General features: G+C 72.0%; 49 protein-coding genes (1 of these 49 cut by a window edge). 26 read left to right on the top strand and 23 right to left on the bottom strand.

Going from position 1 to position 56074, the window contains the following annotated elements; translation table 11 throughout:
- Positions 1–295, bottom strand: partial view of a sugar kinase gene (locus tag ACFXOA_RS06465; RefSeq protein ID WP_385023245.1) — the 5' end (the start) only. It extends 752 nt beyond the left edge of the window; 295 of the gene's 1047 nt are visible here — the first part of the coding sequence; it begins with the start codon at positions 293–295; its stop codon lies beyond the left edge, outside the window.
- Between the two features lie 85 nt (positions 296–380).
- Here ACFXOA_RS06465 and ACFXOA_RS06460 point away from each other — a divergent pair, with 85 nt between their 5' ends.
- Both ACFXOA_RS06460 and ACFXOA_RS06455 read left to right on the top strand, forming a co-directional pair.
- Positions 381–1736: an alanine racemase gene (locus tag ACFXOA_RS06460; RefSeq protein ID WP_385023243.1), complete on the top strand. Its 1356-nt coding sequence runs from the start codon at positions 381–383 to the stop codon at positions 1734–1736.
- A gap of 43 nt (positions 1737–1779) precedes the next feature.
- Positions 1780–3402 carry an amidohydrolase family protein gene (locus tag ACFXOA_RS06455; protein WP_385023241.1) on the top strand — a complete coding sequence of 541 codons (1623 nt, stop codon included), beginning with the start codon at positions 1780–1782 and terminating at the stop codon, positions 3400–3402.
- Between the two features lie 113 nt (positions 3403–3515).
- Here ACFXOA_RS06455 and ACFXOA_RS06450 read toward each other — a convergent pair whose 3' ends face one another.
- The 6 genes from ACFXOA_RS06450 to ACFXOA_RS06425 all read right to left on the bottom strand — a co-directional run bounded on the left by ACFXOA_RS06450 (position 3516) and on the right by ACFXOA_RS06425 (position 10761).
- Positions 3516–4397, bottom strand: a complete 882-nt coding sequence (locus tag ACFXOA_RS06450; RefSeq protein WP_385023239.1) for a serine protease — start codon at positions 4395–4397, stop codon at positions 3516–3518.
- Positions 4398–4519: 122 nt separating this feature from the next.
- Complete coding sequence (locus ACFXOA_RS06445) at positions 4520–4849, bottom strand: hypothetical protein (protein WP_385023237.1); 330 nt, start codon at positions 4847–4849, stop codon at positions 4520–4522.
- A 221-nt stretch (positions 4850–5070) separates the two neighbouring features.
- On the bottom strand, positions 5071–5652 hold the full coding sequence (locus tag ACFXOA_RS06440; protein WP_385023235.1) for a Uma2 family endonuclease: 582 nt from the start codon (positions 5650–5652) through the stop codon (positions 5071–5073).
- Between the two features lie 38 nt (positions 5653–5690).
- Positions 5691–7271, bottom strand: a complete 1581-nt coding sequence (locus ACFXOA_RS06435) for a condensation domain-containing protein (RefSeq protein ID WP_385023233.1) — start codon at positions 7269–7271, stop codon at positions 5691–5693.
- Positions 7268–7474 carry an MbtH family protein gene (locus ACFXOA_RS06430; protein ID WP_385023231.1) on the bottom strand — a complete coding sequence of 69 codons (207 nt, stop codon included), beginning with the start codon at positions 7472–7474 and terminating at the stop codon, positions 7268–7270. The genes ACFXOA_RS06435 and ACFXOA_RS06430 overlap by 4 nt, the downstream gene beginning before the upstream one ends.
- Entirely contained in the window at positions 7471–10761 is a 3291-nt protein-coding gene (locus ACFXOA_RS06425; RefSeq protein ID WP_385023229.1) for an amino acid adenylation domain-containing protein, read from the bottom strand. The genes ACFXOA_RS06430 and ACFXOA_RS06425 overlap by 4 nt, the downstream gene beginning before the upstream one ends.
- A 345-nt stretch (positions 10762–11106) precedes the next feature.
- On the opposite strand from ACFXOA_RS06425, the gene ACFXOA_RS06420 reads away from it, so the two are divergent.
- The 7 genes from ACFXOA_RS06420 (at position 11107) to ACFXOA_RS06390 (ending at position 18673) form a co-directional block, all read left to right on the top strand.
- Complete coding sequence (locus tag ACFXOA_RS06420; protein WP_385023227.1) at positions 11107–11925, top strand: arylamine N-acetyltransferase; 819 nt, start codon at positions 11107–11109, stop codon at positions 11923–11925.
- Positions 11926–12231: 306 nt separating this feature from the next.
- The gene (locus ACFXOA_RS06415; RefSeq protein ID WP_385023225.1) at positions 12232–13443 is read left to right on the top strand and encodes a pyridoxal phosphate-dependent aminotransferase; all 1212 of its coding nucleotides are present in this window, start codon (positions 12232–12234) and stop codon (positions 13441–13443) included.
- A gap of 107 nt (positions 13444–13550) precedes the next feature.
- On the top strand, positions 13551–13946 hold the full coding sequence (locus ACFXOA_RS06410) for a hypothetical protein (protein ID WP_385023223.1): 396 nt from the start codon (positions 13551–13553) through the stop codon (positions 13944–13946).
- Positions 13947–14075: 129 nt separating this feature from the next.
- Positions 14076–15197 (top strand): hypothetical protein, encoded by a 1122-nt coding sequence (locus ACFXOA_RS06405; RefSeq protein WP_385023221.1) that lies wholly within the window; start codon positions 14076–14078, stop codon positions 15195–15197.
- 29 nt (positions 15198–15226) lie between these two features.
- On the top strand, positions 15227–16447 hold the full coding sequence (locus tag ACFXOA_RS06400) for a toxic anion resistance protein (protein WP_385023219.1): 1221 nt from the start codon (positions 15227–15229) through the stop codon (positions 16445–16447).
- The gene (locus ACFXOA_RS06395; protein WP_385023217.1) at positions 16444–18069 is read left to right on the top strand and encodes a substrate-binding domain-containing protein; all 1626 of its coding nucleotides are present in this window, start codon (positions 16444–16446) and stop codon (positions 18067–18069) included. The genes ACFXOA_RS06400 and ACFXOA_RS06395 overlap by 4 nt, the downstream gene beginning before the upstream one ends.
- The gene (locus ACFXOA_RS06390; protein WP_385023215.1) at positions 18056–18673 is read left to right on the top strand and encodes a hypothetical protein; all 618 of its coding nucleotides are present in this window, start codon (positions 18056–18058) and stop codon (positions 18671–18673) included. Before ACFXOA_RS06395 ends, ACFXOA_RS06390 begins: the two co-directional genes overlap by 14 nt.
- Before the next feature lie 238 nt (positions 18674–18911).
- On the opposite strand, the gene ACFXOA_RS06385 is transcribed toward ACFXOA_RS06390, so the two are convergent.
- The gene (locus tag ACFXOA_RS06385) at positions 18912–20738 is read right to left on the bottom strand and encodes a phosphoenolpyruvate carboxykinase (GTP) (RefSeq protein ID WP_385023213.1); all 1827 of its coding nucleotides are present in this window, start codon (positions 20736–20738) and stop codon (positions 18912–18914) included.
- A gap of 207 nt (positions 20739–20945) precedes the next feature.
- Here ACFXOA_RS06385 and ACFXOA_RS06380 point away from each other — a divergent pair, with 207 nt between their 5' ends.
- Positions 20946–21629 carry a hemolysin III family protein gene (locus ACFXOA_RS06380; RefSeq protein WP_362673416.1) on the top strand — a complete coding sequence of 228 codons (684 nt, stop codon included), beginning with the start codon at positions 20946–20948 and terminating at the stop codon, positions 21627–21629.
- Between the two features lie 53 nt (positions 21630–21682).
- On the opposite strand, the gene ACFXOA_RS06375 is transcribed toward ACFXOA_RS06380, so the two are convergent.
- Positions 21683–23701 carry a thioredoxin domain-containing protein gene (locus ACFXOA_RS06375; RefSeq protein ID WP_385023211.1) on the bottom strand — a complete coding sequence of 673 codons (2019 nt, stop codon included), beginning with the start codon at positions 23699–23701 and terminating at the stop codon, positions 21683–21685.
- Between the two features lie 172 nt (positions 23702–23873).
- On the opposite strand from ACFXOA_RS06375, the gene ACFXOA_RS06370 reads away from it, so the two are divergent.
- Positions 23874–24440 (top strand): Uma2 family endonuclease, encoded by a 567-nt coding sequence (locus ACFXOA_RS06370; protein ID WP_385023209.1) that lies wholly within the window; start codon positions 23874–23876, stop codon positions 24438–24440.
- Positions 24441–24929: 489 nt separating this feature from the next.
- A complete protein-coding gene (locus ACFXOA_RS06365) occupies positions 24930–26846 on the top strand; it encodes a rhamnogalacturonan lyase (protein ID WP_385023207.1) in 1917 nt (638 codons plus the stop codon).
- A gap of 34 nt (positions 26847–26880) precedes the next feature.
- Here ACFXOA_RS06365 and ACFXOA_RS06360 read toward each other — a convergent pair whose 3' ends face one another.
- On the bottom strand, positions 26881–28530 hold the full coding sequence (locus tag ACFXOA_RS06360) for an FAD-dependent oxidoreductase (protein WP_385023205.1): 1650 nt from the start codon (positions 28528–28530) through the stop codon (positions 26881–26883).
- A 200-nt stretch (positions 28531–28730) separates the two neighbouring features.
- Between ACFXOA_RS06360 and ACFXOA_RS06355 the strand changes: the two genes are divergently transcribed.
- A complete protein-coding gene (locus ACFXOA_RS06355; RefSeq protein WP_385023203.1) occupies positions 28731–30146 on the top strand; it encodes an MFS transporter in 1416 nt (471 codons plus the stop codon).
- A 115-nt stretch (positions 30147–30261) separates the two neighbouring features.
- Here the strand turns inward: ACFXOA_RS06355 and ACFXOA_RS06350 are convergent, their stop codons facing one another.
- Together ACFXOA_RS06350 and ACFXOA_RS06345 are read right to left on the bottom strand one after the other, a co-directional pair.
- The gene (locus tag ACFXOA_RS06350; protein ID WP_385023201.1) at positions 30262–31191 is read right to left on the bottom strand and encodes an EamA family transporter; all 930 of its coding nucleotides are present in this window, start codon (positions 31189–31191) and stop codon (positions 30262–30264) included.
- Entirely contained in the window at positions 31188–32006 is an 819-nt protein-coding gene (locus ACFXOA_RS06345) for an SDR family NAD(P)-dependent oxidoreductase (protein WP_385023199.1), read from the bottom strand. The genes ACFXOA_RS06350 and ACFXOA_RS06345 overlap by 4 nt, the downstream gene beginning before the upstream one ends.
- A gap of 139 nt (positions 32007–32145) precedes the next feature.
- Here ACFXOA_RS06345 and ACFXOA_RS06340 point away from each other — a divergent pair, with 139 nt between their 5' ends.
- The 3 genes from ACFXOA_RS06340 to ACFXOA_RS06330 all read left to right on the top strand — a co-directional run bounded on the left by ACFXOA_RS06340 (position 32146) and on the right by ACFXOA_RS06330 (position 35299).
- Positions 32146–32721, top strand: coding sequence for a TetR/AcrR family transcriptional regulator (locus ACFXOA_RS06340; RefSeq protein ID WP_385023197.1), 576 nt, complete (start codon positions 32146–32148; stop codon positions 32719–32721).
- A gap of 321 nt (positions 32722–33042) precedes the next feature.
- A complete protein-coding gene (locus ACFXOA_RS06335) occupies positions 33043–34758 on the top strand; it encodes a SulP family inorganic anion transporter (protein WP_385023195.1) in 1716 nt (571 codons plus the stop codon).
- Complete coding sequence (locus ACFXOA_RS06330) at positions 34751–35299, top strand: LURP-one-related/scramblase family protein (RefSeq protein WP_385023193.1); 549 nt, start codon at positions 34751–34753, stop codon at positions 35297–35299. The genes ACFXOA_RS06335 and ACFXOA_RS06330 overlap by 8 nt, the downstream gene beginning before the upstream one ends.
- A 122-nt stretch (positions 35300–35421) precedes the next feature.
- On the opposite strand, the gene trxA is transcribed toward ACFXOA_RS06330, so the two are convergent.
- Positions 35422–35736 carry a thioredoxin TrxA gene (gene trxA, locus ACFXOA_RS06325; protein WP_385023191.1) on the bottom strand — a complete coding sequence of 105 codons (315 nt, stop codon included), beginning with the start codon at positions 35734–35736 and terminating at the stop codon, positions 35422–35424.
- Positions 35737–36051: 315 nt separating this feature from the next.
- On the opposite strand from trxA, the gene ACFXOA_RS06320 reads away from it, so the two are divergent.
- Positions 36052–39285: a tetratricopeptide repeat protein gene (locus tag ACFXOA_RS06320; RefSeq protein WP_385023189.1), complete on the top strand. Its 3234-nt coding sequence runs from the start codon at positions 36052–36054 to the stop codon at positions 39283–39285.
- A 42-nt stretch (positions 39286–39327) separates the two neighbouring features.
- Here the strand turns inward: ACFXOA_RS06320 and ACFXOA_RS06315 are convergent, their stop codons facing one another.
- Both ACFXOA_RS06315 and mca read right to left on the bottom strand, forming a co-directional pair.
- Positions 39328–39594, bottom strand: coding sequence for a hypothetical protein (locus ACFXOA_RS06315; protein ID WP_385023187.1), 267 nt, complete (start codon positions 39592–39594; stop codon positions 39328–39330).
- A gap of 1 nt (position 39595) precedes the next feature.
- A complete protein-coding gene (mca, locus tag ACFXOA_RS06310) occupies positions 39596–40477 on the bottom strand; it encodes a mycothiol conjugate amidase Mca (protein WP_385023185.1) in 882 nt (293 codons plus the stop codon).
- Positions 40478–40574: 97 nt separating this feature from the next.
- On the opposite strand from mca, the gene ACFXOA_RS06305 reads away from it, so the two are divergent.
- Complete coding sequence (locus ACFXOA_RS06305) at positions 40575–40979, top strand: DUF4307 domain-containing protein (RefSeq protein WP_385023183.1); 405 nt, start codon at positions 40575–40577, stop codon at positions 40977–40979.
- A gap of 188 nt (positions 40980–41167) precedes the next feature.
- The gene (gene greA, locus ACFXOA_RS06300) at positions 41168–41665 is read left to right on the top strand and encodes a transcription elongation factor GreA (protein ID WP_362538897.1); all 498 of its coding nucleotides are present in this window, start codon (positions 41168–41170) and stop codon (positions 41663–41665) included.
- Between the two features lie 61 nt (positions 41666–41726).
- On the opposite strand, the gene ACFXOA_RS06295 is transcribed toward greA, so the two are convergent.
- The 3 genes from ACFXOA_RS06295 to ilvA form a co-directional block, all read right to left on the bottom strand.
- Complete coding sequence (locus ACFXOA_RS06295; RefSeq protein WP_385023181.1) at positions 41727–42584, bottom strand: ABC transporter permease; 858 nt, start codon at positions 42582–42584, stop codon at positions 41727–41729.
- Positions 42581–43594 carry an ATP-binding cassette domain-containing protein gene (locus tag ACFXOA_RS06290; RefSeq protein ID WP_385023179.1) on the bottom strand — a complete coding sequence of 338 codons (1014 nt, stop codon included), beginning with the start codon at positions 43592–43594 and terminating at the stop codon, positions 42581–42583. The genes ACFXOA_RS06295 and ACFXOA_RS06290 overlap by 4 nt, the downstream gene beginning before the upstream one ends.
- 156 nt (positions 43595–43750) lie before the next feature.
- A complete protein-coding gene (ilvA, locus tag ACFXOA_RS06285; RefSeq protein WP_385023177.1) occupies positions 43751–44980 on the bottom strand; it encodes a threonine ammonia-lyase in 1230 nt (409 codons plus the stop codon).
- 157 nt (positions 44981–45137) lie between these two features.
- On the opposite strand from ilvA, the gene ACFXOA_RS06280 reads away from it, so the two are divergent.
- Together ACFXOA_RS06280 and ACFXOA_RS06275 are read left to right on the top strand one after the other, a co-directional pair.
- Positions 45138–45668, top strand: coding sequence for a MarR family winged helix-turn-helix transcriptional regulator (locus ACFXOA_RS06280; RefSeq protein WP_385023175.1), 531 nt, complete (start codon positions 45138–45140; stop codon positions 45666–45668).
- A gap of 85 nt (positions 45669–45753) precedes the next feature.
- Complete coding sequence (locus ACFXOA_RS06275; protein WP_362538888.1) at positions 45754–45945, top strand: DUF1059 domain-containing protein; 192 nt, start codon at positions 45754–45756, stop codon at positions 45943–45945.
- A gap of 74 nt (positions 45946–46019) precedes the next feature.
- Here the strand turns inward: ACFXOA_RS06275 and ACFXOA_RS06270 are convergent, their stop codons facing one another.
- The gene (locus ACFXOA_RS06270) at positions 46020–47165 is read right to left on the bottom strand and encodes a cystathionine gamma-synthase (protein ID WP_385023172.1); all 1146 of its coding nucleotides are present in this window, start codon (positions 47163–47165) and stop codon (positions 46020–46022) included.
- A gap of 199 nt (positions 47166–47364) precedes the next feature.
- Here ACFXOA_RS06270 and ACFXOA_RS06265 point away from each other — a divergent pair, with 199 nt between their 5' ends.
- The 3 genes from ACFXOA_RS06265 (at position 47365) to msrA (ending at position 49438) form a co-directional block, all read left to right on the top strand.
- Positions 47365–48468: a hypothetical protein gene (locus tag ACFXOA_RS06265; RefSeq protein WP_385023170.1), complete on the top strand. Its 1104-nt coding sequence runs from the start codon at positions 47365–47367 to the stop codon at positions 48466–48468.
- A gap of 38 nt (positions 48469–48506) precedes the next feature.
- Positions 48507–48665 carry a hypothetical protein gene (locus ACFXOA_RS06260; RefSeq protein WP_385023168.1) on the top strand — a complete coding sequence of 53 codons (159 nt, stop codon included), beginning with the start codon at positions 48507–48509 and terminating at the stop codon, positions 48663–48665.
- A gap of 68 nt (positions 48666–48733) precedes the next feature.
- Positions 48734–49438, top strand: a complete 705-nt coding sequence (msrA, locus tag ACFXOA_RS06255; protein ID WP_385023166.1) for a peptide-methionine (S)-S-oxide reductase MsrA — start codon at positions 48734–48736, stop codon at positions 49436–49438.
- A gap of 76 nt (positions 49439–49514) precedes the next feature.
- On the opposite strand, the gene ACFXOA_RS06250 is transcribed toward msrA, so the two are convergent.
- On the bottom strand, positions 49515–50231 hold the full coding sequence (locus ACFXOA_RS06250; protein WP_385023165.1) for an esterase/lipase family protein: 717 nt from the start codon (positions 50229–50231) through the stop codon (positions 49515–49517).
- 247 nt (positions 50232–50478) lie between these two features.
- Here ACFXOA_RS06250 and ACFXOA_RS06245 point away from each other — a divergent pair, with 247 nt between their 5' ends.
- Together ACFXOA_RS06245 and adhP are read left to right on the top strand one after the other, a co-directional pair.
- On the top strand, positions 50479–51264 hold the full coding sequence (locus ACFXOA_RS06245; RefSeq protein WP_385023163.1) for a hypothetical protein: 786 nt from the start codon (positions 50479–50481) through the stop codon (positions 51262–51264).
- Positions 51265–51384: 120 nt separating this feature from the next.
- Positions 51385–52407 carry an alcohol dehydrogenase AdhP gene (gene adhP, locus ACFXOA_RS06240; protein WP_385023507.1) on the top strand — a complete coding sequence of 341 codons (1023 nt, stop codon included), beginning with the start codon at positions 51385–51387 and terminating at the stop codon, positions 52405–52407.
- A 9-nt stretch (positions 52408–52416) separates the two neighbouring features.
- Here adhP and ACFXOA_RS06235 read toward each other — a convergent pair whose 3' ends face one another.
- The 3 genes from ACFXOA_RS06235 to ACFXOA_RS06225 all read right to left on the bottom strand — a co-directional run bounded on the left by ACFXOA_RS06235 (position 52417) and on the right by ACFXOA_RS06225 (position 55819).
- The gene (locus ACFXOA_RS06235; RefSeq protein ID WP_385023161.1) at positions 52417–52779 is read right to left on the bottom strand and encodes a helix-turn-helix domain-containing protein; all 363 of its coding nucleotides are present in this window, start codon (positions 52777–52779) and stop codon (positions 52417–52419) included.
- A gap of 93 nt (positions 52780–52872) precedes the next feature.
- Positions 52873–54336: an RICIN domain-containing protein gene (locus ACFXOA_RS06230; RefSeq protein WP_385023159.1), complete on the bottom strand. Its 1464-nt coding sequence runs from the start codon at positions 54334–54336 to the stop codon at positions 52873–52875.
- A 46-nt stretch (positions 54337–54382) separates the two neighbouring features.
- Positions 54383–55819: a pectinesterase family protein gene (locus ACFXOA_RS06225; RefSeq protein ID WP_385023157.1), complete on the bottom strand. Its 1437-nt coding sequence runs from the start codon at positions 55817–55819 to the stop codon at positions 54383–54385.
- Between the last annotated feature and the right edge of the window lie 255 nt (positions 55820–56074).

The raw sequence follows: 56074 nt of genomic DNA, 5'->3' as shown, positions 1-56074 counted from the left end.
AGACGCCGGTGGGGCGGTCGGGGTCGCGGCGTACGGCGGAGGTGTCGACGCCGTATCCGGCGATGGTGTCGACGAGGTGGTCGCCGAAGCCGTCGGCGCCGACCCGGCCGATCCACCTGGCCCGGTGGCCGGCGGCGGCGAGCGCGCAGGCGACGTTGGACTCGGCTCCTCCGATGCCCCGGCCGAAGGAGGGGACGTCGGCGAGGCGGCCCGGCTGCGAGGGCAGGAACGTCACCATGGACTCACCGAGGCAGACGACGTCCGCGGTGGTCGTCCCGGTTGCGGATCCGGACACTCTGGGCTCCTCATGGTCGGCCGTGGGGCGCCGGTGGTCACCATTGACCCGGCATCGGCCAGGATGTTAGACAGCGTTAAGCGATATGCGCAATGGCCGTTGCAGAATATGCAACGATCACCGTCCCGAGGAGGATCCCTTGGCCGCCCAGCAGTCCCCCGCCCAGTCCCTGCAGGCGCTCGCCGCCGAGCGGGTCGACCACCGCTTCAAGGCGCTGCCGCCCGACGCGGAGGGGCTGACCGTCGGCGCGCTGGCCGCCGAGCGGCGCGACCTCTTCACCGGCGGCTTCACCACCCCCGTGCTGGCGCTGTCCGCCGAGTCGGTCGAGGCCAACCTCACACTCATGGAGACGTACGCCGAGCGCCACGGCCTCGCCTTCGCCCCCCACGGCAAGACGTCGATGTCCCCTCAGCTCTTCGCCCGCCAGCTGGAGCACGGCGCCTGGGGCATCACCGCGGCCGTCCCCCACCAGGCGCGTGTCTACCGCGCCCACGGCATCGCCCGGATCTTCCTCGCCAACGAGCTCGTCGACGCGGCGGCGCTGCGCTGGCTGGCCGGGGAGCTGGACTCCGACCCCGGCTTCACCTTCGCCTGCTACGTCGACTCCGTGCGCGGCGTCGAGCTGATGGACGAGGCGCTGCGCGCGGCGGGCGCCGTGCGTCCCGTCGACGTCGTGGTGGAGCTGGGCGCGGGCCGGGGCGCGCGCACCGGCGCCCGTACGGAGGCCGACTGCGCGGCGGTCGCCGACGCCGTGGCCGCCGCCTCCACCCTGCGCCTGGTGGGCGTGGCGGGTTACGAGGGCGAGGTGCCCGACGCGTCCCCCGAGCGGGTACGCGAGTGGCTGCGCCGACTGGTCGCGCTGGCCGCCGCCTTCGACGCGGCCGGCCGCTTCAAGGGCCTGGCCGAGGGCGAGGAGATCCTGGTCAGCGCGGGCGGCAGCGCCTGGTTCGACGCGGTCGCCGACGTCTTCGCGGAGATCCCGGAGCTCAGCCGCCCCGTGCTGCAGCTGCTGCGCTCGGGTGCCTACGTCAGTCACGACGACGGCCACTACCGCCACCTCACCCCCTTCAACCGGGTCCCGGAGGAGGGCGCCCTGCAGCCCGCCTTCCGCCTCTGGGCGCAGGTCGTCTCCCGCCCCACCCCGGAGCAGGCCTTCGTCAACGCGGGCAAGCGCGACGCCGCCTACGACCTCGACCTCCCCGAGGCGCAGGTCGTGCGCTCCGGGCGCGACGGCTCCGTCCGGCCCGCCACCGGTGTCACCGTCACCGGCCTCTCCGACCAGCACGGCTGGGTCCGTACGGACGCGGACGCCGACCTGGAGGTGGGCGACTGGATCGGCATGGGGCTCTCCCACCCCTGCACGTCCTTCGACAAGTGGCAGCTGATCCCGCTCGTCGAGGCGGACGGCACCGTCACCGATTACATCCGCACCTTCTTCTGATCCCGGCGGAGCCGGTCTCCCCCTCCCCGAAAGGCGACCTCACATGGACCTGGTCATCCGCGACGCCACCGTCGTCGACGGCACCGGTACCCCCTCCTACCGTGCCGACGTAGGCATCACCGACGGCCGGATCACCGAGATCCGCGGGGAGGGCGACGGCCCCCGGCCCGCCGCCGCGCGCACCGTGGACGCCGACGGCCTCGCGCTGTCGCCGGGGTTCATAGACATGCACGCGCACAGCGATCTCGCGTTGCTGCGCGACCCGGACCACAGCGCGAAGGCCGCGCAGGGCGTCACCCTCGAGGTGCTCGGCCAGGACGGCCTCTCCTACGCCCCCGCCGACGACCGCACGCTGGCCCAGGTCCGCAGCTCCATCGCGGGCTGGAACGGCGACGGCAGCGACATCGACTTCGACTGGCGCACCGTCGGCGGCTACCTGGACCGCCTCGACCGGAACTTCGGCGGCCAGGGCATCGCCGTCAACGCGGCCTATCTGATCCCGCAGGGCACCGTCCGGATGCTCGCCGTCGGCTGGGACGACCGGCCGGCGACCGGCGCCGAACTGGACCGCATGAAGGAACTCGTCGCCCAGGGCATGGCCGAGGGCGCCGTCGGCATGTCCTCCGGCCTCACGTACACCCCGGGGATGTACGCGCCGGACGCCGAACTCACCGAGCTGTGCAAGGTGGTGGCCGCGCACGGCGGCTACTACTGCCCGCACCACCGCTCGTACGGGGCGGGCGCGCTCCAGGCGTACGAGGAGATGGTGCTGCTCACCCGGGAGGCCGGCTGCCCGCTCCATCTCGCGCACGCCACCATGAACTTCGGCGTGAACAAGGGCAAGGCCCCCGAGCTCCTCTCCCTCCTGGACAGGGCGCTCGACGCGGGCGCGGACATCTCGCTGGACACCTACCCCTACACCCCGGGCTGCACGACGCTCGTCGCGATGCTGCCGAGCTGGGCCAACGAGGGCGGCCCCGAGTCGGTCATGGCCAGGCTCGCGGACGAGGAGGTGTCCGCGCGGATGCGCCACGTGGTGGAGGTGGCCGGCTCCGACGGCTGCCACGGTGTGCCGATCGAGTGGGACAGGATCGAGATCTCGGGCGTCACCAACCCGGATCTGTCCGAGTACGTCGGCCGTACGGTCGCCGAGTCGGCCGCCCTGCGGGGCGAGGAACCGTGGGTGACGGCCCGTCGGGTGCTGATCGAGGACCGGCTCGGCACGACGATCCTCCAGCACGTCGGCCACGAGGAGAACGTCCGCCAGATCATGCGCCACCGGGTGCACACCGGCGGCAGTGACGGCATCCTCCAGGGCTCCAAGCCGCACCCGCGCGCCTACGGCACCTTCCCCCAGTACCTCGGCCGGTACGTGCGCGAGCTGGGCATCCTCTCGCTGGAGGAGTGCGTCGCCCACCTCACCTCCCGCCCCGCCGCCCGCCTGCGCCTGCCGGACCGGGGCCTCGTCCGCGAGGGCTACCGCGCGGACCTGGTCCTCTTCGACCCCGAGACCGTGGCGGCCGGATCCACCTTCGAGGAGCCGCGCACCCTGCCGGTGGGCATCCCGCACGTCCTGATCGACGGTCAGTTCGTCATCGAGGACGGCAAGCGGACCTCGACGCTCGCGGGACGTGCGGTGCGGGGGACGGGCTCCACCGCCGCCTGACCACCAGCCGGGTTCCGGCCGCACCCGTCCAGGGCGGCCGGAACCAGCGGGCGCCGGCCGCGCCCGCCCGGTCAGGACCTCGGCGTCACGGCTTCGGCGTCACGGCTTCGGCGTCACGGCTTCGGCAGCGCGCAGCCCGAGCGGTTCAGGTCGATCCGGCTGCCGCTGCCGATGCACGGCACGATGCCGTAGGTCTGCTGGGCGTAGTTGATGCCCTGGCGCACGGTCACCGTGCCGTTCTCGCCCACCTCGCACGGGTTGTTGTCCGTGCACCGCTGGCCGTCCTCGTTCCCGGTGTTGTTGACGGCGACCACCTTGCCCGTCGCGTCGTCGATCACCGGGGATCCGGAGGTCCCGCCGATGGTCTGGCAGGCGGAGGTGTATCGGACCGAGTCCTTCCAGGTCCAGGAACCCTCCTTCAGGCGGTACGCGAACCCGTCGATCGAGCAGCTGTAGGTGCGCTTCCAGTAGCCGGAGGCGACGGTGATCGCTGTGCCCGCGACAGGGTGAGAGGCGGCGAGTTCCAGCGCCTTGATGCCGTAGGAGCTCTCGATCTGCGCGTAGGTCCGGGTGAGCTGGTACAGCGAGACGTCGGTGTCCGTCATCGTCCCGTACGCGATCTTGGACGCCCTCAGGGTGCCGACGCCGCTTCCGGCCGCGTTCAGCAGCGTGAAGGTGCGGGTCGACGACTTGTTCAGCACCACCTCGCCCGGGTCCGGGAAGCCGGTCTCCAGGCAGTGGCCGTTGGACAGGACGAGTGCGGGGTCGCCCGGCAGCGACGAGGGCGTCCGGACGACCGAACCGGAGCAGTTGCTGAGTGCGACCGTACCGGCGAAGGTGACCGCCTTCGCGCGGGCGTCGGCGGCGGCCGGGCTCGTGGTCGTGGCCGGTTCCGTCGCGGCGGCCGGACCGCCGACCGTGGTCGCCGCCGCGGGTGCGATGCCCACCCCGAGGAACAGGACGGTAAGAAGTGCGCCGACGAGAGGCTTGTTCATGTGGGGGTCCCCTCCAGGTGTGCCTGCGACCGGACTTCCTCCGGTTTTGACATGCGCATGCTTCCCTGGTGGGGGGATTTCCGGCAAGGGGCGGAATCAAGCCGTCGGCGCACCGCACGGACTCACCCCCGTGCCGACACGGCCGCCTCCCGGGCGTACGCCGCCGCCTGGCGGAGGGACAGCCCCGGCTCGGCCTGGCGCAGCGCCTTGATCGCGGCGACGGAGTCGACCTGGCCCTTGTGGCCGACCGCCGCGAGCCGCTGCCGCACCCAGCGGCCGCGGATCTCCGCGTCGGACACCGAAGCGGCCTCGACAGCGATCGCCAGGGCCCTCTCCAGCCCCGGGCGCTCGGCGGCGGGCGCGGTGTCGAGCGCGCGGCCGAGCAGCCCGACGATCTCCGGAGTGTCCCGCAGCACGAGCACGGCCATGTCCTGCTTCCCGATTCCGATCATGCGGGCAGCCTGCCCGCAACTTGGCCCGTGAGCACCGGATTTGAGCATTCTCAGCGGTTCGGAGGACCGCTTGAGCATCGGCGCTGCGCACGGCGGGCGGGGCCCGATCCGTCAGGGCGGGCTTTCGGTGGGCCGTGTCCCCGACGGACCACCCGAGCCGGACGCATCACGGGGATGAGCCGGACTCTGCCGGGCCCGGCGAGTTCTCCTCCGCGGGCTCCTCAGTCGCTGCGGGGCGGCGTCAGCGTGTCGAGGTCGAGGTCGATCTCGAAGGGGACCCCGCGCTTGAGGGTGCCCCGGAAGATTCCTGCGGGCGCGTAGGCGCCGGTGGGGTCGTCGAGCTCGTAGACGTGGACGACGGGCGCGCCGTCCTCGTCCTCGACGCACCAGTAGTGCCGGATGCCTGCCTCCGCGTACTTGCGCAGCTTCACCGTGCGGTCGCGATGGGCGGACTCGGGCGAGACCGCCTCCACGACGAGTTCCACGTCCTCCGGGGCGTACCAGGTGCGGTCGGGGTCGTAGGGCAGGTTCGTCAGCAGGAGGTCCGGTTCGGGGCGGTTGCGGGCGTCGAGGCGGATGGTCATCTCACGCTCGACCTCGAAGCCGACCGGGGCCTGTGCCATGAGCGTGGTGGTCAAGGAGGTGACGAGACGGCCGTGCCAGGACCGCTGCGGCGACATCATGAAGACGAGGGCTCCGTCGATCAGCTCGGTGTGGCGGGGCGCCTCGGGGAGGCGGTCCAGATCCTCCGCGAACCAGCCTTCCTCGCGCGGCGGGCGCATCCAGTCGGGCAGTGCGGTCATGGCGCAAGCCTAAGGGCTCTCCCGCCCTCCGTGGTGGGTCAGCGCTCGGCGTCGGGCGCGGTGCGTCGCGAGGCGGCCGCCCGTCCCAGCAGGGCCGGCAGCTCGGCGACCGGCGGCGGGGCGCCGCACGCGGACTCGACAAGCACTTCCTCCAGGGTCTCCAGGTGGGCCCGGATCGCGTCCGGGGGCAGGTACGCCGTGTCGGCGGTCAGCATGACGGCGAGGGTGCCCCGCTCCTCGGTGACGTGGACGCAGTAGCGGCAGCCCAGTTGCTCCTCGGTGGCGGGGAAGCCGAACTCGGAGCGCTCACGCGCCTTCCGGAGTTCAGAAGGCCCCGGCGGCGGCCCCGGCGGCCGTTCGTGGAACCGCTGGTCGTTGAAGCAGCAGTACGGGTGGACGGGCGTGCCCCGTTCCCTGCCCACCCGCTCGCGCAGGGCCTCCCAGGCGACCGGGTCGTAGGACGCCGCGCGGTAGCCGGCCATCGCCGCGTCCCAGCCCCGGGGCAGCAGGTCGGTGAAGAGCTCGGCCCCGGAGAGGTCGAGGAGGAACGGGGCGTCCTGCGAGAGCATCGCCACCATGCCCTGCCGGTCGGGGGCGGTCCGGTTGCCGACGATGGGCATCATCGCCGCCGTCCGGTGCCCGCCCTCGGCGGCGGCGAGGGCGGCCATGCCCGTCATCAGGATCGTCGAGCCGCTGACCCGGTGTTCCGCGGCGAGCACGTCGGTCGCCGCGGCCAGCGCCCCGGACACCAGACGGCCGCTCCAGAACCGGGGGGCGCGGGGTTCGGCGACCTGTCGGGCGAACATCGTCGGGGGCATGGTCCGGTAGAAGTGTTCCCAGTGGGCCAGCGCGCGTTCGCTGCGGCGCACCCCGGCCGGGGCGTGCTGCTGGACGGCGAGGTCCAGCGGGTTGGTCCGCGGTGCGGCGCCCGCCGAGCCCCGCCTGACCAGCAGCCGGAGGTCGCGTACGACGTGCTCGGCGCCCTGGCCGTCCGTCGCCAGGTGGCACAGGACCAGCACGGCGTGGGTGACCCGGCCCTGGTGGCTGACCGCGGCGACGCGCAGCGGCCACTCCCCCTCGTAGTCGAACCGGGTGGTCCTCAGCTCCTCCATGAGCCGTGCGGCGGTGTCCGCGGTCCGCTCCGGCCGGGGCTCGTCGACGACGGTGAGCCGGAGCCGTCCGGTGTCCGCCAGCGACTGACGGGGCCCGTCCGGCCCGCCGGACACCCGGGTGCGCAGGGATTCGTGCCGTGCCATCAGGGCGGCCACCGCCGCGGTGAGCGCCGGGAGTTCGGTGATCCTGCCGCGCTCGCCGAGCGGGAGGACCCGGCCGATGTTGAAGTAGACGTCGTTCGGCGCGGTCCTGGCGATGGCGTTCCAGATGGCGCGCTGCCCCCAGGTGAGGGGGGCGGTCCCCGCACGGCCGCCGGTGAAGAGGACCTCGGTCGTCCGGGTCGCCCCCGTCGCCCCGGGCACCCCCGTCGCCTCCGTGGTCCCGGTCTCCGCCGTCACCCCGGTCACTCCCGTCACCCCGGTCGCTCCCGTCACCTCGGTCGCCACCGCCGCCCCGGCCGTCGCCGTCCCCTCGGCGGAAAGGGGGAGGGAAGGCGCGGCACTCATCGCCGCCCCCGCTCGGCCGGTGCCGCGCGCAGGCTCAGCGGCCTGATGTCCGGCCAGACCTCGTCGATGTGCGCCGTGCACTCGTCCTCGGTCCCGCTGAACCCCGTGGACCGCCATCCGGCGGGTACCGGGGATCCCGACGGCCACAGCGCGTGCTGCTCCTCGTCGTTGACCACCACCTGGCAGGGGGCCGCGGCGTTCACCGGTTCTCCTCTCCGAGGCCCGCGGCCAGCAGTCCGGCGGCCTCCTCCTCCGACAGCGCGTCGATCTCCGCCACCAGGGCCTCCTCCACGGCCTCGGCGAAGGTCTCGACGGTGCGGTTGGTGAACAGGGTGCGCAGCGGCACGGTGAGTTCGGCGGCCGCACGGATCCGGGCGATGACCCGGGTGGCGAGCAGCGAGTGGCCTCCGAGCTCGAAGAAGTCGTCGTGTGCTCCTACCCGGTCGATGCCCAGTACTTCCCGCCAGATGTCGGCGACGAGCTCCTCGGCCTCCGTCCTCGGGGCGAGGTAGGCCTCGCGCAGGACCGGACGGTGCTCGGGCGCGGGGAGTGCCCGCCGGTCGAGCTTGCCGTTGGCGGTCAGCGGCAGCCGTTCGAGGACCAGCAGCGCGTTGGGTACGAGGTGTCCGGGCAGCAGGGCGGCGAGCGCGGACCGGAGACCGGCCGGGGTCGGCTCGGGGTCCGGCGCGGTGGGCGAGAGGACGACGTAGCCGACCAGGGTGTCCCCCCGGGCGACGACGGCCGCCTCGGCGACGCCCGGCTGCTTCAGCAGGGCGTTCTCGATCTCCCCGGGCTCGATGCGGTAGCCGCGCACCTTGACCTGGCCGTCCAGGCGGCCGAGGAACTCCAGGGCGCCGTCGTGGCGGCGGCGGACGAGGTCACCGGTGCGGTAGCGGCGTGATCCCGGGGGGCCGTAGGGGTCGGGGACGAAGGAGCGTGCGGTGGCTCCCGGCCTGCCGGAGTACCCGTGGGCGACTCCGGGGCCGCCGATGACCAGCTCGCCTGGGGTCCCGGGCGGGACCGGTTCGCCGTACGGGTCGCAGACCGTCGCCGTGACACCGCCGATGGGGGTGCCGATGGGGGGCCTGCCCCGGGTGTCGGCCTCGCCGAGGTCGGCGGTCGTCGCGATGACCGTGGTCTCGGTGGGGCCGTAGGAGTTGACGACCCTGACCCGGTCGCCGAACGTCTCGCGCCAGGTGGCCACCGCCGCCGCCTGGACCTGGTCGGCGCCCAGGATCAGCAGCCGCAGTGTCTCCGGCCAGGGCACGGCCGCCAGGTCACCCACCAGCTGGTGCCAGTAGGGGGTGGGCAGGTCGATGACGGTGATCCCGCGTGCGTGTTCCCGGGCCAGCTGGTCGGGGAGGTCCCCGTCGGCATCGGCGACCACCAGGGTGGCTCCGGCGGCGAGCGCCGGGAAGAGTTCCTCGGCGCAGGTGTCGAAGCTGAGCGAGGCGCAGTGCAGGACGGTGTCGGTCCGGGTGATCCCGTACCCCTCGCGCATCCAGCGGACGCGTTCGGCGAGGGCCCGGTGGGGGACGACGACTCCCTTGGGTGTGCCGGTGGAGCCCGAGGTGTAGACGACGTACGCGGCGTCCTCGGGTCCCGGCCCGACGGGGTCCGGGAGGCCGGAGCCCGACACGTCGGGGTCCGGGACGGCGGGATCCGTGGCGTCGGGACCCGCGACGCCGGGGAGCCCGACGGGGTCCGGGACGCCGGCGTCGTCCGGCGACCCGGTCTCCGCCAGGTCCAGGACTCTCGCGCCGTCGAGGCCGGGGAGGCCGTCCGGGTTGGCGTCCCGCGAGGTCAGGACGGTCCGGGCGCCGCTGTCGGCGACCATGAAGGCGAGCCGGGTCGCGGGGTAGCCGGGGTCGAGCGGCAGATAGGCGGCGCCGGCCCGCCAGGCGGCGAGCATGGACACGACGGCCTGCGGGCCGCGCGGCAGCAGGATCCCGACGGTGTCACCCGGCCGCACCCCCTCGGCGGTCAGGCGCTGTGCGAGCCGGCCCGAACCGGCCCAGAGGGCGGCGTAGTCGAGGGAGCCGGCGCTCCCCCGGAGCGCGGTCGCGGCGGGGTCGCGGTCCACCGCCTCGCGGACCGCGGTGAGCACGGTGGCCGGCCCCTGCGGGGTCTCCGGGCCGCGTCCCGCCGCCTCCAGCGCGGCGAGTTCCGACGGGTCCAGCATCGGCAGCCGGTGCACGGGGGTGTCGGGGTCGGCCGCGGCGGCGCGCAGCAGGGTCTCGAACCAGCGGCCGAGCCGTGCGGTCCAGGCGGCGTCAAGCAGGTCGGTGCGGTACCCGAAGACGGCGACGATGTCGTCGCCGTCGCGGCGCACGTCCAGGGTGAGGTCGAACTTGCATACCTCCATCCCCGGGTCCAGCTCGCCGCACCGCAGGTCGGCGAAGGCCGCGTCGTGCAGCAGGCCGGCGTCCTGGGTGTGGACGGTCAGCATCGTCTGGAAGAGCGGGGTGCGCTCCGGGTCACGGTCCAGGCGCAGCGATTCGGTCAGCTTCTCGAACGGGATCCGTTCGTGGGTGAAGGCGCCGAGGGCGGTGGAACGGACGCGGCGCAGCAGGCCCGCGAAGGTCGGTGCTCCGGAGAGGTCGGACCGGAGCACCAGGGTGCGCGAGAAGTAGCCGATGATCTGTTCCGTGCCCGGGTCGCCCCGCCCGGCCGTGGGGACCCCGACGCAGAAGTCGTCCTGTCCGGTGCACCGGTGGAGCACCGCCTGGTAGGCGGCGAGCAGCACCATGAAGGGCGTGCACCGGCGGGCGCGTGCCAGTGCGTCCACGACGGGGCCCGCGCCGGTCAGTACCTGGGTGTGGAAGGCGCCGCGGGTGGACGGCCGCGCGGGCCGGGGGTGTTCCAGGGGGAGATCGAGCGCGGGCGCGTCGGCGAGGCGGTCCAGCCAGTAGGCGAGGGACTCCCGCTCCTCGGGGCCGTCCTCCTCCTGGTCCCTGGCCGCCGCGTACGCCAGGTAGGACGGCGGGAGCGGCGAGGCGGTCGCCTCGCCCGTCCGGTGCGCGGTGTAGTGGGCGGCCAGTTCGTCCCGGAGGATGTTCAGCGACCAGCCGTCGGCGACGATGTGGTGCAGGACCACGCACAGGACGTGTTCGGTCTCGGCCGTGCGGATCAGCGTGACGCGCAGCAGGGGTCCCTGCCCGAGGTCGAAGCCGCGGTTGGTGCGTGCGGCGAGCTCGGTGGTCAGAAGGTGCCCGGAACCCCGGAGGTCGAGGTGTTCGACGGGTACGGGGGCGGGGTCGGCGACGACGGCGAGCGGCCGGCCGTCCTCGTCGGGGAATCGGGTCCGCAGCATCTCGTGCCGGGCGGCCACGGCGTCGAGCGCGGACTGCAGGGCCGCCGGTATCAGCGGGCCGGTGAGCCGCAGCACGAGCGGGATGTTGTAGGAGGGGTCCCCTGGCTCCATCTGGTCGAGGAACCAGAGCCGTCTCTGGCCGTGTGTCAGGGCGGATTCGACAGCCGGCGTACTCATCGGGCTCCCTCCGCGTCCGCCCGGGGCCAGGAGGTCCGGGAAGCCGCGTGACGATTCGTGCGGTCACGCCGAGCGGGCGGAAGGTCGCGGGACGCGTCCGCGCCGCACGTTGCACCGGGTTGCCCGGACGACGAGTTCCGGCCATTTCACGGTCTCGGACGTGTGGATGTTATGAACACCACACAGGCAAGTCAATGCAACGTACGCACATGTCAACGGAGTTGAACACTCCGCACCGGGTGGAGCACTCGGCTCCGCCACACCTGGCGCGCACACGGGAGCATCCTCGTCCCGGCGCCGCCACAGGGGCGGCGATCCGGCGGACCGCCTGCGTAGGGTCGGGGTATGACACTCGACCTCGACGCGTACTTCGCCCGCATCGGCCGGCCGGTGGAGGCGGACCCGCGCCCCACCGTGGAGGTGCTGCGGTCCGTGCACCGCGCCCACATGCTGGGCATCCCGTTCGAGAACCTGGAACCGGTCCTGGAGGGCGCTCCGTCCCTCGAGCTCGGGGACCTGGAGAAGAAGATGGTCCGCGGCGGGCGGGGCGGTTACTGCTACGAGCACAACACCCTGCTGGCCGCCGCCCTGACGCAGCTCGGTTTCCGGGTCACCCTGCTCGCCGGCCGGGTCGTGGTGGGCGCCGCACCCGGTGACATCAGGCCACGCACGCACATGCTGCTGCGGGTGGACGTCGAGGGCGAGGCCACCCCGTGGATCGCGGACGTGGGCTTCGGTTCGCACGGTGCGCTGCTGGAGCCGATCCCCCTGGTGGTGGACGCCGAGCTGCTGGACACCCCGCGCCGCCACCGGCTGGTGCACGCCCCGCACGACGGGCCGCTGGAGCTGTGGGAGCTCCAGGCCGACAAGAGCGGTTACTGGGAGCCGCAGTACGAGTTCACGCTGGAGCCCTTCGAGGCCCCGGACTACGACGTCATCAACTGGCACATCGCGACGAATCCGCGCTCGCCCTTCCGGCAGGCGGTGTACGTCCAGCGCACCCTGCCGGGCCGGCACCTGGCCCTGTCGGGGCGGACGCTGACCGAGACCGCGGACGACGGCACGGTCCGGGAGCGGGAGCTGGCCGGTTCCGAGGAGGTGCTGCGGGTGCTGGCCGAGGACTTCGGCGTCCGCCTTCCCGAGGGCACGGTCCTGCCGGACTGACGGGGCCCCGACGGCCGGTCCGGGTGACCGCGCGGGACGCTCGGAGCGGCGGTGCCGATCGCGTTCGAGAGGTCCCGCGCGGGGCGCGCGTGCCGGGTGTACGCCCCCCGCGTGGCGCATCTCACCCGGTCCGGGCGGGACGCCCGCATTCCAAGCCCCGGCGCCGCCCGGACCGGCCGTTCCCACGGTCCGCGGCCGGGGCGGCATGGCGATGGAAGACCCGCCGGGCCTCCGCGCGCCCCCGGAGGGAGCAACGGGCGGCCGACCCGGGGGCACCGCGCGAAACACGGCCGTAAGCTCGCGGACATGCAGGTCATCCAGTCCACAAAGCTCGCCGGCGTCTGTTACGAAATCCGCGGCCCCGTCCTCGAGGAAGCGATGCGGCTGGAAGCCGCAGGTCATCGCATCCTCAAGCTGAACACGGGAAACCCGGCGGCCTTCGGTTTCGAATGCCCGCCGGAGATCCTCGAGGACATCCTGCGCAACCTCTCCGGCGCACACGGGTACGGCGACGCCAAGGGGCTGCTCTCCGCGCGCCGCGCGGTGATGCAGCACTACCAGACCAAGGGGATCGACCTCGACGTCGAGGACGTCTACCTCGGCAACGGCGTCTCCGAGCTGATCCAGATGTCGATGCAGGCGCTGCTCGACGACGGCGACGAGGTCCTCGTGCCCGCCCCCGACTACCCGCTGTGGACGGCGTCGGTCTCGCTGGCCGGCGGTACGGCCGTGCACTACCGGTGCGACGAGCAGGCCGACTGGATGCCGGACCTCGCGGACATCGAGCGGAAGATCACCGACCGCACCAAGGCGATCGTGATCATCAACCCGAACAACCCGACCGGCGCGGTCTACGACGACGAGATGCTGCGGGGGCTGACGGAGATCGCCCGCCGCCACAACCTGGTCGTCTGCTCCGACGAGATCTACGACCGGATCCTCTACGACGGCGCGACGCACACCCCGACCGCCGCCATCGCCCCGGACCTGATGGTGCTCACCTTCAACGGTCTCTCCAAGAACTACCGGATCGCCGGTTACCGGTCCGGCTGGATGGCGGTCTGCGGCCCGAAGGCGCACGCCTCGTCGTACATCGAGGGCCTGACGGTGCTGGCGAACATGCGGCTGTGCGCCAACATGCCCGCGCAGCACGCGGTGGCCACGGCGCTCGGCGGACGGCAGTCGATCAACGAGCTGGTGCTGCCGGGCGGGCGGATCCTGGAGCAGCGCGACGTGGCGTACGACCTGCTGACGCAGATCCCCGGCGTGACGTGCGTGAAGCCGAAGGGGGCGCTGTACCTCTTCCCCCGGCTCGACCCGAAGGTCTTCAAGATCAAGGACGACCGGCAGATGGTCCTCGACCTGCTCCGGGCCGAGAAGATCATGGTGGTGCAGGGGACGGGCTTCAACTGGCCCGACCCCGATCACTTCCGGGTGGTCACCCTGCCTCCGGTCCAGGACCTGACCGACGCGGTGACCCGTATCGGGAACTTCCTCGACGGCTACAGCCAGCCCTGACCGGCGACGGTCGCAGCCGGCCCCGATCGGCACAGGATCCGGATTCGACGCAACTTTAGACACAATCCAAGATAGGATGGGCTTACTGCATCATCAGGAGGCCCCCCATGTACGAGCCGATCCGCACCAAGTCGGTCCACACATCGGCCGACGACGCCGACTTCCCGCACCGCAGCCGTGAGGACGAGCTGGACATCCAGCTCGCCGGCCACCTCTCGGCCCTGCTCGCCGTCACGGACGAACTGGGCCTCACCGCCCAGGGCGACCGCATCGCCGAGCAGGTGGCCAGACTGCGTTCCGCCCCGCCCGCCCGGCACGCCGGACGCAGCGATGCGCCCGCCGCCGCCCTGCACCGCCGTGCCCACACGCTCGCCGGCCGGGCCCTCGTGGTGGCCGCGTCCCGCGCCGACACCGCCGTGGCGATCCTGGCGGCGGAGGCCATGGACACCCACACCGCCGCACTGGCCGCCGCCGCTCCGGCCGCTCTGGTCGGCGCCCCCTGACGGCCCCGGCCGGAGGGCCGCCGGGGCCCTCCGACCGGGCGCCCACGGCCCTCCCGGCGGGGAACGTCCCGCTCCGTTGCGTACTGGGATCGGCACTTCACCTCCCGTACACCCGGCACAGCCCGGAATGTGGGTTTCCGCGAGCACGCTGCCCGCGTGAAACGCATCGTGGGAATCGTCCTGGCGGTCCTGTTGATCGGCGGAGTGGCAGCGGCCGTCGTGGCGGGCCGTGACAGCGAGGACACCGGCACGGCTACGAGGACCGTGCGTGGAGTGATCGGTTCGGAGAAGGCGGAGTTCTTCGCCGACCCCGACGTGGTGAAGGCGCTCGCCGCACAGGGCCTCACCGTGAAGACGGAGACGTCCGGCTCCTGGGCCATGGACCAACTCCCCCTGAAGGGATACGACTTCGCCTTCCCCAGCTCCAAGGCCCCGGCCGACGAGCTGAGAGCGGTCACGAAGTCGACCGGCACCCCGCTGCGCCCCTTCTACTCGCCCCTGGTGGTCGTCGCCCACCGCGCCGCCGCGCAGGTCCTCGCCGGCAACGGGCTCGCCGCCCTGGAACCGGCGAGCGGGGGCAGGCCCGCCGGGCGCGGACGGCTGCTCATGGGCCCCTACCTGAAGGCGGCCGGGGAAGACCGCACCTGGCAGCAGCTGCACGGCGCCGACCGCCACCCCGAGCTCGCCGGCACGGTCTTCGTGACCAGCACCGACCCCGTCTCCTCCAACTCGGGCGCCCTGTTCCTCGCCGCCGCGAGCTACGCGGCCGACGGCGGCCGGGTGGCCTCCGACGAGGCGGCCGTCACCCGGACCGCGCCCCTCATGCGCAAGCTCGTACAGGTCCAGGGCGCCCAGCAGACCAGCAGCGACGCACCGTTCCGCGACTTCATCAGCGGGGTGGGCAACCCGCTCGTCCTGGTCTACGAGTCGCAGGTGGCGTCCCTGCTGCTGCAGAAGCAGGACAGCGGTGACCTCGTCGTGCTCTACCCGGACACCACCGTCTCCAGCGACCACACCGTCGTCCCGCTCACCGCTCAGGGCAGGGAGCTGGGCGAGCTGCTCTCCACCGACCCGCGTCTGCGCGAGCTGGCCGTACGCCACGGCTTCCGCCCCCAGGGCGCCGCCGCCGAATTCGTCACGGCCACCGCACCCCACACCGCCTTCATCGACCAGCGGCTCACCGGAGTACGCCAGGCACCCGTGCCCACCGCCGAGGTGCTGCGCTCGATGGCCCGCCGGGCCCACGGCTGACCCGCCACCACACCCCAGGAGACCTCAGCATGAGCAGTACGGGCACACCCCCGCTCACCCCACCGGAACCGGAGCCCCCGCACCTCGTCCTCACCCCGCCCGAGCCCGTCGCGCCCGTACGCACGGAACAGGCCGCGGGCCTCGTCCCCGTGGACGGGGCGGTGCGCACGGAGATGACCCGCAGAGCCACCGAGTACGTCGCCGGACTCGCCGGACTCGACACCCGGTCACCGGAGTTCAGCACCCGTATCGGCGAGATCGCCTCCCTCGGGCAGGGCGACATCAGGGCGGCCGCCCAGCAGTCGAACCGCATGCTCGACCGGACCGTACGGTCGCTCACCGCCGGGGCCTCGGGGCAGGGTGATGCCCAGCAGCGGGTCGGCTCCTCCCTCCTCGAACTGCGGCGCACGGTCGAGGACCTCGATCCCCGTGACACACCGGCCAAGGGCGCCCGCAAGCTGCTCTCCCGGCTGCCCGGCGGCAACAGACTGCGCGACCACGTGGCCGCCTACGCCTCCTCCCGGTCGACGCTCGACCGGATCGTGGGCGCCCTGCGCTCCGGCCAGGACGAGCTGCGCCGCGACAACGCCGGGCTGCACACCGAACGCACCAGGCTCTGGGAGACCATGGGCAAGCTCCAGGAGTACGTGGTGCTGACCGAGGCCCTCGACGAGGCGGTCGCCCGTCGCGTCGCCGAGACCGAGGCCACCGCCCCCGACCGCGCGGACGCCCTGCGGGCCGACGTCCTCTTCCCCGTACGGCAGAAGCACCAGGACCTGCTCACCCAACTCGCCGTGTGCGCCCAGGGATACCTCGCCATGGACGTGGTGCGGCGCAACAACGAGGAGCTGATCAAGGGCGTCGACCGCGCCGCCACCACCACCGTCTCGGCCCTGCGGATCGCCGTGATGCTGGCCTCGGCGCTGGAGAGCCAGCGCAAGGTGACCGAGCAGGTCCAGGTCCTGCGCTCCACCACGGAGGACCTGATCCGGGGCAACGCCGAGATGCTGGCCGGACAGAGCGGTGAGATCCAGCGGATCGCGGCGGACCCGGCGGTGAGCGCCGAGACCCTGCGTACGGCCTTCCAGCAGATCTACCGGACACTCGACGCCATCGACACCTACAAGGCGCAGGCGACGGAGTCCATGGCGGCGACCGTGGAGTCACTGACCTCGGAACTCCGGCAGGCCGGCGGCTACCTGGAGCGCTCCAGGTCCGCCGGACTGCTCGAGAGCGGCGGCACCGGATGAGCCCCGCACCCCGGACCCGGCTCCGCCGCCTGCGCCGCCGGCTGGCCCGGACCGTGGCGTCGCTGCTCGCGGCGGCCGTGCTCGTCCCCGCCGCGGCCTGCTCGAACCCCTCCACGGACGGCCCCGACGGGGCGGACGACGACCGCCCCCGCCCCGGCACCATCCGGGTGCTGGCCTCCAGCGAACTCTCCGACCTGCGTCCGCTGCTGGAGGAGACGAGGAAGGCCACCGGGATCACCGTGCGGCCCACCTGGACGGGAACCCTCGACGCGGTGGAGCTGATCGCCTCGGGCCGGGCCGAAGGGCGGTTCGACGCCGTGTGGCTGTCCTCCGGCGACTACCTGCGTCTGCATCCGGACGCCGCGCGGCGGGTCACCTCGCAGACGCCCCTCATGGTGTCCCCGGTCGCCGTCGGCATCCGCCCCGAGGCGATGCGCCGGCTCGGCTGGAAGCCCGGCACGGTGACCTGGGCGGGGATGCACCGCGCGGTCACCGAGGGGAAACTGACGTACGGAATGACCGACCCCTCGCGCTCCAACTCCGGTTTCTCCGCGCTGATCTCGGTGGCCTCCGCGCTGTCCGGCGCGCAGGCGGCGCTCACCGACGCCGATGTCCGCGCCGCGTCACCGAAGCTGAAGGAGTTCTTCGCCGGCCAGCGGCTGACCTCGGGCTCCTCCGGCTGGCTGGCCACCGCGTACGCCCGGCGGGGTGACGTCGACGCCCTGATCAACTACGAGTCCGTACTGCACTCCCTCAACCGCGACAGCGGCACCGGGCTCACCGTGGTCCGCCCGCGCGACGGCGTGGTCACCGCCGACTACCCGCTCGGGCTCCTCTCCGGCGCCTCACCGGACGCCCGGGACTCGGTGCGCGCCCTCACCGCGCACTTCCGCACGCCGGCCGTCCAGCGGCGGCTGACCGAGGACACCTACCGCAGACCGGTGGTCGCCTCCGTGCGCCCCGCCCCGCCGCTGGACACAGAACCCCGGCGCGAACTCCCCTTCCCCGGGACCAGATCCGTGGCCGACGGCCTGCTCGCCGGATACGAGAACGAACTGCGCCGCCCCTCCCGCACGGTGTACGTCCTGGACACCTCCGGGTCCATGAAGGGCGAACGGCTGCGGCGGCTCAAGACCGCCCTCGACGGGCTGACCGGGGACTTCAGGGAACGGGAGGAGGTCACCCTGCTGCCCTTCGGCACCTCCGTGAAGCGGGCGACCACACACACGGTCGACCCCGCCCACCCCGAAGCCGGGCTGGAGGCCATCAGGGCCGACACCGCCTCGCTGACGGCGAGCGGGAAGACGGCGGTCTACTCGAGCCTGAAGGACGCCTACGGCCGGATCGGCACGGACACCGAGTCCGTGTTCACCTCGATCGTGCTGATGACGGACGGCCAGAACACGACGGGCGACAGCGCGGCCGAGTTCGCCGCGTTCTACCGGGCACTGCCCGCCGCCCGGCGTACCACCCCGGTCTTCCCCATCGTGTTCGGCGACTCCGACCGCTCGGAGCTCGACCGCGTCGCGGATCTGACCGGTGGGCGGCTCTTCGACGCGACGAAGGACGAGGGGCCCGGTTCGCTGGACGCGGCGTTCGAGGAGATCCGTGGCTACCAGTAGTCCCGCCGGCCGGATCCTGGCCTACCTGGAGTCCGCCAAGAACCTCACCGGAAGCGCGTGCGGCCTGGCCGGCCTGGCGCTCACCTTCACCGGGCTCGCGGGGGCGTACTGGCCCGTGGTGGTCGCCGGCCTGTACGGGGCGGGCGCGCTGATCGCCCCGCCGTCCCGGCCCTCCGTACCCGGCTTCCCGGACGCCTCGTCCCGCCTGGAGGCGCTGCGGGCCGACTTCACGCTGCTGCGGGAGTACCTGGACGAGGTGGACCTGCCTCCGGCGGCTGCCGGACGGCTGGTCGAACTGACCGGGCTGCTGGAGGGTCTGCTGGCGCCCGGCTGGGTGTCCGAGGCGCTCGCCGCGGACCCGGAGGGCGTCCACGCCCTGTCACGCGCGGTCCACCAGGACATCCCCGAGTCCGTCGACACGTTCGTACGCACCCGCTGGTGGACGCGGATGACCCCGGGCAGCGAGCCGCCGGAACGGCACCTGGAGCGCCAGCTGGAACTCCTGCACCGGGAGGCGGAGCAACTGGCCACCGGCCTGCGGGAGGCGGAGGCGAGACGCCAGCAGACACACACCCGCTACCTGGAGGACCGGGGAGGTCACTGAACCCCGGGCGCGGAGAGGAAGGCGCGGCCCCGGTTGTGAAGATCGAGTGCCCAAGTCGTCCGCGCCTCATGGACATTCGCGACGACGCGGGGTGCGGACTGTTCGGAGCGGCTCTCCTGGAGTGGTGCGGCACCCGGAACCATGAGGGGGCTCCGGGTGCCGTGCCGCGGGCGGCCGCCGACCCCACAGGTCAGGGCGGATGTCATGGCGGCCCGGCGCCCGCGGGGATCTGGAGGGGTCAGCCCAGGCGCTGGACCAGCGCGCGGTACTCGTCCCACAGTTCCTTCGGTGTGTGGTCGCCGAAGGTGTTCAGGTGCTCGGGGATCAGCGCGGCCTCCTCGCGCCAGACCTCCTTGTCCACGGTGAGCAGGAAGTCCAGGTCGGACTCCGAGAGGTCCAGGCCGGCGGTGTCGATGGACCCCTTGGCCGGCAGGACGCCGATCGGCGTCTCGACGCCCTCGGCCTTGCCCTCCAGCCGCTCGACGATCCACTTGAGGACGCGGCTGTTCTCACCGAAGCCGGGCCAGACGAACTTGCCCGCGTCGTTCTTGCGGAACCAGTTCACGTAGTAGATCTTCGGGAGCTTCGACTGGTCCGCCTTGTCGGCGCCGACCTCGACCCAGTGCTTCATGTAGTCGCCCATGTTGTAGCCGCAGAACGGCAGCATGGCGAACGGGTCGCGGCGCAGCTCGCCGACCTTGCCCTCGGCGGCGGCGGTCTTCTCGGAGGCGACGTTCGCTCCAAGGAAGACGCCGTGCTGCCAGTTGAAGGACTCGGTGACCAGCGGGACGGCCGAGGCGCGGCGGCCGCCGAAGAGGATGGCCGAGATCGGCACGCCCTTGGGGTCCTCCCACTCGGGCGCGATGGTCGGGCACTGGCCGGCGGGGACGGTGAAGCGGGCGTTTGGGTGGGCGGCCGGCGTCCCGGATTCCGGGGTCCAGTCGTTGCCCTTCCAGTCCGTGAGGTGTGCGGGTGTCTCCTCGGTCATGCCCTCCCACCAGACGTCGCCGTCGTTGGTGAGTGCCACGTTGGTGAAGACGGAGTTGCCCCACAGGGTCTTCATGGCGTTGGCGTTGGTGTGCTCGCCGGTGCCGGGGGCGACTCCGAAGAACCCGGCCTCCGGGTTGATGGCGTACAGCCGGCCGTCCTCGCCGAACCGCATCCAGGCGATGTCGTCACCGATGGTCTCGACCGTCCAGCCGGAGATCGTGGGCTCCAGCATGGCCAGGTTGGTCTTGCCGCAGGCACTCGGGAACGCGGCGGCGACGTACTTCGACTCCCCGCGCGGCGGCGTCAGTTTCAGGACGAGCATGTGCTCGGCGAGCCAGCCCTCGTCGCGCGCCATGACCGAGGCGATGCGCAGCGCGTAGCACTTCTTGCCGAGCAGGGCGTTGCCGCCGTAGCCGGAGCCGAAGGACCAGATCTCGCGGTCCTCGGGGAAGTGCGAGATGTACTTGGTGGAGTTGCAGGGCCACGGCACGTCGGCCTCGCCTTCGGCGAGGGGGGCGCCCAGCGTGTGGACGGCCTTGACGAAGAACCCGTCGGTGCCGAGCTCGTCCAGGACCGCCTGGCCCATGCGCGTCATGGTCCGCATGGAGACGGCGACGTACGCGGAGTCGGTGATCTCCACGCCGATCGCGGAGAGCGGCGAGCCGACGGGGCCCATGCAGAACGGGACGACGTACATGGTGCGGCCGCGCATGGAGCCGTGGAAGACGCCGTTCTCGCCGGCGAAGACCTCCCGCATCTCGGCGGGCGCCTTCCAGTGGTTCGTCGGGCCGGCGTCCTCCTCCTTCTCGGAGCAGATGAAGGTGCGGTCCTCGACGCGGGCGACGTCGCTCGGGTCGGAGGCGGCGTAGTAGGAGTTGGGGCGCTTGACAGGGTCGAGCTTCGTGAAGGTGCCCTTGGCGACGAGCTCCTCGCACAGGCGCTCGTACTCGGCCTCCGAGCCGTCGCACCAGACCACGCGGTCAGGCTGCGTGAGGGCGGCGATCTCGTCCACCCAGGAGACGAGCTCCTGGTGCCGAGTGGGGACAGTGAGGGGAGCCGCGATGTCTCGCGCCACGATCGCTCCTTGTGAAGAGGGTGTGTTGTCCGGCCCCGTGGGGGCTGCGACCCGGATGCTGACCCCTTCGTTCCCTCCAGGCGCTCATCCGGTGCCGACCGCACTCATTTGATCCTCCGACCATCTTGCCCATATGTCCAGGGGGCCGCACACGTGAGCATCGCCACTCGGATCGGTTACCTACGGAAGCGTAGGTAGCATGCGGATATGACTTCTGAGACAGCCGCGTCCGGACCTGTCGAGCTCACCGACCCCGTGCCGGTCAAGCCACGGATGCGCGGCTGGCTGCACGCCGGCATGTTCCCCGCGGTGGTCATCGCCGGGATCACGCTGATCGCCCTGACGGACAGCACCCGGGCACGGATCGCCTGCGCCGTCTACATACTCAGCGCCTGCCTGCTCTTCGGGGTGAGCGCGGTCTACCACCGGGGCACCTGGGGGCCGCGCGGCGAGGCGGTGCTGCGCCGGCTCGACCACGCGAACATCTTCCTGATCATCGCGGGCACCTACACCCCGCTGACCCTCCTGCTGCTGCCGGAGTCCACGAGCCAGCCGCTCATGTGGGCGGTCTGGGGTGCCGCGGCGGCGGGCATCGCCTTCCGGGTGTTCTGGGTCGGCGCCCCGCGCTGGCTCTACACCCCGTGCTACATCGCCATGGGCTGGGCGGCGGTGTTCTTCCTGCCGGACTTCATGCGCGCCGGGGGCATCGCGGTGCTGGTCCTGGTCGTCGTCGGCGGCCTGCTCTACAGCGCCGGGGGTGTCATCTACGGCCTGAAGCGCCCGAACCCCTCACCGCGCCTCTTCGGCTTCCACGAGGTGTTCCACTCGCTGACCCTCGCGGCGTTCATCGTGCACTACGTGGGCATCTCGCTGGTCGCCTACCAGCACTGAAGCCCCGGAACGCGTGCGGGCCGCCCCTTCGGAGGGGCGGCCCGCAGCCGTTCTCAGCCGCCGAGCTTCGCGGCCAGCTCCACCGGGTCCACCGTGGGCGCGTCGCACACGAAGTGCCGGCAGACGTACGCCGTGGGCTCGCCGCCGGCCGGCGGCCGGTCCACCAGCAGCGGGAACTCCGTACCGGCGTCGGCCGTCTCCCCGGCCGCGACGACCGCGCCCGGGGCGCGCCCCAGCAACGCCGTCCGGTGCAGTTCCCCGCCCACCGGCCCGACCACGGCGACCTCGCGGGGCCCGTCCAGCAGCGCCTCGGCGACCGCCAGCCCCCAGCCGATGAACCGCGGTGCCTTCGGCCCGAGCGCGCCAACGATCCCGAGGGCGCCCTCCGCCGCCGTACGGTGGGCCTCCGAGCCGGTGTGCGCGGCGTAGGAGAGCAGCGCCCCGGCGGCGGCCGTCCAGCCGGCCGGGGTCGCGCTGTCGGTGGGGTCCTGCGGCCGCCGGATCAGCTGCTCGGCGTCGTCGGCGGTGTCGTACAGCTGTCCGCCCTCGCCGGTGAAGCGCTCCAGCACGATGTCCAGCAGGAAGCCCGCGAACTCCAGCCAGGCGCCCTCGCCGGTGACCGAGGCCAGTGCGAGGAACCCCTCGGCGACGTCGCCGTAGTCCTCCAGGACCCCGTGGTTGTCGCCCGCGACGCCGTCCTTCGAGGTGCGGCAGAGCCGGGCGGTGTCGCCCATGTGCACCCGCACCACCAGGTCGGCGGCCTCGGTGGCCCGCTCGACGAGGTCCGGCCGGTCGAAGTACGCCCCGGTCTCGGCGAGCGCGGCGATCGCGAGCCCGTTCCACGCGGCGACGATCTTGTCGTCGCGCTCGGGGCGCACCCGCTCCTCACGCGCGGCCAGCAGCCTCGCCCGTACGTCGGCGACCCGCGCCGGGTCCTCATCCGCCGTTCCCGTCAGCCGCAGTACGGAGGATCCCTCCTCGAAGGTTCCCTCCTCGGTCACCCCGAAGTAGGCGGCGGCGAACGCGCCGTCCTCCTCGCCCAGCACCTCGCGCAGCTGGGCGGGGGTCCAGACGTAGAACGCGCCCTCGACGTGCTTGCCGGTGGCGTCGGCGCTGTCCGCGTCGAGCGCGGAGGCGTAGCCGCCCTCGGCGGTCCGCAGCTCACGCACCATGAAGTCGGCGGTCTCCAGAGCGACCCTGCGGGCCAGGCCGGAGCCGGTGGCCCGCCAGAGGTGGGCGTAGACCCGGCAGAGCAGGGCGTTATCGTAGAGCATCTTCTCGAAGTGCGGGACCACCCACTCCCGGTCCACCGAGTAGCGGGCGAACCCGCCGCCGAGCTGGTCGTAGATCCCGCCGCGCGCCATGGCGGCGCAGCTGTCGGCGGCCATCTGCAGGGCGCCTTCGGCGCCGGTGCGGGCATGGTGGCGCAGCAGGAACTCGATGACCATGGACGGTGGGAACTTCGGCGCCCCGCCGAAGCCGCCGTGCTTCTCGTCGTAGTCCCGGGTGAGCCCGAGCAGCGCCTGCGCCAGCTCCTGCTCGCCGGGGAGCCCTCCCCCCTCGACGGCCAGCGACCGTCCCGCGAGATCGCGGACGATACGCCCGGCCACCTCGGCGACCTCCTCGCGGCGGTCCCCCCATGCGGCCGTGACCCCTTCGAGGACCTGGTGGAACGAGGGCATGCCGTGGCGGGGCTCGGGCGGGAAGTAGGTGCCGAAGTAGAACGGCTCACGCTCGGGCGTGAGGAAGACGGTCATCGGCCAGCCGCCCTGGCCGGTGGCGGCCTGAACGGCCTCCATGTAGACGGCGTCGACGTCGGGCCGTTCCTCGCGGTCGACCTTCACCGGCACGAAGTGGGCGTTGAGGTAGCCGGCGAGCTCCGGGTCCTCGAAGGACTCGTGCGCCATGACGTGGCACCAGTGGCAGGAGGCGTATCCGACGCTGAGCAGCACCGGAACGTTCCGCCTTCTGGCCTCCTCGAACGCCTCGGGCGACCACGGCCACCAGTCGACGGGGTTGTCGGCGTGCTGGAGCAGGTACGGGGAGGTGGTCTGCGCAAGTCGGTTGGCCATGCGCCCCATCCTCGCGCACCCGTATCCGCGACGCGGCTGCGCCACGGTGCGCGGTGCGAACGGGCAGGTGGCACGGGTGGGCACTGCTGATACCGGGCGGCGCGGCATCGGCGAACAGTAGGCTGGCTCCAGCAGCACCGGGACTGCTGAGGCTCCTCGAAGGAGGTACACCATGACCACCGAGATGGTGGCGCCCGCGTGGATGCATTCGCAGATCAGCGCGGAGCAGTACGACTCCTGGTCCGAGGAGCAGTGCGCCGGCATCGAGATCGTGGACGGGATGGTCGTCGTGAGCCCGAGCGCCTCCAAGCGCCACAACCGGCTGGCCCGCATCCTGGCCAACGCCCTGGACGCAGCCGCGGGCCCGGACTGGAACGCGGACACGGACTTCGACGTCCGCCTGCAGGACGTTCCCCTCACCAACCGGCGTCCGGACGTCATCGTCTACCGGTCGGAAACGATCGACCTCACGCCTACCCGCCCCGAGCACGTACTCCTGGTCGTCGAGGTGGTGTCGCCCGGCTCGGAGACCACGGACCGGATCGTGAAGGTGGACCAGTACGCCAAGGCGGGGATCCCCTTCTACTGGCGGATCGAGCAGGCAGCCACCGGTGTCCCGATCATCTATACGTACGTCCTCGACCCTGCCACCAAGGCCTACCGGGACGGCGAGGTGTTCACCGGAACCGTGAAGGCCGCCGCCCCCTTCTCCATCACGGTGGATCTCGGGGACATGTAGAGAACGGAAAAGTCGCCGCGCACAGCGCTGCCGCGCGAAAGCGAGTCCGGCCCGGCAGAGGGGAAGCCTTGGCGCCACCACTTGCGAGCGTCGGCGGCAGATCCACTGCCCTGTGCCGGCAAGGGTGAACCGGTTCCAGGGCGGAGCCGCCGCCTGTCTGCCCGGCAGTGGGCGTTCGACGGCGACAGGCTGACCTGGCAGCGGTGAATACCGGCCCGCAGCATCAGCAAGCCCAGAGGGAGCGTCTGCTGTCCGGGCTGCACCCCCGCCGGAGACCGACGATCGCCACCCCGATCACCGGCAGCCCGAACGCGGCCCGCCGCACCGGCACCAGTTCAAGCGGCGGCCCCGGAACCACAGCGGCAGGACCGGTCACCGGACCTGCCGCAGCCGTCCGCCCGCCATCTCGATGTCGGCAACCTCGGGGGCGCCCGCGGCGACCCAGAGGACGTCAGATCCTCTCCCCACCCCCCGACAAGAGGTCGCCCGATGTCCCGATTCCCTCGCCGCCCCCACTCCGCCAAGCTCGCCGGTGCGCTTCTCGCCGTGGCGCTCGCCGCGACCGGCGGTGTCATCCAGCAGACCGCGGGCGCCGCCGAGGGCGCGCCTGCCCTGTCCAGCGACAGTGCCGTACGCGCGCTTGCCGCCGCACGTGTCGCGGAGCGACTGGACCGGGGACCGGTCGCCGTGCCCGCGAGCGGCGGAATCCTGGTCACCTGGCGGATGCTCGGTGACGACCCTTCCGACGTCTCCTTCAAGCTGTACCGGGGCTCCACGCTGATCTCCACGACGACGAAGACCAACTTCTTCGACACCGGCGGCAGTTCCTCGGCCACGTACGAGATCCGGGCGATCGTGGACGGAGTCGAGCAGCCGGGTGAGAAGGCGACCGTCTGGTCCGCGGGCCGACGCGACATCCCGCTGCAGAAGCCGGCGGGCGGGACGACCCGTGACGGGGTCGCGTACACCTACGCGGCCAACGACGCCTCGGCGGCCGACCTGGACGGCGACGGCCGGTACGAGCTCGTGCTCAAGTGGGTGCCGTCGAACGCCACCGACGTCGCCAACTCCGGTACCTGCACCGGCCCGACCCTCTTCGACGCCTACGAGCTCGACGGTACCCGGCTCTGGCGGGTGAACCTCGGCACCAACATTCGCAGCGGCTCGCACTACGACTCGTTCCAGGTGTACGACTACGACGGCGACGGCAGGGCCGAGATGGCCGTCCGCACCTCGGACGGCTCGAAGGACTCCGCGGGCGCGGTCATCGGCAGCGCGACCGCCTCGCACCTCGCCGACAACTGCGCGGTGCTCAGCGGCCCCGAGTTCCTGTCGGTGTTCGACGGCAGGACCGGCCGGGTCATGGACTCGGTGCCCTTCGAGCCGGCGCGCGGTTCCGTGGCCGACTGGGGCGACACCTGGGGCAACCGTGAGGGGCGGCTGCTGTCCGCCACCGCCTACGTCAACGGCTCCACACCCAGCATGATCTTCAGCCGCGGGATCTACGAGCGGATCGCGATCGCCGCGTGGGACTGGAACGGGACCGATCTGGTCCGCCGCTGGAAGTTCGACACCAACGCGTCGACGAACTACGGCAAGGGCTACGACCAGCAGGGCAACCACAACCTGGCCGTGGCCGATGTGGACGCGGACGGCCGCGACGAGGTCGTCTACGGCGCGATGGCGGTGGACGACAACGGCAGCGGTCTGTGGACCACGAAGCTCGGACACGGTGACGCCCTGCACGTCGGGGACCTGAACCCGGCACGTCCGGGGCTGGAGTCGTTCAACGTCCACGAACACACCGACTCGGCCTACGGTTTCGAGATGCACGACGCGCGGACCGGCCAGATCCTGTGGGGCGCGAAGACCGGCACCGATGTCGGGCGGGGCATCTGCGCCGACCTGACCAACGCCTACGCGGGCGCCGAGTGCTGGTCGAGCGGCGGCGGGCTGTACGCCGCCGACGGCAGGGCCATCAGCAGCGCCGTCCCGACGTTCGGCGGCGCCGCCTCGTACAACTCGGCGATCTGGTGGGACGGCGACGCCAACCGTGAGCTGCTGGACCACCGCTGGTCGGGTACGGCGGGCTCCGGCTACGGGCAGGTCCTCAAGTACACCGGCTCCACCGAGCTCAGCCGCATCTGGTACGACCAGGCCGCCCGCTCCGACAACTGGACCAAGGGCAACCCGACGCTCTCCGCCGACCTGCTCGGCGACTGGCGCGAGGAGATGATCTGGCGCAACGAGGACTCCACCGCGCTGCGCCTCTACACCACCCCGTACCCGACCGAGTTCCGGTTGCCCACCCTGATGAGTGACCCGGTCTACCGGCTGGGTGTCGCCTCGCAGAACACCGGCTACAACCAGCCGCCGCAGGTCAGCTACTACCTCGGCACGAAGTAGTACGCCGGGAACGGACAAGCACCGCCGCCCCCGGTCACCCCGCGCGTCGCGTCGCGCGCAGGACGACGTCGTGGACGTGGTGGGTGCTGGCCGCGCCGGCGGGCCGTTCCCGGGTGTCGTGGGTCTCCACCTGCCAGGTGCCGGGCTCGGCGGCGAGGGCGGCGGCGATCTCGTCGACGCCGACGAACGCCTCGGGGTCGTACATCCGGGTCTCGGTGGCCACGTCCACCGGATCACGCAGGGGGCTCATGTCGTGGTGCACGACCAGGAGCGTGCCGCCGGGGGCGACGGCGGCGAGGAGGCTGCGCAGGCCGCGCCGGTCGGGGGTGCGCTTGAAGGAGCCGTACTGCAGGGAGACCAGGTCGTAGGTCTCGTCGCCGAAGGGTGCGGGGTCGTTGGCGTCGCTGCGTACGAGGGTGACGGCGAGCCCGCGGTGTTCGGCCTCGGCGCGCACCCGGGCGAGGGCGTTGCCGGAGATGTCGGTGGCGGTGACCTTCCAGCCGTGCTCGGCCAGCCAGAGTGCGTCGGCGCCCTCGCCGGTGCCGACGTCGAGCGCCCGGCCCGGCGCCAGGGCTGCGGCCTCGTGGACGAGCGTGCCGTTGGGGTTGCCGCTCCACGCCCGGTCGGGGCCGCCGTAGCGGTGGTCCCAGTCGGCCTCCTCGCCGGAGCGCCGGACCGCGGCGCGCAGGTCCTCGTCGGCGAGGCTGAAGGCGATCATCGCGCCGGTCTGGCTGCCCTGGGCGGCCGAGGGCAGCACCTGCAGGCTCGGGTCGGTGACGTTTCCGGCCGCGTAGATCCCCGGCACGGAGGTCTCGCCGCGCGGATCGACCGCGAGGACGTCGCCGGCACCGGTCGGGTGCGCGGTGGTGGTGAGCCCGGCCCCCGCCAGCATCTCGGCGCGGGCCCGGAACCGCGAGCCGACCACGACGGCGTCGGCCTCCAGCACCCGTCCGTCGCCGAGTTCGACCCCGGACACCTCGCCGTCGGGACCGGTGAGGACCCGGCGGACCTCGGCGCGCTCGACGGTGACTCCGGAGGCGGCGAGCGCGTCGACGGCCGTCCCGTCGACCCCCGTCGGGTCGTGCAGGACCACGGTCAGCCGGTCGGTCAGGTGCCGGAACAGGGGCGTCGGGTGGAGCCCCAGAGGGTTCGTGACGATCTGGACCAGGCGCTGGTCACGTACCTCGAAGCCGTGGCAGAACGGGCAGTGGACCACACCGCGCCCCCACTGCTCGGCGACGCCCTCGATCGCGGGGAGTTCGTCGGTCAGTCCGGTCGCGGCGAGAACGCGGCGGGCCACCAGGGTGTGCCCGCCGGTGAGGTCGAGCCGGAACCTGCCGTCGTCGCGGCGGTGCACGCCCACGACCCGGCCGGTGAGCACCTCCCCGCCGTGGGCGCGCACCTCGGCGCGGCCGATGCCCATCAGCTCGCCGGGGGCGGCTCCCTCGTGCCCCAGGTAGCCGTGCATGTGCGCGGCGGGCGCGTTGCGCGGTGTGCCGTCGTCGACCACGACGACGCCGCGCCGCTGGCGGGAGAGCTGCAGGGCGGCTGCGAGGCCGGCGGCGGAGCCGCCGATCACGGCGACGTCGCAGTGCCGTTCCATGGTGGGGTGATGGCCGTGGCCGGCCTGCTCGGCAGGCTCGGACGGCGCCGGGTGCGGGGTGTGTGCGGAGTGCTCGCTCATGGGAGAGACGCTACAGAGCCGGGCGATTTCCGCAAGGAAACTTGCGGAACCGGCAAGCAGTCGCACGACGGGGCGGCAGCGGATTCGCAATCCGCGTGAGCTGTCGGGGCCGCACCTCGCGGTGGCGCCGCCGCGACGCCCGGGCCGAAAGCGGAATAAGGGGTTCCCTTACGTGCTCCCTACAGCTAACGTCTGTGCTCATGACAGATCAGGGCGTCACGGGGGCTGCTGCGCCCTCTGACACGAAGAACATGTCCGACCCGGCCGGACGGCTCGACCGGCTGCCCGTCGGCCCGTGGCACCGTCGGCTGACCGCGATCGTCGGTGTAGGCGCCTTCTTCGACCTCTACGAGGTGTTCCTCGGCGGGGTGCTCGCCGCCGTGCTCGCCGAGTCCTGGCATCTGTCCGGCACCGAGAAGTCATGGCTCATCGCCTCCGGGTTCCTCGGGATGTTCGTCGGCGCCAATGTGCTGTCCGTACTGGCCGACCGCTTCGGGCGGCGGAAGATGTTCCTGGTCAACCTGGGGCTCTACTCGCTGTTCTCGCTCGCCTGCGCCTTCGCCCAGGACGCCGGCCAGCTGTCCGTGCTCCGCTTCCTCGCGGGGCTCGGCCTGGGCGCCGAACTGGTCCTGGTCGACACGTATCTGGCGGAGTTCCTGCCGCGGAAGGTGCGCGGGCGCTACATCGCCTGGGCCTACACCCTCGGCTTCGTGGGCGTGCCCGTCGCCGCACTGCTCGGCGCCCGGCTCGTCGCGAAGCACGAGCTGTTCGGGATCGACGGCTGGCGCTGGCTGCTCGTGGCGGGCGCGCTCGGCGCCGCCTTCATCCAGGTGCTGCGGACCGGACTCCCGGAGTCGCCGCGCTGGCTGGCCGCGCGCGGGCGCCACGCCGAGGCCGACGCCGTCGTACGGGACATCGAGGAGCGGGCGGGCGCGCGGCCCGGTGTAGTCCCGGCGCCCCGCCCCGAGCCCGCCGCGCCCACCGCACCCGCCGCGCCCACCGCACCCGCCCGGAAGGTGCCGCTCGGGCGCATGTTCAAGGCCCCCTACGCGCGACGCACCGTCATGTGGTGGATCTTCCAGGTGCTCCAGACCGTCGGTTACTACGGCTTCGGCTCACTCGCCCCCGTGGTGCTGCAGGCCAAGGGGCACACGGTCACCGAGTCCCTCTCGTACGCCGCCCTCAGCTACCTCGGCTACCCGGTGGGCTCGGCGCTGTCCGTGCCGCTGATCGACCGGATCGAGCGGCGCACGCTCATCATCGCGTCGGCGCTCGGGATCGCCGCGTTCGGCCTGGTCTTCGGGTTCGCGAACGCGTCCTGGCTGATCGTCGGTTCGGGCTTCCTGCTCACCGTGTGCAGCAACGTCTTCTCGAACGCCTTCCACGTCTACCAGACGGAGATCTTCCCGACGGACCTGCGCTCCAGCGCCATCGGAATCGCGTACTCCCTGTCCCGGCTGACCTCGGTCGTGCTGCCGTTCGTCGCCATCGACGTGCTCGACGACCTGGGCCCCGACGCCGTGTTCGTCGGGTCGGGCGTGCTGATGCTCGTGCTCTGCCTGAACGTGCGCATCCTGGGTCCGCGAACGACGGGGCGGAGCCTGGAGTCGATCTGAGGCTCCCGGCACGGCGCTCACCGGCCGCGCACTGACCCCTGGGGGCCACCTGCGTACCGGGTCCACCGCCGCGCTGCCCGGCCTCGTCGGCACCGGGGTGGCGCCGGGGCCGGGCCTACGGCACCGCGCTGTCCGCACCGGGCCTGCTTCGCCGGCCAGGTGCGCGCGCCGGGGCGGCGGGGCCGGCGGCGGGCCGCCGCAGACCGGCGGCGACACCGGCGGCGACGAGCAGCGCGCCGGCGACGTCCGCGGGGCCCGCACCGCCGAGCCCGAGCACGAGGGTGGTGAGCAGCGCACCGACGGGCACGAGACCGGCGAAGAGGCCGGCGCGGTCGGCGCCGAGTTGCCGCAGCGCGTCGTACCAGAGGAAGAAGGCCGCCGCGGTGACGATCGCGCCCAGATAGACGAAGGCGGCTCCCTCTCCCGGGGTGGGCAGCCTCAGCGAGGCCGCACCGTCCACGACGAGTCCGGCGGCCAGCAGCATCGGTACGGAGAGGGCCGCGGGATAGGCGGCGACCCTCAGGGGGCCGAGCTTCGGCAGCAGCGGCACCGCGAGCAGCGAGAAGGCCACCTCTCCGGCGAGAGCGCCGAGGGACAGCAGGAGTCCTGCGGTGCTGCCGGAGCCGAGGCCGGCGGCGACGGCCGCGCCGAGTGCCACGACGAGCGCGGCGCCGACGGTGCGCGGGGCGGGACGGCGGCCTTCCGCCAACGGCCCGACGAGGGCGAGCACGAGGGGGACGGCTCCGACGACGGTGGCGATCATCGCGGGGCCCGCGTGCCGGGTCGCCTCGACGAGGAAGACGTTGAAGCCGGCCAGCCCGGTGGCGGCCAGGGCGGTCAGCAGCAGGACGTCACGCGCCGTCAGGCGCGCCCGGGGCGGGCGCCGGTGGGCCACGACGGCGAGCAGGATCGCAGCGGCGAGCGCGTAGCGTAAGGCCTGCCCGGCGAAGACGGGGTAGTCGGCGACGGTGGCGGAGACCGCGGTCGAGGTGCCGACGAGCAGCATCGCCGTGGCGGCGCCGGCGGGGGCGGTGGAAGGTCTCATGCCGCACGCCCCGCCTGCGCGGTCGCGCCCTCGGTGGGACCGAGGACCTTGCGGGTGACACGCTCGGCCACCGCCGCGACCAGGGTGCGGGGGCGGCGGGGAGTGAGGTGGGCGCCCAGCGCGTTGCCGAATCCCGGGGCGACGTACCCGCTGTCACGCTCCAGGCCGCGCAGCGCGGCGCGGACGACGGGTTCGGGGGTGTTCATGGCGCCGGTGACGGCCGCCCGCCGGGTGCCGATGGTGTCGAAGAAGGCGGTCTCGACGGGGCCGGGGCACAGGGTCAGCACCCGGATGCCCCGGCGGCGGTACTCCTGGCGCAGGGCGAGGCCGAAGTTGAGCACGAAGGTCTTCGAGGCCCCGTAGACGGCGAAGTAGGGGCTCGGCTGGAAGGCCGCGTTCGAGGCGACGTTGACGACCGCGCCCCCGCCGCGCCGCAGCATGCCGGGCAGCAGCTCATGGGTGAGCCCGACGAGCGCGACGACGTTGACCATCAGCTGGTCGTGGTCCCGGTCCCCGGAGATCTCCTCGAAACGGCCGCACGTCCCGAAGCCCGCGTTGTTGACGAGCAGATCGACGTCCAGACCCCGGCGGTCCAGCTCGCCGGCGACCCGGCGGGCCGCGTCCGGCTCGGCGAGGTCCTGGACGAGCACGTGGGCGCGTACCGCGTGATCGGTGGTCAGCCGCTCGGCGAGGGCCGTCAGCCGCTCACCGGAGCGCGCCACCAGGACCACATCGTGTCCGAGAGCGGCGAGCTGCCTGGCGAACTCCGCGCCGAGCCCGGACGACGCGCCTGTGACGAGGGCGGTGCCGTGCATGACTTCCTCCTCGGGTCAGCAGTAACTGAGACTCAAGGTACCGATAATCCCCAGAACCGCAACAGCAATGTTGCAGTTATTTCCATGACTGCCTCATCGATGTATTGTTTTCGAGAAGGACGAACCGGTCGGAGGTGTGATGGTCGAGTCGACGGCGCGGACGTTGCGAGCGGATGCGGAGCGCAGCGTGCGCGCGATCCTGAAGGCTGCCGAACAGGTGCTCACCGAGGATCCCGGCGCCTCCATGGAACAGATCGCGGCGGCAGCGGGGGTGGCCCGGACGACGGTCCACCGGCGGTTCGCCAGCCGGCAGGCACTGATCGAGGCGCTGACCACGTCGGCCGCCCGCCAGCTCGCCCAGGCCGTGGAGGACGGCAGGCCGGACACCGCGCCACCCCTGGTGGCGATGCACCGGATCACGGCCGGAGTGCTCCAGGTCAAGAGTGCGTGGGCCTTCGCCCTGGAGCTGCCGACGGCCCCGGACAGCGAGGCCGCACTCCTGCAGCGCGACATCGCCCGCCGCTGCGTCACGGTGCTGGAACGCGCCCGGGCCGACGGGCTCATCGCCGAAGGGGCGGACCTCGAGTGGGTGCGGCGTGTCTACTACGCGCTCCTCGGCGAGACCCTGCACGGCGACCGGGACGGCTCCGACCCCGACACCCTCGCCACCCGGATCATCGAGACCCTGCTGCACGGCGCCGGGCCGCGCCCCTGAGACACACCGGCGGAGAACCGCGCCCCCGTACGGCCGGGACGACGGCGGCCTCACCAGCCGCCGGGCCGGCCGCCCCGCTCACGTCCGGCGACGCCCCGCCCGGCGCGGCGACGGCCCGAGGCCTCCGAACGGGCCGCCCCGGGTAGCAGCCTCCCGCGCACGCACGTTGACTGGATCCGCACGTGGGTGACGACGGATCGGAGACATCGTGGCGCGACCGCGCGTGGCTCCGGACCGGTGCACCTGTCCGTCCGTCAGGTGGGCGGCCGGGCTCACGGCCCGCCGGGCGGCTGCCCGCGCCCCGGCCGTCGGTGTCCACCGATGACCGGGGCGGGCGGGAAGCGGTGGGCCGCGCTGCGCCGCCGCCTCGGCAGGCCCAAGGGGTCCGACGTCACGGCGGGCATGGTCACCGGTCTCTTCAGCATCCCGGAGGGCATGGCCTACGCCTCGATCGGCGGCTTCAACCCGGTCGCCGGACTGTACGCCGGAGTCCTGCCGCCGATCCTCGGCGCGCTCACCGCACGCACCGTACTGATGGTCACCACCCTGACCAGTGCCATCGCGCTGACCGGCCAGTCCGTGCTCAGGGAGGCCGGGCTGGACCCGCGGGACGCGGGCGACATCGCCGCCCTCACCCTGATGACGGGGGCGGTGATGCTGCTGATGGGGCTGCTGCGCCTCGGCGTGGTGCTCAGCTTCGTCTCCAACGCGGTGATGACCGGGTTCTCCACCGGCATCGCCCTGCAGATCATCACCGGGGTCTTCGAGGACGCCACGGGATACCGGCCGGACGGGCACAACCAGTTGCTCAAGCTGTGGAACTGGGTCACGCACCCCCAGCACTGGCAGCTCGCGCCCACCCTGGTGGCCCTGGCGACGATCGTGGTCTGGGCCGCCGCCCACAGGGTGCGCAGGTTACGTGCCACGGCGCTGCTGATCGCCATGGTGGCCGTCGCCCTGGTGGCCGGCCTCCTCGGCACCGAGGTGGAGACGGTCGCCGACATCGCGGCCATCCCCGCCTCGCTGCCCGGCTTCACCGCCCCCCACTGGGGCGCGATGCCCGGTCTGATCGGGGGAGCCTGTGCTGTCGCCCTCGTGGCACTCGCCCAGGCCGCGGGTGTGGCACCCTCCCTGCCCAATCCGGACGGCAGCCGCTCCGATGTGAACGGCGACTTCCTGGCCCAGGGCGTCGCCAACGTCGGCGGGGCCCTGTTCCAGTCACTGCCCGCGGGCGGCTCGCTCTCACGCACCGGCGTCGCCGCGAGCGCCGGCGCTCGCACCCGCTGGGCCGGAGTGATCTCCGGGGTCTTCCTCGCCCTGGTGGTCCTCATCCTCGGCGGTCTGGCCGAACGCATCCCCATGCCGGTCATCGGCGCCCTGATCCTGGTCGTCGGCGGCGAGCTGATCTGGGGCAAGCGTCATGACATCGCCCTGGTGCTGCAGACCTCGAAGCTGTCCGCCGCCGCGATGGCGGCGACCTTCCTCGCCACCACCCAGCTCCCCCTCCAGCAGGCCATCGTCCTCGGCGCCGTACTCTCCCTGCTGCTCTACTGCGCCCAGGCCGCGCGCCAGGTGCGCCTCGTCGGTCTCACCCGTGACGACGCCACCGGCGCCTGGTCCACCGCGGAGGCACCCGGGCACCTGGCACCCGGGCAGGTCACCGTCGTGGCCTACGAGGGCACGAGCTTCTTCGCGGAACTCCCCCACCTGGAGAACGCCCTCCCCGACCCGGCCGGGGCCCGGGACGGCGTCCTGATCGTGGTGCTGCGCACCGCCCCCGGGGTCCCTTCCTCGGCCATGGTCAAACTCCTGCGGCGCTACGCCGCCACGCTCCACGCCGAGGGCGCCCGCCTGGTCCTGGCCGGGCTGCAGCCCGGCATGGTCGACCTGCTCAGGCGCACCGGCCTCACCCGCGAGCTCGGCGCGGACGCGGTTCTGCCCGCACAGCCCAGGATCTTCGCCCCCGTCGACCAGGCCCTCGCCGAGAGCCGTGCCTGGATCACCCGCAGAGAAGGAGAGGACACCCACGATGTTTGAGGACCGACGAGCACGACGGCAGGCCAACCGCGCCTTCGACCACGGCGAGGGCGTCACCCGCTACCGCATGCGGGAGAAGGCCGTCTCCATCGGGAACGACTACTGGGTGGACGACTCCGCCGGCGACCACGTCTACAAGGTCAACGGAAAGGTGCTCCGGCTTCGCCGGACGTACTCCATCGAGGACACCGAGGGGAACCGGGTGGCCCGCGTGCAGAGCCGGCCCGTGCGCGTCAAGGACTCGATGGAGATCGAGGACGCCTCCGGCAACCGGATCGCCCTGGTCAAGAAGGCTCTGGTCGGCCCGGTGCGGGACCGATGGCGGATCAAGCGGAGGAACGGGGACGACCTTCGGGTGCGTGGCAGCGTCCTCGACCACGAGTACACGATCGAACGGGACGGCATCAAGGTCGCCGAGGTCTCCAAGAGGTGGTTCCGGCTCCGCGACACCTACGGCGTCGACGTCGCCGACACGACCGACCACGCGACGATCCTCGCCGCGGCCATCGCGATCGACGCCATGACCCACCCCGGCACCTGACGGGACGGGACCGGGCGGGTGCCCGCCGGTCCACGGCGCGCCGCAGCCCGCCCGGCCTGGCACCCGGCGGGCGGGCTGCGGACCGGCCGGGCGGCGGGGGCGCGCCATGTGCCCCGGCGGCCTCAGAGGCGCTCGTCGAGGAACTCCGTGAGCTGTCCCTTGGACTGGGCGCCGATCTTGGTCCCCACCAGCTCGCCCCGCTCGAAGAGCAGCAGGGTCGGGATCCCCTTGATGTCGTAGCGGGGAGGGGTGTCGGGATTCTGGTCGATGTTGAGCCTCGCCAGGCGGAGCCTCCCGTCGTACTCCACCGCCAGTTCGTCCAGGATGGGCGCGATCATCTTGCACGGCCCCGCCCACTCGGCCCAGAAGTGGATCAGGAGTGGCAGTGCGGAGGACGCAACCTCGGCATCGATGGTGCTCTCCGTCAGATCGGTCATCTCCGAGCTCAATTCGGCAGTCCTCTCGCAGAGCTTGGCGACACGCCGAGGCCGGCGCTCGAGGCGGCCTACCCTCGGCTCCCACCACATATGCGCCCCGCCGGTCGCCCGCCGCGGGTCATGGGCGGCCTGGTGCGCGGCGAGGTGACGGACGCCGGGACAGCCGTCGCGCCACTGGCCGACGGGCTCCCGGTCTTCCCGGAGAGCCCTGTGACGCACCGTCACGGGCTCTCGCGCCGAAGGCCCTCAGGCTGGACACTGGTTGCTCTCGACAGCACAGCCGGCCGGCCGATGCGGCCGGAGACTGGGGGACGCATGCGGGACAGCCATCGCGCCGAGGCCGAACGGCTGTTGGTCCGGGCCGTGGAGGAGGAGGCGCGCAGGACGGGCGGCCGGACGGACTCCGGCGCGCTCCTGGCGCGTGCGCGGGGCGCGCTCGACACCATGGCCGCCGCCGCGGCCGACGAGTACGCCGCCTACACCCGGGCGCTGGACGCCACCGGAGCCGGGCAGCAGCCGCTGTCGGCGAGGTTCAGCAAAGCATCCCTGGCAACACCGCTCATGGTGACGGGGGTTGCCGCGGCGGCGGCCTTCGGCGCGGACCTGGTGCTCGGCACGGCGACCGGTCTCGCGCTGGGCGCCGGGGCGGCCGTCGCCGTCGCGGGGACGACCGCGACGGTGGCCCGGGTGACGGCCTCGCACCGGCCGGCGGCCCGTCGGGGAGCGGGCGAGCAGGGACTCCCCGGAGACCCGGAGCAGCTGCGGCTGGAGTGGCTGACGGCCCTGGAGGTACGGGGCATCCGCCCGTACCTCGACCAGCAGCGGGTGCTGACGGCGAAGGCGCGGCCCCCCAGGAAGAAGGCCGCCGCCTCCGTGGTGGCCCAGTTGCGTGGCGGCGACCGGAGCGCGGCCGCCCGCACCCGTACGCTCCTGGAGCAGTCGTTCTCCCATCTCCCGGTGGCAGAGGGGCCGTTCAGCGGACGGCGCGGCGAACTGGCCCGGATCGCGCAGTGGGTGCACGCGGCCCGCGCCGCGACGGAGACCAGACCGGTGGTGGTCGTGCTCCACGGCGCCCCCGGTTCCGGCCGCAGCGCGCTCGCCGTACGCGCGGCGCACGCCCTGCGGGACCAGTTCCGCGGGGCCTGTGTGGTGGACCTGCGGGGCGGTGTCAGCGGGGAGGCCCCGCTGCCGACCCGGGACGCCCTGCTCCACCTGCTCAACCGGCTGGGCGCGCCCCGCGAGCAGCTGCTCTTCAGGGAGGGGTCGTCCGCCGAGCAGCAGGTGCGGCGTCTGGGCGAGCTGTACAACCAGCACCTGACGGGGACGCCCGTGACGGTCGTCCTGGACGACGCCACGGACGCCGCCCAGATCCGCGCGCTGGTACCCGAGCGCTCCGACAGCCTGGTCCTGGTCACCACCCGCGAGCCCCTGGACCTGCCGGACGGCTTCCCCGCCCGGGTGCACCAGCTGCCCGTCGGAGGGCTGGACGCGGCGGGCGCGGAGGAGCTGCTGCGGGAGTCGGCCCAGGACGAGGAGGCCGGACCGTACGACTACCCGTCGACCGACACCGTCGTCGAGCTGTGCGGCGGGCTGCCGCTCGCCCTGCGGGTCGCGGGCTCCTCGCTCGGCGCCCGTACCCGCGCCGAACTGGCGTCGGCCCTCGGGGAGTACGGGCCGGTGGAGCCCGTGGAGCGCGCCCTGTGGCTGCGCTACACCGACCAGCCGGAGCAGGCGCGCCGGCTGCTGCGCCGCCTCGCGCTCGCCGGGCGCGCCAGCCTGGGGGCGGCCGCCGCGGCTTCGCTGCTCGCCTGTGACGAGCAGGAGGCCGGCCGGCTGCTGGAGTCGCTGGCCCGGGCCGGTCTGCTGATCCATGTGCGGGGCGCGCGCTACCGGCTGCACGGCCTGGTGCGCGACTTCGCCTCGGCGCGGCTGCTGGACGAGGAACCGGCGGCGGACCGCACGGCGGCGCAGGAGCGCCTGATCCAGAACTACGCGGAGCTCGCCGACGCGGTGATCCGCATGGTGGACGGCAAGATGTCCACCCGGGCGGGCCGCTTCGGCTCGCACGGCTTCGGCTCGCTGGACGCGGCACTGCGCTGGCTCGACGACGAGTCGAGCGCCATCACCTCGGCGCTGCGGCACTCGGAGGGCGTCGGCCAGGCCGCGGTGCTCCATCTGCTGGGCGCCCTGTGCGACTACTGCCTGCTGCGCGGCGACCTGTACCGGCTGGGGGAGATCAGCGAGCTGACGCGCGCCGTCGACCAGGGGCTCCTGGACCGGTCCGTCCGGTGGCGTACGGGTATCGCGGCCCGGCAGCTCGGCGAGCTGGACAAGGCCCGGACGACCCTGTCCTCGGTCGTCGGCCTGTACCGCGAGGCGCAGCAGGACGCGGGGGCCGCGCTCGCGCTCTGCTCGCTCGGCATCACCCTGCACCACCAGGGGAATCTGACGGAGGCGGCGGCGAGGCTGCGGGAGGCGCTCGACCTGCAGGCGTCACCGGAGCAGGCGGAGGACCGGGCCTGGTCGCTGCACGCGCTGGCCGCCGTGGAACGCGACCGGGCGAATCTGGCGGAGGCCCTGACCCTGCTGGACACCGCGCTGGCCCTGCACCGCGAGGGCGAGTCCCTGCACGGCGAGGCGTGGTCGCACTTCCAGCTGGGCCAGGTCTGTCTGCGGATGGGCGAGGTGGCCCGCGCCGAGCAGGAGCTGTCGACCGCGCTCGGCCTGTACGGCCGCACCCGCGACGAGCGAGGGGAGGCGTGGGCTTTGACACAGCTGGCCCGTGCCCGGCTGATGGACGAGGACGGTGCGGGTGGCGCGGCCTCGGCCGTGGAGCAGCTGCGCGTCGCGCTCGCCCGGCACCGGGCCAACGAGGACGCGCGGGGCGAGGCCTGGACGCGCTACTACCTGGGCCAGGCCCTGGAGGAGGACGGCGACGGCGACCAGGGCGTGCGGGAGCTGGAGCGGGCCCGCACGATGTTCTCCCGTATGCGGGACGTGTACGGCCTGGCGTGCGCCCGGCACCACTCGGGCCGGGTCACCCGCGACCAGCGGGCCGCCCGCACGGGCAACCTCCGCAACTCCGGCTTCGCCCGGCAGCTCCTGGTGGACGCCCGCGCCGACTTCCGCCGGATCGGGGTGGCCCACGGCGAGGCGTGGACCTGCCTGGAGCTGGCCCTGATCGACGGCGGGAACGACCGCGCGGCACAGGCTCTGGCGCTGTGCGACGAGGCCGCCGCCCTGTTCGGCTCGTACGGTGACGTCCGGGGCGGCGACTGGGCGGCGTTCCTGCGGTGCACCTTCCTGCCGTACGCCTCGCCGGGCGGCAGCGAGGTCGGCGCCGCGGTGGCCCAGCAGGAGCTGGCGGACCTGCTGGAGGCCGCCCACCCGCTGCGTGACCCGAAGCTGGCGGACTGCGCGAGGACCTTCGGGGCCGTGCTCGACCGCGGGGTCGACCTGGACGAGGGCTGGCAGGCCTGGCGCCTCGGCCTGACGCCCACCCGGCACGCCCGGGAGATCATGGGCGTGCCGCTGGGCGTACGGCCCTGAGGCCCGCACGCACGGGCCGGGACGCACCCGGCCCGTCGTGTGTCAGCCCTTGCCGGAGGCCGTGGTCTTCCCCGTGCCGGAACCGGCCTTCTCCGGCTGCTCCGCGTCCGCGGACTTCGCCTCGGGGTCGGGGGCCTCCTCGAAGTCGACCCGCCCCATGTGGCGGTTCATCGACTTCATCAGGAACCACACCCCGACGGCGAGCGCCGCGAAGACGATGAATCCGAGGACGCCGGGGGTGACCTTGTTCTTGTCGAACTCGTCGGCGGCGAGCGGGACGAGCTGCGTCAGTGCCTGGGTCGCGTACATATCAGGCATTGTCGCGGATGCCCGCGAAGAGGTCGCTCTCGGGGAGGGAGGTATCGACCAGGGACTTGGCGAGCTCGTACTCCTCGGTCGGCCACACCTCCCGCTGGACGTCCATCGGGACCCGGAACCAGCCGCCGTCCGGATCGATCTGCGTGGCGTGCGCGATCAGCGCCTTGTCACGGATCTCGAAGAAGTCGTCGCACGGGATGTGCGTGGTCAGGGTGCGCTCCGCCCGCTCGAACTCGGCCCAGCGCTTCAGCCAGTCGCCGTACGGGGACTCCAGCCCCCGGGCGAGGAGCGCCTCGTGCAGGGCGACGGTGCGCGGCTTGTTGAAGCCCTGGTTGTAGTAGAGCTTCTGCGGCTGGAAGACCGGGCCGAACTCCGCCTCCGGGAACCTCTCCGCGTCCCCGGCCCCCTCGAACGCGATCATCGAGATCGTGTGCGTCTTGATGTGGTCGGGGTGCGGGTAGCCGCCGTTCTCGTCGTAGGTGGTGATCACCTGCGGGCGGAACGCGCGGATCTTCGCCACGAGGCGCCCGGCGGCCGTCTCGTCGTCCTCCAGGGCGAAGCAGCCCTCGGGCAGCGGCGGCAGCGGGTCGCCCTCGGGCAGGCCGGAGTCGACGAACCCGAGCCACTCCTGCTCGACACCGAGGATCTCGCGGGCCTCGTCCATCTCCTTCTTGCGTACCTCGTGGATGTTGGCCTCGATGTACGCGTCGCCCTGGAGCTTCGGGTTGAGGATGGATCCCCGTTCGCCGCCTGTGCAGGTGACGACCAGGACGTCCACCCCCTCGGAGACGTACTTGGCCATGGTGGCCGCGCCCTTGCTCGACTCGTCGTCGGGGTGGGCGTGCACGGCCATCAGTCTCAGCTGCTCGGTCAAGACTCGGTCCTCAGTGATTCGTCGCAGTGGTCGGCTTCTATAGTGACTGAACCGGGGGGTGGAAAATTCCTCGAACCCCGGTACGGGAGGAACGATCATGGCAGCGGTTCGCGAGGCCACGCCCGAAGGGCGCTACGGCCGCACGCGGGACGAACGCGCGGACCACAAGCTGAAGATCGTCGGCTCGGTGCTGGGCGTCGCCTTCCTCGCGATGGTCGGCTGGTTCGGCTGGGACTACATCGCCGGCCAGGACATCAGCGCCGAGGTCATCAAGTCCCGGATCGTCTCCGACAGCCGCGCCGAGGCCCACCTCGAGGTCCGCAAGGAACGCGGCACCGACGGTCACTGCACGCTGCGCGCCCTGAGCGAGGAGGGCGGCGAGGTCGGCCGCGCCGACTACCGCTTCGACCAGCGCTCCGAGCGGATCGACGAGATCGTCTCGCTGCGCACCACCTCCCGGGCCACGGCGGTCGAGCTCACCGGCTGCGCCTCCGACAGCTGACCGGCGGCGGCGCGCGCCGCTGCGGGAGCACGCGCCCCCGCCCTGACCTGCGGGGACGCGCGTGTGACCTTTTACCTTCTCCCCCTTTTCGCGCGGAATTGTTAGGCTCGTTGTTTCGCCCACCCGTGGCAGCGCATGCTGGGGGTAGGGCGTTGCTTTGTATTCCCAGCACCGACGAGGAGCACCCTGTGACCCAGACCAGCGACAACGTCACCTGGCTCACGCCGGAGGCGCACAGCCAGCTGAAGGCAGAGCTGGAGTACCTGTCTGGTCCCGCGCGCACGGAGATCGCCGTAAAGATCGCGGCGGCCCGTGAGGAGGGTGACCTCCGTGAGAACGGCGGGTACCACGCGGCCAAGGAGGAGCAGGGCAAGATGGAGCTCCGGGTCCGCCAGCTGACCCAGCTCCTGGAGCACGCGAAGGTCGGCGAGGCCCCTGCCGACGACGGCGTGGTCGAGCCCGGCATGGTCGTGACCATCGCCTTCGACGGCGACCCGGACGACACGGTCACCTTCCTGCTCGCCTCCCGTGAGTACGCGAGCACGGACATCGAGACCTACTCCCCGCAGTCCCCGCTCGGCACGGGCGTGAACGGCAAGCGGGTGGGCGACGACGCGGAGTACGAGCTGCCGAACGGCAAGAAGGCCACCGTGAAGATCATCTCGGCCAAGCCCTACCAGGGCTGACCCGCACCCGCACGAAGAAGAGCCCCGGCCGCGTGCGGCCGGGGCTTCTCGTGGGCGGGCGTCAGGCGGTGGCCGAGCGGTACTTGCGGACCGCCAGGGTGCGGAAGACCGCCACGATCAGCACCGACCAGATCACCGAAGCGAGGATCGGGTGCTGCATGGGCCAGGCGTCCGGGGTGACGAAGCCCGGCGGCAGGTTCCCGAATAGCTCCCGGCAGGCCTGCACGGTGGCGCTGAAGGGGTTCCACTCGGCGATGTGCCGCAGGACGGTCGGCATCTGGTTGGCGTCCACGAAGGCGTTGGAGATGAACGTCAGCGGGAACAGCCAGATCAGACCGCCCGACGTCGCCGCCTCCGGGGTACGGACGACGAGCCCGATGAGGGCCCCGATCCAGGAGAAGGCGTAGCCGAGCAGGAGCAGCAGCAGGAAGCCGAGCAGGACCTTGCCGAGGTTCTCGTGGGTCCGCCAGCCGATGATCAGGGCTACCCCGGCGAGGACGACGAGGGTGAGGGCGGTCTGGACGAGATCGGCGAGGGTGCGTCCGGTGAGGACGGCGCCCCGGGCCATGGGGAGCGACCTGAAGCGGTCGATCAGACCCTTGTGCATGTCGTCGGCGATGCCCGCGCCGGCTCCCGCGGTCGCGAAGGTGACCGTCTGCGCGAAGATCCCGGCCATCAGGAACTCCTTGTAGTCCGTCGAGGAGAGGGACCCGCCGACCTTGATGGAGCCGCCGAAGACGTAGGTGAACAGCACCACGAACATGATCGGCTGGACCAGTCCGAAGATCACCATCTCCGGAATCCTGGCCATGCGAATCAGATTGCGCCGGGCGACGACCAGCGAGTCGGCCACGGACCGGCTGATCGCCCCGCGGGCCTTCATCGGCGGGACGGCCCTCGTGTCGGTGACGGCGCTCATTTCCCGTCCTCCTTCCGGCCCTGTGCGGCCTCGGTCGATGCCCCGGACGGGTCCTGACCGTTCTTCTCCAGTTCGGCGGCGTGCCCGGTGAGCGAGATGAAGACGTCGTCGAGCGTGGGGCGCCGCAGACCGATGTCGTCGATCTCCACCCCCTGGGTGTCGAGGTCGCGGATCACCTCGGCGAGCAGCTTGGCCCCGCCGGTGACCGGGACGGTCAGCTTGCGGGTGTGCTGTTCCACGGAGATGTCGCCCTTGCCGTAGACCGCGAGCACCGAACGCGCCCGCTCGATCTCCTCCGGCCGGTGCACGACGACCTCGACGCGCTCGCCGCCGGTACGGGCCTTCAGCACGTCGGAGGTACCTCGGGCGATGACCTTGCCGTGGTCGATGACGCAGATGTCGTGGGCGAGGTGGTCGGCCTCCTCGAGGTACTGCGTGGTCAGCAGCAGCGTCGTCCCCCCTGCGACGAGCTCCTGGATGACCTCCCAGAGCTGCTGCCGGTTGCGCGGGTCGAGCCCGGTGGTGGGCTCGTCCATGAACATCACCGGCGGGGAGACGACGAGCGCCGCCGCCAGGTCGAGGCGGCGGCGCATGCCCCCGGAGTACGTCTTCGCTGTGCGGTCCGCCGCGTCGGCGAGGTTGAACCGCTCCAGCAGCTCACCGGCCCGCTTCTTCGCGTCGCGCCCGCTCATCTGGTAGAGCTGGCCGACCATCTGGAGGTTCTCCCGGCCGGTGAGGTACTCGTCGACCGCCGCGAACTGGCCGGACAGCCCGATCGATCGGCGTACCTGGTCGGGGTTCTTCAGCACGTCGATGCCCGCCACCACGGCCCGCCCGCTGTCCGGCTGGAGGAGGGTGGTCAGGACACGGACGGCCGTGGTCTTGCCGGCGCCGTTCGGCCCCAGCAGGCCGAGGACGGTGCCTTCGGGCACGTCGAGATCGACTCCGCCCAGTGCTTTTACATCGCCGAAGGTCTTCACCAGGCCTTCGGCGTAGATGGCGCCTGGCATACGGGATTCCCCCAGATTGCTTCGCGTGAGTTCCTGAGCGGATCGTAGGGTTCCCGGCCCTGCGGGGCGGGGAACACCGGGTGTTTCGGCGATGCACCGTAACGCGATACATCGCGACTCACAACGGGTTTTCCGAAGAGGCGTCCTCCGTGACGCTCAGGACCGCACCAGGTAGCCGGCGCCCCGCAGAGCGGCGGCCACCTCCTCGCAGTGCACGGGCCCCTTCGTCTCCAGGTGGAGTTCCACCTCCGCCTCGGTGAGCCCGAGGCGGGGATCGGTGCGCACGTGCTGGATGTCCAGGACGTTGGCGTCCGCGACGGACAGCGTGGCGAGCATCGCGGCCAGCGCCCCGGGGCGGTCGGTGAGCCGCAGCCGCAGGCTCATGTAGCGGCCCGCGGTGACCATGCCGTGCGTGAGGATGCGCTGTATCAGCAGCGGGTCGACGTTGCCGCCCGACAGCACGGCGACGACCGGCCCCCGGAAGGACTCCGGGTCGCTGAGGAGCGCCGCGACGGGGCTCGCCCCCGCGGGCTCCACGACCATCTTCGCCCGCTCCAGGCAGAGCAGCAGCGCACTGGACAGCTCGTCCTCGGTGACCGTGCGGACCTCGTCCACCAGGTCACGGACCAGCGGGAACGTGAGGTCACCGGGCCGCCCCACCTTGATCCCGTCGGCCATGGTCTGCACCGAGTCCAGCACCGTCGGATGCCCGGCGGACAACGACGCGGGGAAGGCCGCCGCCCCCGCGGCCTGCACGCCGACGATCCGGACGTCGGGACGCAGTGCCTTCACCGCGACCGCGATCCCGGCGGCGAGCCCGCCCCCGCCGATGCCGACGACGATGGTGCGGACCTCCGGGCACTGCTCCAGGATCTCCAGGCCGACGGTCCCCTGCCCCGCGATGACGTCGGGGTGGTCGAAGGGGTGGATGAAGACGGCACCGGTCTCCTCGGCGTACTCCTGGGCGGCGGCGAGCGTCTCGTCGACGACCTGGCCGTGCAGCCGCACCTCCGCCCCGTACTCGCGGGTCGCGGCCACCTTCGGCAGCGGTGCTCCCACGGGCATGAAGACCGTGGAGCGTACGCCGAGCAGCGAAGAGGCGAGTGCTACACCCTGCGCATGGTTTCCGGCACTCGCGGCCACCACACCGGCGGCCCGCTCGACGGGGCTGAGGCCCGCGATCCGCACGTACGCGCCCCGCAGCTTGAAGGACCCGGTGCGCTGGAGGTTCTCGCACTTGAGGTGGACGGGTGCGCCGACGAGGGAGCTGAGATGGCGGCTCCCCTCCATCCCCGTGGTCCGGGCCACCCCGGACAGCATCTTCTGCGCCCCTCGTACGTCGTCGAGGATCAGCGGGGGGAAGGGGCCGGGCGCACGGAAGTTCATGACTGCAAGTCTTGCAGCTCAAGGCGGCAGGGGCCGTCGCATCTCATGGCGTCCTGCGGTGGTGTCCACAGGTTTGTGCAGCACTGGTACACGTTGCCCCGTGGCCGCGTACTCTGTCCCCCACCCATCCGACACCGCACGAAGAGAGCCCCCGGCCATGCCCCCTCAGGACATGACGACTGCTGCGTCTCCTTCCGGGGGCGCGACCCCCGGCGACCCGGGAACCGACCACCTGCTCGATGCCCTCCAGCACCAGGTGGCAGTCTTCGCCCGCCGTGCCGAGCAGACCCGCCTCGGCGGTGTCGGCCAGGTCCGCAACTCCATGGACCGGGCGGCCTATCTGCTGCTCAACCGGCTCGACGTGGAAGGCCCCATGGGCGTCAAGGCGCTCGCCGCCGGCATGGGGATCGACTCCTCGACAGTGACCCGGCAGGTCGCGCCGCTCGTCGACACCGGACTGGTCAAGCGCACCTCGCACCCGGAGGACGGGCGGGCCGTCGTGCTCCAGCTCTCGCCGCGCGGACAGGCCCGGCTGGAGGAGGTCCGCGCCTCGCGCCGCGAGCTGATGTACCAGGTGACGGACGGATGGAGCGAGGACGAGCGTGACACCTTCTGCTCGCTGCTGACCCGCTTCAACGCCTCGCTGGCCGCCCGGCAGGCGGCGAACCAGCCGCCCCAGGAGAACTGACCTGCGAGGCGGCCGCCCCGGCTGTCCGCGCGGCGTTCCGGACCTACCCTTGAAGTGCGTGCACTCGTCCGTCGAGGAGGACGCCATGACACGGAAAGTCGCCGACTGCCGCAAGTACCCGAGCGTGTCCAACTGTTCACTCACCATCTCCGGTGAGGAGGACGAAGTGGTGAGGGCCGCCGCGGAGCACGCGGTGTCGGTCCACGAGCACCAGGACAGCCCCGAGATGCGCGAGCAGATCCGGGCATCGCTGGACGATGAGAAGGCCGCGGTCTGAGCAACAGCGTTTCCGGTGCGGTCCGGTGGCGGGGTTAGCACGCCCCGCCACCGGAGCGTCCGGCCGCGTGAGCGTCAGCCGAGGGCCTGCGACAGGTCGGCGAGCAGGTCGTCGGCGTTCTCGATGCCGACGGACAGCCGGACCAGGTCGGCCGGCACCTCCAGCGGCGAACCGGCCGCCGAGGCGTGCGTCATGCGTCCCGGGTGCTCCAGGAGCGACTCGACCCCGCCGAGCGACTCCCCGAGCGTGAAGAGCTTCGCCCGGTCGCAGACCCGGACCGCCGCCTCCTCGCCGCCCTTGACGCGGAAGGACACCATCCCGCCGAAGGCCCGCATCTGCTTGGCGGCGACCTCGTGTCCGGGATGCTCCGGCAGCCCCGGGTAGAGGACCTGGGTCACCTGCGGGTGGCGGGTGAGCAGGTCGGCGACCTTCGTGGCGTTCTCGTCGTGGCGGTCCATGCGGACCGCCAGGGTCTTGATGCCGCGCAGCACCAGCCAGGCGTCGAACGGGCCGGCCACGGCGCCCATCGCGTTCTGGTGGTACGCCAGTTCCTCGGCGAGGCCGGGGTCGCTGACGACGAGCGCGCCGCCGACGACGTCGGAGTGGCCGCCCATGTACTTGGTCGTGGAGTGCACCACGACGTCGGCGCCCAGGGAGAGCGGCTGCTGCAGATAAGGGCTCGCGAAGGTGTTGTCGACGACGAGCCGGACGCCCGCCTCCCGCGCCACCTGGGCCACGGCCGCGATGTCGGTGATGCCGAGCAGCGGGTTGGAGGGCGTCTCCACCCAGATCGCCTTCGTACGGGGGGTGATGGCGGCCCGTACCGCGCTCACGTCCGAGGTGTCCGCGACCGAGAACTCCACGCCCCAGCGCGAGGCGACCTTCGCGAACAGCCGGAACGTGCCGCCGTAGGCGTCGTTCGGGATGACGACGTGGTCACCGGGCGTCAGCAGCGTACGCAGCAGGCAGTCCTCCGCCGCGAGGCCCGACGCGAAGGCCAGCCCGCGGCGGCCCCCCTCCAGCGCCGCGAGGTTCTCCTCCAGCGCGGTGCGGGTCGGGTTGGCGCTCCTGCTGTACTCGTAGCCGCCGCGGAGCCCGCCGACGCCGTCCTGCTTGTACGTGGACACCTGGTAGATCGGCGGGACCACTGCGCCGGTGAGTGGATCGGCCGTGTTGCCGGCGTGGATCGCGAGGGTCTCGAAGCTGTGCTGGTCGCTCATGGGGCCCGAGCGTAGTTCTTCGGTAAGGGAGTCAGGGCATGTATCGGGTTCCGCGTCGTCCGCCCGGAGGACGGGCGCAGCGGCGGCCGGTGCGTGCGATCGGTGTGCGGCGGGCGTGCGGTGCCGGGCGTCGGGGAACCCGATACAGGCCCTTGAGGCCGCTCGCCGCCCCGATACCCGTCCGGGGACAATGGACCGCATGGAGATTCTGTGGGTTCTCATCGCGCTGTGCATGCTCCTCGCCGTCATGGGCCCGGTCATGCTGCGGCGCAGGGGCGGCATCCGCCAGGTCGCGCCCGGTTCGCCGGACGCGGCCGACCCGGACACCTACGGCTTCGCGCGCCAGGAGGAGCTGGACGTCCGGATGCCCGGCCCCGACCAGGACCTCCTCGACGTGCTCGACGTCGTCCAGGGCACCCAGAGCTGGAAGGCGGCCTCGCAGCTGCTCGCGGGCACCCCGAAGGAGGGCGAGGTCCGCTGGCAGCGGGTGCAGGCGTTCGCCGGTGCCGCCTCGCTGGAGCTCGCGCACAGGCCGGGCGAGGGCGGGGCGTGGCTGCGGGCGTGGCGGGCCAAGGCCCCCAAGGACGCGGGCGCCGCCGCGGTGCACGCGGAGTTCCTGGTGCAGCAGGCGTGGCGCACCGGCACGGTGGGCACGGACGACTTCCGGATCATCCTGGAGGAGGCTCGTACGGTCTGCGGCGAGGCCGCCCTGCTGGCCCCGGGCGACCCGGTCCCGTACATCGTGGAGCTGGCCGTCGCCCGTGGACTGGGCTACTCCCACGAGCAGTTCGACCAGCTCTGGGCGAAGATCATCGACCGCGCCCCGTCGCACATGGGCGCGCACATCGCCGCCCTGCACTTCTGGTGCGAGAAGTGGCACGGCTCCCGGGAGGAGGCAGGCCGCTTCGCGGAGGCGGCCGCCGCCCGCGCCCCGCAGGGCTCGCTGCTGGCCGCGCTGCCGCTCTTCGCGGTGTACGAGCACCTGCCCGAGGTCAATCTGGTGCAGGGCTTCTACCAGGGCACCGTCGTGACGAAGGCGGTCGGCGGTGCGATGTTCGCCGTGCACGCGGCCCGGGGCGACGACCCGATGCTCGCGCACGTGAGGCACCTGCTGGTCCTCTTCCTGGTCCGCATGGAACGCTGGGCCGAGGCGATGCACCAGCTCGTGCACATCGACGGCCACGTGGGCGCGCTGCCCTGGACCCAGAGCTCCGACCCGGCCGCCGAGTACACGGTGTACCGGGCGCTGGCCGTCGCCGGGTACGAGGCGAACGGCGGCAGCCCGGCGACGCTGCCCCACTGACCCGGCACACGCTCTCTTCGGATTGGACCGGTACACCCATGGCACGACTGATCCCGCTGATCCTGATAGCCCTCGCGGTCTGGCTCTGGCTGCGGGCCCGCAGGAAGACCGACGCCTACATGTCCTCCTACGAGGCCCCGGCACCCGGGGACGGTGACGGCGACGGACAGGACGGCCCCCGGGCACCGGCGGCCTGACCTCACGGAATCCACGGCGCCCCCGGGGCGTTGTACCCGTCGAACACCGACCCCGGAGGAGCCCCCGCATGTTCCTGACCCGCCGCACCCCCCAGCTCCCCACCCGCGAGGAGGCCCTGCGCGGCCGCCCGGTTCCCGAGTTCTCGGTGCCGGAGCGCCACACGGTCCTCGGCAACCCGCTGACCGGCCCTTATCCGGAGGGCCTGGAAGTCGCCGACTTCGCGCTGGGCTGTTTCTGGGGCGCCGAGCGCAAGTTCTGGCAGACCGAGGGCGTCTGGACGACGCTCGTCGGCTACCAGGGCGGCTACACCGAGAACCCCTCGTACGAGGAGACCTGCTCGGGCCTGACCGGCCACACCGAGGCGGTCCGCGTCGTGTTCGACCCGAAGGTGGTGAGCTACGCGGAGCTGCTGAAGCTGTTCTGGGAGTCCCACAACCCGACCCAGGGCTTCCGCCAGGGCAACGACGTCGGCACCCAGTACCGCTCCGCGCTGTACCCCCACTCCCCCGAGCAGGCGGAGGCCGCAGAGGCTTCCCGCGAGGCGTACCAGCAGGTGCTGACCGGCGCCGGGTACGGCACGATCACCACGGAGATCCTTCCGGCGGAGGGCCGTACCTTCTGGCCTGCCGAGGCGTATCACCAGCAGTACCTCGACAAGAACCCCGACGGCTACTGCGGCATCGGCGGCACGGGGGCGACCCTGGAGTCCCCGTCGGAGACGAACTGGGGCCGTGCCTGCCCGACGGGCATCGCCCCGGCGCCGGAGGCCTGAGCCACCGGCCCGCTCTTCGTACGCCTCGGCCCCGGCATCCTGGACGGATGCCGGGGCCGAGGTGCGTACGGGTGGGTCAGGAAGCGACGAAGCGGGCGATCTGGCCGAGGGTGATGGTGTCGGTCAGGTACCCGATGTGGGTCTGGCAGGCGACGTTGTTGTTGGTCGCGCCGTTCAGCTTGGTGCTGGTGTAGGGGAGGATGATGCCGTCGCAGGCCGAGTACCAGGTGGCGTACTTCGTGTCGCCCGGGGTCTCGTCACCCGAGGTGATCTGGCCGATGAAGGACGAGCCCGGGTACATCTGCTGGCAGGTGGTGTAGATCAGGCAGGCGCTCGCGTAGGTGGTGCCGTGGTTGGCTCCGGCGATCGACGCGAGGTGGCTGACGCTGGTGTTCCCGCCGAGCACCTTCAGGTAGTACTGGCTGACCAGGCCGCCCATCGAGTGGTTGACGATGGCGACCTTGCTCGCGCCGGTCTGCGACTTCACGTTGTTCACGAACGTGGCGAGGCCCTGGGCGTTGCTGATGTTGTTCCCGTACGAGTTGTAGTCGTAGGTGAACAGCTTGGAGCTGGACCAGCCGTTGAGCTGGAAGACGCTCTTGGCGGTGACCCAGTTCGAGGCGTTGCCGGTGTAGCCGTGGACGAAGACGACGGGCGTGCTGGTCGACAGCGTCGAGGCGGGGGCTGCGGCCGCGGTCTCGGCCGCGCCGGCCGTCGGCGCGGCCGAGAACAGCGAGAACGCGACCGCGGCGGAGGCGAGGAGTCCGAGAAGCCTGCGAGGTGAACGACGCATGGAATGCTCCTGACAAGAGTACGGGTCCGACCCGCCAAGAGTCGGGGTGCGCGGCCCGGGCGGCATCGGCGATTTCACCGGTGTCCGTCCGGCCCGGGGTGCGGGCGCACCCCTTGTGACGGCTCGGGGCGGCCTTCCGGCAGGCCGGCCGGTGGCTCACGGGGACGGCGGAGCGCGAGGTGACCCCGGAGATCGCTAATCTGTTCCCCCGCTCGACTGCGGGCGGGGGGAAGAACAGGGGTGGGACATGCGCAGAGGGATCGCCGCACTCGCGGCGGTGGGTGCCGTGGGCACCGCGGTCTTCGCGGCGCCGGCCGCACACGCCGAGGGCCGGGGGGACATCCGGGTCGTCAGAACCGTCGTGAACGGGGGCGCCAGTGTGATCGTCGGCGTCAAGAACGTGAAGCGGTTCCCGATCGTCATGACGATCAAGGACAACTCGGGGGTGAAGGGCGTGACGGACGTGTCGGCCTTCAACTCGGGCAACGGCTACGGGCCGGTGTCATACCTGGGCACGTCGTGCCGGAAGAGCAGCTCGACCACGTCCGTGTGCACCGCGACCATGGAGATCGACCCGTCCTGGATCGACTCCTACGGCAGCGCGAACAGGGGCTGGGACGCCAATGCGGTGGCAGGGACGTGGCAGGTCAACGCCACGGTGAAGGCCAACGACGGAAACTACTGGATCTCCGACCGCATCGCGACCTTCAGGATGAAGCGGGCCGCGACGCTGACGACGGACGCGGCACCCGAGCCGGTCAGGAAGGGCGGCACGCTCACCGTCACCGGCAAGCTGTCCCGGGCCAACTGGACGGATCTCAAGTACCACGGCTACACCAAGCAGGTGGTGAAGCTGCAGTACAAGACGCCAGGTGGCTCGTACCACACGGTCAAAACGGCGACCACGGACAGCGCGGGACACCTCCGGGCGACGGTGAAGGCCTCCGCCTCGGGCAGCTGGCGATGGGCGTTCCTCGGCACGACGACGACCATGAAGGTCGTCTCCACCGGTGACGCGGTCGCGGTGAAGTAGCGGGAGCACCGGTGGGCCGCGCCGCGGCTCACCGGTCGCGCCCGGCAGGGCACGACCGCAGACTGCTGGTGAGGTCCGGGCATCCCTCATCGCACTCTCGGAGGCAACATCATGCAGGTCATGAAGGCGGCGGTCGTCAAGGACTTCACCTCCCCGCTGGTCGTCGAGGACAGAGAACTCCCCGCTCCCGGGCCCGGTCAGGCACTGGTGAAGGTCCTCTTCTCGGGTGTGTGCCACACCGATCTCCACGCGGCCCACGGTGACTGGCCGGTCAAACCGGTCCCGCCCTTCGTCCCCGGCCACGAGGGGGTGGGCGAGGTCGTGGCCGTCGGCGACGGGGTCACCCGCCTCAGGATCGGCGACATGGTCGGCAACGCCTGGTTCTGGTCGGCGTGCGGTTCCTGCGAGTACTGCGGGACCGGCCGGGAGACCCTCTGCCCCGACCAGAAGAACGGCGGCTACTCCGTCGACGGCTCCTTCGGCCGGTACATGCTGGTGGACGCGGCGTACGCCCCCGTCATCCCGGAGGGCGTGGATCTGGCCGCCGTGGCGCCGATCCTCTGTGCCGGGGTGACCGTCTACAAGGGGCTCAAGGAGTCCGAGGTCAGGCCGGGAGAGTGGGTGCTGGTCTCGGGCATCGGCGGACTCGGCCACATCGCCGTGCAGTACGCCCGCGCCATGGGGATGCGGGTCGTCGCCGTCGACGTCTCGGACGAGAAGTGCGAACTGGCCCGTCGGCACGGCGCGGAACTGGCGGTGAACGCCCTGAACGATCCCGATCCGGCGGCCACGATCAAGGAGTTCACGGGTGGCGGGGTGCACGGCGGTCTGGTGACCGCCGTCAACGGGGCGGCCTTCTCCCAGGGGGTGGGGGCCCTGCGCAGGGGCGGGACCCTGGCCCTGGTGGGGCTGCCGCCGGAGCAGTTCCCCCTGGACATCTTCTCGACCGTGCTGTTCGGGCTGACGGTGCGGGGCTCGATCGTGGGCACCCGCGCGGATCTGGCGGAGGCGCTGGACTTCTTCGCCCGGGGGCTGATCGAGCCGACGTACACCGTCCGCCCCCTCGACGACATCAACGCGATCTTCGAGGAGATGTCCGAGGGGCGGATCGAGGGCCGTGTCGTGATGGACATGAGCGCCTGACGGCGTGGCTCAGGCCGCGAGCCGGACCTGCCCCATCGGCCTGTACGCCGGTGCCGTGCGGGAGGGTGCGGCGCGGTGCGCGATCTCCTCGTGCGCCAGGGACAGCACGTCGCCCAGACCGAGGCCGAGGGACCGGGCGGCCGCCGCGAGCACCTCGGAGGACGCTTCCTTCCTGCCGCGCTCGACCTCGGAGAGGTAGGGCACGGAGATCCGCGCTGACCCGGCGACGTCCTTGAGCGTCCGCCGCTGGGCGATCCGCTCGCGGCGCAGGACCTGGCCGACCACGTCCCGCCAGAGCGGTTCACGGGCCGGGGCGGGGGCCACGGGGCGAAGGGGGATGACACGGGCGTGGTCGGGCGCGTGGCTGCTCATGGACCGAGCCTAGGAGCGGTACGCCCGGTGCGGGAGTGCTTCGCCCCCCGCACCGGGCGGATCTGCTGACGGCAGAACCGGGTTACCCGGCCGTCAGCCGCCGATGTTCGCCTGCGGCCCCGCGTACTGTCCGAGGATCGCGGGGACGTCCGCGGCGGGGTCGAGGGTGTAGCTGTAGTGGTCGGACGGCTTGAAGGTCGTCCCGTTGGTCTGCTGCTTGCCGGTGCAGGAGACGCAGATGCTGCCCGTCTGGGTCAGGGAAGCGGCCGAGGTGTCGTTGTAGTAGGGGTTGTTGACCTTGCTGTAGTAGCTGTTCTCGATGACCGTCTTCGAGGCGCCGCGCGAGAGGTTCCCGTAGGACGACACGTTCTGCATGTAGTTGTTGTAGAGGTGCGCGAAGGCGACGTTGTCGATGCTGGGGTTGCGCTGGTTGGTGTCGTGGATCCAGTTGTGGTGGATGGTCATCCGGGCGGTGACGTTCTCGGTCCAGCCGATACCGAAGGCCTTGTTCTGCTCACCGAGGATGTTCCAGGAGACGGTGAGGTAGCTGGTGTCCTTGCGGCTGTCGATGAGCCCGTCGTTCATCCGCTCGATGCGGTTGTGGTCGATCCAGATGTGGTCGGCGGTGTCCATCTGGATGCCGTCGTAGTCGTAGTCCTTGTCGTCGGGGTCGTCCTCGGTCATCCGGGTGTCGCGGATGGTGAGGTTGCGGATGATGACGTTGTGGACGCCGGTGCCGAGGAAGAAGCCGCCTCCGACGATCTGGCCCGAGGTGCCGGTGCCGACGATGGTCTTGTCGGACTTCACCGGTATCTCGTAGCCGTAGGTGGTGGCGGTGAGCGCGGCCGCGACCTTGATGACGTAGGGCTCGGTGGCGGTGGCGTACTTGACCAGGTCCGCGTAGGTCTTCACGGTGACGGTCGTGCCGGCCGCGCCGCCCGTCGTGCCGCCTCCGGTGGAGGCGAAGCCGTCGGCCTTGTCGGACCAGGTGCGGCCGCCGGTGGAGCCCACGGGCTTGAAGGCCCACTGCTTGTTGCTGTTGGCGGTGCAGGTCTCCTGGATGATCGCCGCACCACTCGCGGTCGACGCACCCTTGTCACTCATGCACAGACCGCTGTTCACGTTGACGATCTGATAGGTGTCCGTGCCGCTGGCGGTCAGCGTCCACTGCTGGTTGGCCTGGGACGCGCAGCCCCACTGCTGGAGCTGGACCCCGCTGGTCTTCGAGCCGTCGGGGACGTCGACGCACTTGCCGCTCGACTTGTTGACCAGCCGGTACCTCCCCGAACCGTCGGCGCTCAGCGTGAACTGCTGCCACGCCGCACCCTCCGTACACCCCCACTGCTGCAACAGCGCCCCGTTCGCCGACGACGCCCCCGGCACATCCACACACTTGCCGCTCTTCTTCACCGCCAGCTGATAGATCTGGCCCGCCGCGGGCAGCGTCGCCGCACCCGCCGGTGACACCAGACCGCCCGCCAGCACCGCTCCCACCGCCAGCAGCATCGCTGTCAGCAGGGCTCCGAGCCCCATGGTCCGTTTCCTGTGTCCGCTCATGGTCCTTCTCCTCGTCTCGTGTCCTGGTCTGCGTGGTGGTGTGCGCTCAGCGCACCGGGTTCCAGCCGTCGGTTCCGGCCAGGTACTTCTGCGGCGTGTAGTTCGCCGCCTGGGCGTCGGTCATCTGCGGGCGGTTGCCGTTGACGGTGGCTCCGGGGCCGGTGTTGCGGTATTCGGAGAAGCGGGCGTTCTTCCAGGAGTTGGTCGACATGTCCGTCCACGGCTGTGCGGTGGCCAGAGCCGCGGAGAGGGTGCTCTCCCGGTAGAGCACCTGGGCGTTCGCCCTCCAGGGCCGGCCCAGCTGGGTGGTGTTGTTCACGGCGCCGGTGATCGTGGACCGGTAGAAGAGGAAGCCGTACGCCTTGCCCGCGTCGGTGCTCGCGGCGGTGATGGGGCCGCCGGTGGTACGGCGCTCGTAGATCGCGCAGGCGTGGAAGACGGCGGTGCCACCGCCGTAGATGAAGTCGACGGTGCCTTCGATACGGGAGTCCACGACGTACGCCCTGGCGTTGTTGTTCAGCAGGAAGGTGTCCTGGTCGCCGAGGAGTCGGACGTCGTCGAGGATCGCGCGGTCGGCGTCGAGGTAGAGGGCGAGTGCCTGGTCCCCGGTGTCGGAGCTGTTCTCGTCGAAGTCGTTGGTCATGGTCAGGTTCTCGGCGGTGAAGTCGTGGCCGAGGGCGACGACGGTGGCCGACCCGGAGGTGCCGTAGTCCCCGGCGTTCCGGTTGCCGATGATGACGACGTCGTCGGACGAGTCGCCGGTGCCCTTCAGGGTGATGTAGGGCTTGTCGGCGGGGACGGTGACCTTCTCGCGGTAGGTCCCGGGCTTGATGGTGATGGTGACCCGGCTGGAGTTCCCGGTGCCGACGGCGTCGACGGCCGCCTGCACGGTCCGGTAGGTGCCGGTGCCGTCGGCTGCGACGGTCGTGGGCCCGGTGGAGCCCACGGGCTTGAAGGCCCACTGCTTGTTGCTGTTGGCGGTGCAGGTCTCCTGGATGATCGCCGCACCACTCGCGGTCGACGCACCCTTGTCACTCATGCACAGACCGCTGTTCACGTTCACGATCTGATAGGTGTCCGTACCGCTCGGCGTCAGCGTCCACTGCTGGTTCGTCTGCGCGGCACACCCCCACTGCTGGAGCTGGACCCCGCTCACCTTCGAGCCGTCCGGGACGTCGACGCACTTGCCGCTCGACTTGTTGACCAGCCGGTACCTCCCCGAACCGTCGGCGCTCAGCGTGAACTGCTGCCACGCCGCACCCTCCGTACACCCCCACTGCTGCAACAGCGCGCCATTCGCCGACGAAGCCCCCGGCACATCCACACACTTGCCGCTCTTCTTCACCGCCAGCTGATAGACCTGGCCCGCCGCGGGCAGCGTCGCCGCACCCGCCGGTGACACGACACCACCCGCCAGCACCGCTCCCACGGCCGCGGCGACCGCGAGGGCGCGCCCTCGCTTCCTGTTCGGTCTCTCGGTCATCGTTCGTCCCTCCGGTCGGGTCGACTGGTACGGCGGTGTGCCGCGGTGCCCAGGTAGATGCGCGGGGCGGAGGAGGATGACAGAAATCCCGGAGAAACTTTCCCGGGACTTCCGCGGTGGATCCGAGTGTCCACGGGGTCACCTGTTTCCCAAGTGGCCGCTAGGGCGTGTTTCGAAAGTAGCGCCGTCCGCCCGGAGGGCGGGCTCGGCGGCGTCTGGTGCGTGCGATCGCAAGGCGGAGGGTCGCCCCGATAC

Origin of the sequence: Streptomyces sp. NPDC059166, from assembly GCF_042755185.1 — a bacterium.
In the GTDB taxonomy this organism is placed as follows: Bacteria; Actinomycetota; Actinomycetes; order Streptomycetales; family Streptomycetaceae; genus Streptomyces.
This window is presented reverse-complemented; position numbering and strand designations above follow the sequence as displayed.

Bases quoted from the DNA above. Each gene is read 5' to 3' on its own strand.
- ACFXOA_RS06460 (WP_385023243.1), top strand. From the start codon at position 381: ATGCGCAATGGCCGTTGCAGAATATGCAACGATCACCGTCCCGAGGAG.
- ACFXOA_RS06455 (WP_385023241.1), top strand. From the start codon at position 1,780: ATGGACCTGGTCATCCGCGACGCCACCGTCGTCGACGGCACCGGTACC.
- ACFXOA_RS06450 (WP_385023239.1), bottom strand. From the start codon at position 4,397: ATGAACAAGCCTCTCGTCGGCGCACTTCTTACCGTCCTGTTCCTCGGG.
- ACFXOA_RS06445 (WP_385023237.1), bottom strand. From the start codon at position 4,849: ATGATCGGAATCGGGAAGCAGGACATGGCCGTGCTCGTGCTGCGGGAC.
- ACFXOA_RS06440 (WP_385023235.1), bottom strand. From the start codon at position 5,652: ATGACCGCACTGCCCGACTGGATGCGCCCGCCGCGCGAGGAAGGCTGG.
- ACFXOA_RS06435 (WP_385023233.1), bottom strand. From the start codon at position 7,271: ATGAGTGCCGCGCCTTCCCTCCCCCTTTCCGCCGAGGGGACGGCGACG.
- ACFXOA_RS06425 (WP_385023229.1), bottom strand. From the start codon at position 10,761: ATGAGTACGCCGGCTGTCGAATCCGCCCTGACACACGGCCAGAGACGG.
- ACFXOA_RS06420 (WP_385023227.1), top strand. From the start codon at position 11,107: ATGACACTCGACCTCGACGCGTACTTCGCCCGCATCGGCCGGCCGGTG.
- ACFXOA_RS06415 (WP_385023225.1), top strand. From the start codon at position 12,232: ATGCAGGTCATCCAGTCCACAAAGCTCGCCGGCGTCTGTTACGAAATC.
- ACFXOA_RS06410 (WP_385023223.1), top strand. From the start codon at position 13,551: ATGTACGAGCCGATCCGCACCAAGTCGGTCCACACATCGGCCGACGAC.
- ACFXOA_RS06400 (WP_385023219.1), top strand. From the start codon at position 15,227: ATGAGCAGTACGGGCACACCCCCGCTCACCCCACCGGAACCGGAGCCC.
- ACFXOA_RS06395 (WP_385023217.1), top strand. From the start codon at position 16,444: ATGAGCCCCGCACCCCGGACCCGGCTCCGCCGCCTGCGCCGCCGGCTG.
- ACFXOA_RS06380 (WP_362673416.1), top strand. From the start codon at position 20,946: ATGACTTCTGAGACAGCCGCGTCCGGACCTGTCGAGCTCACCGACCCC.
- ACFXOA_RS06375 (WP_385023211.1), bottom strand. From the start codon at position 23,701: ATGGCCAACCGACTTGCGCAGACCACCTCCCCGTACCTGCTCCAGCAC.
- ACFXOA_RS06370 (WP_385023209.1), top strand. From the start codon at position 23,874: ATGACCACCGAGATGGTGGCGCCCGCGTGGATGCATTCGCAGATCAGC.
- ACFXOA_RS06365 (WP_385023207.1), top strand. From the start codon at position 24,930: ATGTCCCGATTCCCTCGCCGCCCCCACTCCGCCAAGCTCGCCGGTGCG.
- ACFXOA_RS06360 (WP_385023205.1), bottom strand. From the start codon at position 28,530: ATGAGCGAGCACTCCGCACACACCCCGCACCCGGCGCCGTCCGAGCCT.
- ACFXOA_RS06355 (WP_385023203.1), top strand. From the start codon at position 28,731: ATGACAGATCAGGGCGTCACGGGGGCTGCTGCGCCCTCTGACACGAAG.
- ACFXOA_RS06350 (WP_385023201.1), bottom strand. From the start codon at position 31,191: ATGAGACCTTCCACCGCCCCCGCCGGCGCCGCCACGGCGATGCTGCTC.
- ACFXOA_RS06345 (WP_385023199.1), bottom strand. From the start codon at position 32,006: ATGCACGGCACCGCCCTCGTCACAGGCGCGTCGTCCGGGCTCGGCGCG.
- ACFXOA_RS06340 (WP_385023197.1), top strand. From the start codon at position 32,146: ATGGTCGAGTCGACGGCGCGGACGTTGCGAGCGGATGCGGAGCGCAGC.
- ACFXOA_RS06335 (WP_385023195.1), top strand. From the start codon at position 33,043: ATGACCGGGGCGGGCGGGAAGCGGTGGGCCGCGCTGCGCCGCCGCCTC.
- ACFXOA_RS06330 (WP_385023193.1), top strand. From the start codon at position 34,751: ATGTTTGAGGACCGACGAGCACGACGGCAGGCCAACCGCGCCTTCGAC.
- trxA (WP_385023191.1), bottom strand. From the start codon at position 35,736: ATGACCGATCTGACGGAGAGCACCATCGATGCCGAGGTTGCGTCCTCC.
- ACFXOA_RS06320 (WP_385023189.1), top strand. From the start codon at position 36,052: ATGCGGGACAGCCATCGCGCCGAGGCCGAACGGCTGTTGGTCCGGGCC.
- ACFXOA_RS06315 (WP_385023187.1), bottom strand. From the start codon at position 39,594: ATGTACGCGACCCAGGCACTGACGCAGCTCGTCCCGCTCGCCGCCGAC.
- ACFXOA_RS06305 (WP_385023183.1), top strand. From the start codon at position 40,575: ATGGCAGCGGTTCGCGAGGCCACGCCCGAAGGGCGCTACGGCCGCACG.
- ACFXOA_RS06295 (WP_385023181.1), bottom strand. From the start codon at position 42,584: ATGAGCGCCGTCACCGACACGAGGGCCGTCCCGCCGATGAAGGCCCGC.
- ACFXOA_RS06290 (WP_385023179.1), bottom strand. From the start codon at position 43,594: ATGCCAGGCGCCATCTACGCCGAAGGCCTGGTGAAGACCTTCGGCGAT.
- ilvA (WP_385023177.1), bottom strand. From the start codon at position 44,980: ATGAACTTCCGTGCGCCCGGCCCCTTCCCCCCGCTGATCCTCGACGAC.
- ACFXOA_RS06280 (WP_385023175.1), top strand. From the start codon at position 45,138: ATGCCCCCTCAGGACATGACGACTGCTGCGTCTCCTTCCGGGGGCGCG.
- ACFXOA_RS06275 (WP_362538888.1), top strand. From the start codon at position 45,754: ATGACACGGAAAGTCGCCGACTGCCGCAAGTACCCGAGCGTGTCCAAC.
- ACFXOA_RS06270 (WP_385023172.1), bottom strand. From the start codon at position 47,165: ATGAGCGACCAGCACAGCTTCGAGACCCTCGCGATCCACGCCGGCAAC.
- ACFXOA_RS06265 (WP_385023170.1), top strand. From the start codon at position 47,365: ATGGAGATTCTGTGGGTTCTCATCGCGCTGTGCATGCTCCTCGCCGTC.
- ACFXOA_RS06260 (WP_385023168.1), top strand. From the start codon at position 48,507: ATGGCACGACTGATCCCGCTGATCCTGATAGCCCTCGCGGTCTGGCTC.
- msrA (WP_385023166.1), top strand. From the start codon at position 48,734: ATGTTCCTGACCCGCCGCACCCCCCAGCTCCCCACCCGCGAGGAGGCC.
- ACFXOA_RS06250 (WP_385023165.1), bottom strand. From the start codon at position 50,231: ATGCGTCGTTCACCTCGCAGGCTTCTCGGACTCCTCGCCTCCGCCGCG.
- ACFXOA_RS06245 (WP_385023163.1), top strand. From the start codon at position 50,479: ATGCGCAGAGGGATCGCCGCACTCGCGGCGGTGGGTGCCGTGGGCACC.
- adhP (WP_385023507.1), top strand. From the start codon at position 51,385: ATGAAGGCGGCGGTCGTCAAGGACTTCACCTCCCCGCTGGTCGTCGAG.
- ACFXOA_RS06235 (WP_385023161.1), bottom strand. From the start codon at position 52,779: ATGAGCAGCCACGCGCCCGACCACGCCCGTGTCATCCCCCTTCGCCCC.
- ACFXOA_RS06230 (WP_385023159.1), bottom strand. From the start codon at position 54,336: ATGAGCGGACACAGGAAACGGACCATGGGGCTCGGAGCCCTGCTGACA.
- ACFXOA_RS06225 (WP_385023157.1), bottom strand. From the start codon at position 55,819: ATGACCGAGAGACCGAACAGGAAGCGAGGGCGCGCCCTCGCGGTCGCC.